Source organism: Mesorhizobium sp. ES1-4 (assembly GCF_020164745.1).
Lineage (GTDB): Bacteria > Pseudomonadota > Alphaproteobacteria > Rhizobiales > Rhizobiaceae > Mesorhizobium.
Genome location: NZ_JAIUGV010000003.1, coordinates 57,503 through 114,054, shown reverse-complemented (window position 1 = coordinate 114,054; position 56,552 = coordinate 57,503). Strand labels below are relative to the sequence as shown.

Below are 56,552 nucleotides of genomic sequence, written 5' to 3'. Positions count from 1 at the left end.
CCTTGGCGTCGCGCACGGCCGCTTCCGCGCTCTCGGCTTCGACGGCGTCGGCATAGGCCCGGTTGACCCATTTCAGGCGGCCGTGCTCGTCACGCAGCCATGCCGGCATCTTCAGGGCCTCAAGCAGCCCGATCATCGTGTCATGGTCGATGGCCAGCCGCTGGTTGTCGATCTTGAGCCGGGCCTGGCTGCGCTGCGTCTCGGAAAGCGAAACAAACCGCACCAGCACATGGGCAGCGCTCTTGCGGCCATGCACTTCCAGTGGAGCGCCGGCCTGGGATTCCAACACCAGGTCGAACGGCCTGCCTTTTTCGCGCAAGCCCGCCACGGCATGCTCTAGTGCCGCCGCCGAACGCGGCATCAGCCAGCGGCCGAAAGCCAGGAACGCGGCCCGTTCCTCCGGCGCGCCGCTTTCGATCGGCAACGTGCCGATGAGTTCGGGTTTCTTGTTTTCCTGGGCCCAGACGACGACACGCTGATCGCGCAAATTGAGCAGTGCTTCCGAACGCCGCAACGCCGCGCTGATGTCGGCGACGCGGCTTCTCAGCTCGACATTCTCCGCCGAGGTGCGCGCCCGCTCGCGGATCAGAACGATGGCGGACAGGAATGCCGTGCCCGTCACGCCGACGAACACGGCCAGTTGCACGACCTCGATGGTGCTGATCGAAAGGCTGGCCACCGCGGCGCCGGCGGCCTGGGCATGCGCGACCGCCAAGGGCCAGGCAAGAGCGGAGCCGGCAAGGACCAATCCCATGCGGGCGCGCCACGAAAGGCGCTCGCCTCGCGGGGCGGAGCCCATGGTCCTCGAATCGTCATGGCCGCCGGAAACGGCCTTTCCCGCGTGAAGCGGGTTATCCCCCGGCATGTCTTGGTCCTCTTCGCCGCCTGAATGCAAGACCGCCCTGATGCGTGCACCGATCCTCGTCCCCGGACCCGCGAATCACAACAATAGCGCTTGCTGGAATCGGCGTGAAGAATCATTCGGCGCAAAAATAAAGCCGGGCGAAAAGTCAATCGCCCGGCGTCAATATCTAGTAGTAAATCTAGCTTTGGTTAATAGCGGTAGTGTTCCGGCTTGAACGGACCCTGCGGCGTGACGCCGATATAGGCGGCTTGCTCACCCGACAGTTCGGTCAACCGGGCGCCAAGCTTGTCGAGATGCAGCCGCGCGACCTTCTCGTCGAGATGCTTGGGCAGCACATAGACCTGGTTCTGGTACTGCTCGCCCTTGGTGAACAGCTCGATCTGCGCCAGCACCTGGTTGGTGAAGGACGCCGACATGACGAAGCTCGGATGGCCGGTCGCGTTGCCGAGATTGAGCAGGCGGCCTTCCGACAGCAGGATCATCCGCTTGCCGTCCGGGAAGGTGATCATGTCGACCTGCGGCTTGACATTGGTCCATTTCAGATTGCGCAGCGACGCCACCTGGATCTCGTTGTCGAAGTGGCCGATGTTGCCGACGATCACCATGTCCTTCATCGAGCGCATATGGTCGAGGGTGACGACATCCTTGTTGCCGGTGGTGGTGATGACGATGTCGGCGGTCGGAGCCGCATCTTCCAGCGTGACGACTTCAAAGCCGTCCATCGCCGCCTGCAGGGCGCAGATCGGGTCGACCTCGGTGACCTTGACGCGGGCGCCGGCGCCCTTGAGCGAGGCGGACGAACCCTTGCCGACGTCGCCATAGCCGCAGACGACCGCGACCTTGCCGGCCATCATCGTGTCGGTGCCGCGGCGGATGCCGTCGACCAGCGATTCCTTGCAGCCATATTTGTTGTCGAACTTGGATTTGGTGACCGAGTCGTTGACGTTGATGGCCGGGAAGGGCAGCAGGCCCTTCTTCTGCAACTGGTAGAGCCGGTTGACGCCGGTGGTCGTCTCTTCCGTGACGCCGCGGATCGCTTCCCTCTGCTTGGTGAAGAAGCCGGGCGAGGCCTTCAGGCGCTTCTTGACCTGGGCGTAGAAATATTCCTCTTCCTCGCTCTGCGGATTGGACAACACGTCCTCGCCGGCCTCGGCGCGGGCGCCGATCAGGATGTACATGGTGGCGTCGCCGCCATCATCGAGGATCATGTTGGAGAGGCCGCCGTCGGCCCACTGGAAAATCCTGTCGGTGTAGTCCCAGTACTGCTCGAGGCTCTCGCCCTTGACGGCGAAGACCGGAATGCCTGCCTCGGCGATGGCCGCGGCCGCATGATCCTGGGTCGAGAAGATGTTGCAGGAAGCCCAGCGGATATCGGCACCGAGGGTCTTCAGCGTTTCGATCAGCACCGCGGTCTGGATGGTCATGTGCAGCGAGCCGGTGATGCGCGCGCCCTTGAGCGGCTTCTTGGCGCCGAACTCCTCGCGGCAGGCCATCAGGCCCGGCATTTCGGTTTCGGCGATATCGAGTTCCTTGCGGCCCCAGCCGGCAAGCGAGATGTCGGCGACCACATAGTCCTTGCTACCCGTCATGGCAGTGCTCCGATGCGAATTGTTTTGCGTGCGAATTGTTAGCGGATGCGCCCGTGCCGGAAGACCTTTCCAAGGGCGCGAATTGCCGGCCTGACTAGCAGATCAGGCCTCGGACGACAATGGGATATAAAGAAATCTTTATTCGTGCATGTCCCAGAGCGCGAGCTTCGGGATCAGCACTCTTCGCCGAAACGGGAGGCGACAAGCTGCTCCAGCGCATCCATGACCTCGAGCGCCTCCGGGCCGCTGGCGGTGACACGGATCGAGTATCCCGGGCTGGCAGCCAGCATCATCAGGCCCATGATCGACGTGCCGCCGACTTGGACGCCGTCCTTCTCGACATGGACGGAAGCATTGAAACCGCTGGCAAGCTGAACGAATTTCGCCGAAGCGCGCGCGTGCAGGCCGCGCTGGTTGACGATTGGAAACTCCCGGACGATCTGGTCTTTTTCCGGGGATATCGCGTTCATTTGCTGCTCAGAAGCTGACTGGCGACATTGATGTATTTGCGGCCAGCGGCTTGCGCCTCGTCAAGCGCGGCCGCCATGTTGTCGCCCTTGCGGATCGACGACAGCTTGATCAGCATCGGCAGGTTCATGCCGGCGATCACTTCGGTGCGGCCGGACTCCATCACCGAGATGGCGAGGTTGGATGGCGTGCCGCCGAACATGTCGGTCAGCACGATCACGCCTGCCCCTGTGTCGACACGGGCGACCGCGTCGACGATGTCGCGGCGACGCTGCTCCATATCGTCATCGGCACCGATCGCCACGGTTTCGAAATTGTCTTGTGGCCCGACGACATGTTCGACGGCATGTCGGAACTCGGTGGCCAGTTGACCGTGCGTTACAAGCACGAGTCCGATCATTCTCTGGTGGCTCCCGTCATCGCCGCTTCACAGGCGCATTTTATGTTCGCCAGCCATTCCAGGCGGCGGGAGCGCTATCTTGTCGACGCGCGGCCCGTTGACAAGCCCAAAATTGCGACGGCGCATGCCATTTTGACGCATTGCAGCAAAAAAACCCGGGCGGATCATAAAAAAGGCGAGATCGACAACCGCGCCATCACGGCAGGCAGCGCCGCTGCGACATTGCGCTCGGCGACATCGATGCGCGCCACCGCGCAGCCGGCGATGTCGCCGCTGGCGACCTCCTGGAAGCGTAGGATTTCCGCCGGCGGCAACAGCCGCACATGCAGGTCGACGACGCAGGCTGGCTCGAAGGGCAGCGGCCGTGGCCCAAGTCCCGGCACTTCGGCCAGACCCTGGATGGTGGCGGGCGCACGGCACACCAGCCGCCCCGCATGGGCTTCGACGAAGAGCTGATCGTCGCCGACGAGCCGCGAGAACAATCCGCGCGGCAGGCAGTGGCCGATCAGCGTCAGCGCCAGCGTTGTCTTACCCGACCCGGATGACCCGGTGATGAAGATGCCGCGCTCGCCGATCAGCAGCGCCGTCGCGTGAGCGTTGTCAGGCGGCATGTCGCGATCCCTGATGATCGGCGATCATCCCTCGGCCGGGAGCGTCACGACGAAGCGCGCGCCCTTGATCTCGCCGGGCTTGGTGCCGGGAATGTTTTCGGCGGTCAGCGTGCCGCCATGGGCCTCGACGATCTGCCTGGAGATCGACAGGCCAAGGCCCGAATTCTGGCCGAACGCCTCGCCCGCGGGCCGGTCGGTATAAAAGCGTTCGAAGATGCGGTCGATGTTGTCGGCGCGGATGCCGGGCCCATTGTCGTCGACGGTCAGGATGTTGAACTTGCCGGCGCGCGCCAGCGACAGGCTGATGTGGCCATGGTCCTCGGGCACGAAGGATCGGGCGTTCTCGATCAGATTGGTGATGACCTGGCCGATGCGCAGATCATGGCCGACGACGACATAGCCCTTGGCGCCCTGCGGCAGCTTGGCAACCTTGAGCTCGATCTCGACCGCTTTCTTGTTGCGCGTCGCTTCACGCGAGACAGCGATGAGGTCGGTGACGAATTTCTTCAAGTCGACGGTGCCGGCATCTTCGCGCGCCAATTCAGCATCGAGGCGCGAGGCGTCGGAAATGTCGGTGATGAGGCGATCCAGCCGTTTGACGTCATGCTGGATGATCTCCATCAGACGCGCGCGCGAGGTATCATTCTTCGCCAGCGGCAATGTTTCGACAGCGCTGCGCAGCGACGTCAGCGGGTTCTTCAGCTCATGCGAAACGTCGGCGGCGAAACTCTCGATCGCCTCGATGCGCGCGTAAAGCGCGTTGGTCATCTCGCGCACGGCGACCGACAGATTGCCGATCTCGTCCTGGCGGTCGGAGAAATCGGGGATTTCCTCGCGGCTCTTGACGCCGCGCCTGACCCGCACCGCCGCCGCCGACAGACGCCGCAGCGGATTGGCGATGGTGGAGGCCAGGAGCATCGACAGGATGGCCGTGACGAGCGCCGCGATGCCGAAGACGCGCAGGATCGCCTTGCGTTCGGCGGCGACGATCTTGTCGATATCGCCGCCTTCGGTCGACAGCATCAGCACACCCAGAACGGCGCGAAAACGCTGGATCGGCACCGCCACCGAGACGATCTGCTCGCCCTGTTCCGAGACGCGCACGATGGTGGACGGGCTGCCGGTCAGCGCCTTGACCACTTCCGGAAAGGCGGCACCGTTGCCGCCCGGCTGCTCGTGATAGACCGGCAGGTCGGTGTTGCGGAAGAAGTCGAAGATGAACTTCTGGATGCGCTCGACAAGGTCGGGCTCTTCCTCGTCGACCGGTGGCAGATCGTAGCGCAGGATCTGGCCACGCGAATAGAGATGCCGCGAATCGAGCAGCAGGTTGGCGTCGCGGTCATAGATGCGGGCGCGGGTGCGGGTCGGCGAGATCAGCCGCCGCAGCACCGGCGCCACGCGCTCGGGATTGATCGGAAAATCCAGATTGTCGAGCTGGTCCGAGCCAGGTCCCAGGCTTTCGCCGGCCTGCAGCTCGAGCAGCTTCTCCGGGTCGATGCTGATCGAATCCGTCTCGACCGTCGCCGACGCCGCGATGGCGCCGGCGATGATCTCGCCCTGCGTCATCAGGCTTTCGACCCGCGCGTCGATCAACCCGTCGCGGAAGGTGTTGAGGTAGAGGATGCCGGTGACGAGCACCGCCAGCCCGGCGAGATTGAGGAACAGGATGCGCCGCGTCAGGCTGGAAAAGATATGGTGGCCGAGGAATCGGCGCATCGGCACCGTGAATTTCGACACGAAGGACGGCATGATGCGCGACGGCCGCCTGGCAGCGCCCGCCGGTCTTGTTCGCTGTGCTTCCACTGCCATCGAATAGCAGCTCCCGCTAGTCCTTGGGTTGACGCATGTCGCGGTCCCGGGCCTGGGACTGCTTCTGCTCGACATACATCGAATTATGCTTCGCGGAACCGGTATCCGACTCCGTAAAGGGTTTCGATCATCTCGAAGTCGTCATCGACAGCCTTGAACTTCTTGCGCAGCCGCTTGATGTGGCTGTCGATCGTGCGGTCATCGACATAGACCTGCTCATCATAGGCCGAATCCATCAGCGCATCACGGCTTTTTACGACGCCGGGGCGTTGCGCCAGCGAATGCAGGATCAGGAACTCCGTGACGGTGAGCGTCACCGGCTCGCCCTTCCAGGTGCAGGTATGGCGTTCCTGGTCCATGACGAGCTGGCCGCGCTCGAGCGAGCGGGCCTGCTGGCTGGGCGCTTTTGCCGCGGCCTCGCGGGCGCTGGCACGGCGCAACACGGCGCGCACCCGCTCGACCAGCAGGCGCTGCGAGAACGGTTTGCGGATGAAGTCGTCGGCGCCCATCTTGAGGCCGAACAATTCATCGATCTCGTCGTCCTTGGAGGTCAGGAAGATCACCGGCAGGTCGGATTTCTGGCGCATCCGGCGCAGAAGCTCCATGCCGTCCATGCGCGGCATCTTGATGTCGAGGATGGCGAGATTTGGCGGACGGGCCGCCAGGCCTTCCAGCGCGGACGCACCATCCGTGTAGGTCTCGACACGATACCCCTCGGATTCGAGGGCGATCGACACCGACGTCAGAATGTTGCGGTCGTCATCGACAAGCGCGATTGTTGCCATTTCAAGCGGCTCCCTCATGAGCTGTCCCTTCTGTCGTAGAGAAGGGGCTTTTGCAGGACAAATTAGGTACAAAATGTGGCATAGGCCTTGTCCGCTGTCACGAGCGGCGTGCCGGCGGCCACAATCCTACCTCGACACGGATTGGACGAACGAGCGCCGCCAATCCTTTGGGCAACCACCAGACTTTTTGCATATATAAACGATTTAAACAACTTTCAAAATATTTAAATCGATTAATGATTTGATATCATTCGGCTTTTCTGGTTCTGACCATCATGGCCTGCTTGGCAGGCGTGCCGGATATGCCGGCAAAGATGCGGCAAATCTTGAAAAGGGTCACCAATGTCGGAAGTCGGCAAACGCAATCCTGCCTGCGCGATCGATCGTATAGGTCTGAAAACTTCCGGCGTTGTGCGCTACAATTTCGGTGCGGCTGCCCTTTACGAGGAATCGATCCGGCGCGGTGAAGCCCGGCTGACCGCGCGTGGCGCGCTCGTCGCCGAGACCGGCCAGCACACCGGTCGCTCGCCCAAGGACAAGTTCGTCGTCCGCGACGGCGCCACCGAACCGCAGGTGTGGTGGGACAACAACAAGGCGATCTCGCCGGCCCAATTCGACGCGCTGCTCGCCGATTTCCAGGCTCACGCCGCGGACAAGGATCTTTATGTGCAAGATCTGGTCGGCGGCGCCGACGAGGAGTTCAAGCTGCCCACCAGGGTGATCACCGAGTTTGCCTGGCACTCGCTGTTCATCCGCAACCTGCTCATCCGACCGGATGCGGCCGAACTCGAACAGTTCGTGCCCGGGCTGACGATCATCGACCTGCCGTCCTTCCGCGCCGATCCCGCCCGTCATGGCAGCCGCACCGAAACCGTGATCGCCGTCGACCTGACGCGCAAGATCGTGCTGATCGGCGGCACCTCCTATGCCGGCGAGATGAAGAAGTCGGTGTTCACCATGCTCAACTACCTCCTGCCAAAGACGGGCGTGATGCCGATGCACTGCTCGGCCAACGAGGGACCGGCCGGCGATGCCGCCATCTTCTTCGGCCTCTCGGGCACCGGCAAGACCACGCTGTCGGCCGACCCGTCGCGCACATTGATCGGCGACGACGAGCATGGCTGGGGTCCGCACGGCATCTTCAATTTCGAAGGCGGCTGCTACGCCAAGACGATCAAGCTGTCGGCGGAAGCCGAGCCGGAGATCTTCGCCACCACGCAGCGCTTTGGCACGGTGCTGGAAAATGTCGTGCTCGACGCCGATGCCGTGCCGGACTTCAACGACGGCCGGCTCACCGAAAACACGCGCTGCGCCTATCCGCTAGACTTCATCCCCAATGCCTCGAAAACCGGGCGCGCCAATCACCCGAAGAACATCATCATGCTGACCGCGGACGCTTTCGGCGTGATGCCGCCGATTGCCAGATTGACGCCGGCGCAGGCGATGTATCATTTCCTCTCCGGTTACACGGCCAAGGTGGCCGGAACGGAAAAGGGCGTGACCGAGCCCGAGGCGACCTTCTCGACCTGTTTCGGCGCGCCGTTCATGCCGCGCCATCCGTCGGAATACGGCAATCTTCTGCGCGAGCTCATTGCCCGCCATGGCGCCGATTGCTGGCTGGTCAACACCGGCTGGACCGGCGGTGCCTATGGCACCGGCAAGCGCATGCCGATCAAGGCGACGCGCGCCTTGCTCGCCGCCGCACTCGACGGCTCGCTGAAGGCGGCCAAGTTCCGCACCGACGCCAATTTCGGCTTCGAGGTGCCGGTAGCTGTGCCTGGCGTCGACAGCGCCATTCTCGATCCGATGATTCTGGACCCCCGGGCGACCTGGGCGGACAAGGCTGCCTATGACCGGCAGGCGGCAAGGCTGGTCGGCATGTTCGCCGTCAACTTCGAGAAATTCGAGCCGCATGTCGATGCAACCGTCATGGGTGCGGCGCCCCGCATGCAGGAAGCGGCGGAGTAACCGCCCTAATCGCTGAGCATCATCGCTCGGCACCGTTGAAGGCCCGGTTTCGATCGGGCCTTTTCTTTTTCGGTGCGCCGCGCCATGACTGCGGCATGCCGATCGACGACGACATCATCATATCAGGCGAGGCCGTGATCCACCCGGGCGACCTGCACGAGGATTTCATCCGCTCGTCCGGTCCCGGCGGCCAGAACGTCAACAAGGTGGCGACGGCGGTGCAGCTTCGCTTCGACGCGCAAAACGCGGAGGGCCTGTCGGACCGCGTGCGCGAGCGGGTCATAAAACTTGCCGGCCAGCGCGCCACCAAGGACGGCGTCATCGTCATCGAGGCCGGCCGCTTCCGCACGCAGGAACAGAACCGCGCCGATGCACGGGCCAGGCTCACCGCCCTGGTGGCCAAGGCCGCCGAACCGCCGCCACCGCCGCGCAAGAAGACAAGGCCGTCCAAGGGTGCGGTCGAGCGCCGGCTGAAGAGCAAGGCGGGACGCGGCACGATCAAGAAGCTGCGCGGCCGGGTGGAGAACGATTGAGCAACACAACGGCCCGTGTACAAACCGGCTTCCATTCCTTATCCGTCCACCGCTTTTGGCGAATTCGGGAAGGCGATTTACCCCTTCCCGCTTCGGCAATTTTGTTGACATCGACACGGGCTTTTCGGGTCGCCCCGTGCGTATGATGGTGGCATCTTGCGGCTCAGAATGTTCGCGAGGTGAGCCAATCCATGCTCGTTCTGCCCAAAGGCGTCCGCCACATGCCGGCCCATCTCTCCCGCGCCGTCCAGGAGACGCTGGTCGACGAGGTGAGGAGCATCGTCCAGCGAGCGCCGCTGTTCGTGCCGGCCATGCCGCGGACCGGCAAGGAGATGAGCGTGCGCATGACCAATTGCGGTCCGCTCGGCTGGGTCACCGACAAGGAACGCGGCTATCGCTACCAGCCGACGCATCCGCTGACCGCGGAGCCATGGCCGCCCATCCCCGACAGTCTGCTCGACCTGTGGCGGCAGGTGTCGGGCTATCCGGAGCCGCCGGAGGCCTGCCTGATCAACTTCTACACGCCTGACGCGAAGATGGGCCTGCATCAGGATCGAGACGAAGCCGATTTCTCGGCACCCGTCGTCTCGATCTCGCTGGGTGACGACTGTCTGTTCAGGGTCGGCCAGACAACGCGCGATGGCGCCACCAAATCGTTCAGGCTGAAAAGCGGCGATGTCGTCGTGCTTGGCGGCGAGGGCCGTCTTGCCTTTCATGGCGTCGACCGCATCTACCCTTCGACCTCGGCGCTGCTCAAGAACGGCGGCAGGATCAATCTGACGCTGCGGCGGGTAACGAAGCCCGACGACACCTCCAAATAAGCCGATCTTAACGCGCCTCGCTTATCAAGGCGGACAGGGTCTCGGAAACAGCACAATGGCACAGGCCGATCAGAATGCCCGCAATCGATCCGATTTCCGTTTCGCGGCACTTGTGCTGTGCACGGGAATTCTGATCGGACTGCGCTACCATTTTGCCTTGTGGACCTTCGACGAGCACGGCTTCTCCGAACTCAGTGACCGGCTGCCTTATTGGGATTTCACCAATCTGTGGGCCGGTGGACGCATGGCGCTCGACGGCCATGTGGCCTGGCTGTTTGACGTCGACAGCTATCGCGCGGCCTTGCGGCGGATGTTTTCGCCCGATCTTCCCAACCAGGAATGGAGCTACCCGCCCAGCATCCTGATCTTCGGTGCGCCGCTGGCGCTGCTGCCGATCTTCCCGGCCTATGTCATCTGGACTTTCGGCACTGTCTTCTGCCTGTGGCTGGCGGTGCGGCCGCTGAAACTGGGCACAGCGGCCGAAGCGGCCGTTCTTGTATGCCCGGCCGTCTTCATCAACGCCATCTTCGGCCAGAACGGCGCCCTTACCACCGCTCTTCTTATCGGCGGGCTGGCCGTGGTGCCAAAACGGCCAATCCTGGCCGGGCTGCTGTTCGGCTTGCTGACGACCAAGCCGCATCTGGGCATTCTGGTGCCGTTCTGCCTGCTGGCCAGCGGCAACTGGCGCGCCATCGCCGCCGCGGCCCTGTCATCGGCCGCGCTGTTCATGTTGACCGGGCTCTTGCTCGGATTCGACGTCTGGCATCTGTTCTGGACCCAAACCCGTCCCCTGATGACAGCGATCCTGGAGGCACCCTTTCCGCAAGCCTATCAGGCCAACGCCGCAACCATGTTCTTCCTGGCGCGTGCATTCGGCGCCGGGCTGACGGTATCCTATGCGATGCAAGCCGTTGCGACCTTTGCCGCAATCTGCGCCAGCGTCTGGGTCTGGCTGCCTCGGCGGCAGGTCGAGCACGGCGAAAGAGTGGTCCTTACCGCCGTGCTGGCAACGGTCGCGACGCCTTACGGCTACAGCTACGACACGGTCGGTCTTGCCGTTGCCGTGGCCTACCTGTTTTCGGCGCGCGCCGACACGCCCCGGATTTTCCTGGCACTCATCTGGCTCTACCCCGCCATCGCCCATCTGGTGAACGGTATCGGGCTTGGCATCGGCGTGTTGGTGCCCTTGTCCCTGTCGGCATGGATGCTTGCCGACATAAGAGCCCGCGAACGCGGGAGCCTTGCCTCGACGATAGCTGACGGCCAGACATCATCGCCATAGGGAACGATTGCCGCGACTCTGCCCTGGGCTGTTTTCGCAAGGTGTCCATCGGGAGCTTGATCCGCTCGTGCGGCCTGACCGGTGAACGCTGATAACTCAGCCGATCGCCGAAAAGGTCGCCGAGACCAGATGGAACGGCAATGCGCCGTAGGCGGCGACAGTCGCCTGATCATCCCATTGGCGGAATTGCCGCGATGGCCGCGCCTCCAGCGTCAAGACATGCTGCCGGCCGTCGAATGTAACCTTGCCGCGAAAGCGCAGCACTCTTTCCCCACCAGAGCGGCTGATGGCCATGGCACGCAGACGCGCGACGTGGCCGTCATCCTCGTTGATCTCCATTTCGATACGGCGCCGGACCGGCGGAACGCTGATCCTGACCGTGATGTCCAGCATCATTTCCCCCACCGTGGGCGGGCAAGGTATGGTCTGCGAGAAGACCGGGGGCGACGATCTTTCCAGCGGCTCGCCGCCGGACGGCCCGCCGCGCCATGTCTTGCCACTCCATGTCTTGCCACTCCATGTCTTGCCACTCCATGCCTTGCCGCGCCACGCCTTGGCGGATGGCTCCTGCCGCAGCCGGCCGCCCTTGCGTCTCAGCCGCAATTGCTTGGCAAAGCCGCGAGACAGCCAGGTCAGCCTGCCGAAATCGGTTCGCGGCTTGGCCTGCAGCACCGCCGACCAGCGCGAAAGGCCGGTGCGGTCGGCCATGTCCAGCACGCGCGCCAGCACCCTGTCCGGCACCGCCACGCCGATATCGAGCGCAAGGTAGGAGAGCGCCACCGCCGCGGCGACGGCAAGGCCGCGCCTGGCGACAACATCGAGGAACACGTCCCAGTCGACGTCGCCGGCGCGAATGGCCACTGCGCAATCGACCAGCCAATCGCTGTGCGTGTGGGCGTCGAGCCCGCCATGCGCGATGGCGAGCGCGATGCGGTCCGCGGGCGACGGCACCAGCACGCCGACACCGCTGAATTCGGCCGCCTCCGCCCGCCGCCAGATCGCCAGGTCGTCCTCGTCGCTTTGCTGCGAACCGTCATACGCAAGCTGGTGCAGATCGATGTCGCCATAACTGCCCTTGAAGAAGTTCATCGACCGCAGCGAGGCCAGTCTTGTCCTCAGATATTGCGGGCTCACCCCGGTGGCGATCTGCCAGTCGCTGTCGCGCAGCACGTCGAACGCCGCCGGCATGTCCCGCGGCCGCACCAATATGTCGATGTCGTGCGCCACCCGGCCGCGCTGTGCCGATGCGTTCAAGGCGATGCGGCTGGCGCCCTTGATCAGCATCACGAGGCATCCGGCGTCCGTCATCGCCTGCAGCGTCGGTTCGGCCTCGCGCATCGCCATGCGCGACTTGGTCCACAGCATCTTTTGCAGACCGACAAGACGTGGATAGGCGGAATGGCCGGCCAGTTTCCGGCCGAACCGGTCGCAGATCGCAGCCAGCAGCCGATGCTCCCTGAAAGAGACGAGATCGATGTCGTTCGCACTCAGCCACTGCATCGCTTGACCGGCGGCCGCGTCGTCATCGGCAAGAAGGGCGGCCTTGAGCAACTGGTCGAGCCCGCCCGTCGGCCAGGACCAGCCATAGTCCGGGAAGCGTCTGCTGATGCGGCGAATGCGCGTCATCAGCCCGCGCCGGCCTTGTTCCGAGCTCGCCGCAGCATGGCCAGTCGCGCCACTTCGAGATAGCCGCGGTCGCGCGCCGCATCGCGCCCGTAGGACAGGCTACCAGGCCTGATGCGGCGCAGCGCCAGCACCTCGTCCATCATGTCGAGCGCAAACCCAGCCTCGCGTGCCCGCGCGATCCAGTCGATCATTTCGCCGCGGCCGCCCGGCGGATCGACGACGGGTCCGACGGTCTCGGCGACCTCGCGCCGGATCAGCATCGTGCTCCGCGACCAGCCGGGCACGGCGGCGTCCTCGGTCGCATCGGGCTGGTCATTGCGGAAGTTTCGCAAATGGCAGAAGACGCCCGACGTTCTGGGCAATCCTCGCAGATATGCAAGCTGGTCCTCGATCTTGGTCGGCAGCCACAGATCGTCGGCGTCGAGCGTTGCGATGAACGGCGTCGACAGCGCGGCGATGCCTCTGGTCGTCGCGCTGCCCGGGCCGGCATTTGCCTGGCGCAGCAGCTGCAGCGGCAGGTTCGTTCCACCGATCGCCGCGGCGAGATCGTCGGTTGATCCGTCGTCGACGATCACCACCAGCTCCGGCCGCACCGTCTGAGCCGCGACCGATTGCAGCGTCTTCGCGATGGTGCCGCTGGCGTTGAAGGCCGGTATGACGACGCCGTATCCGCTCATCACAGGGAACGCCAATCTGAAAGCTTGTCGAGCTCGAAGATACCTTCGATCGGCCGCAGCGACGGGTCGGCCTTGCGCCGTTTCATGGATTTGTAGATGGCGCGCAGGAATTCCCGCGACTGGACGCCCTCCTGCCTCGTCATGTTGCCCGCATGCCGTCTGTAATAGAGCGCAACCGTGTCGGGAAGCACGTATCTGGGCCCAAGCTCAAAGCCGCGCAGCAGGTAGTCGGTGTCTTCGGCCTGAACGAAGTCCTCGTCGAAATCGCCTATGCGCGCGACGAGGCGGCGCGCGAAGATCGCCGCCGACAGATGAATGCCGCGAACCGTGATGCTGTTGCTGTCCGCAGTGGGCTCCAGGGTCCCGTCGTCGATCTTGTCGACCAGCATCATCCTCGAATAGGTCAGATCGAGATCGGGATACTTGCGGAAAAGCTCGACATCGGCCTTGAAGCGCCCGGCTGGCGAGATGTCGTCCGAATCGAGGAACGACACGAGTTCTGCTTCAGGCTTCAGCTGCCTGAGCCCGCTGTTGCGCGCCCGCGTCACTCCCATGTTCTCTTGCTGGAACAGCCGGATGCAGGAATGATCTCCCATCATCGCGCGCACGGCCTCGGCCGAGCCATCGGTCGAACCGTCGTCGATGACGATGATGTCGAGATCGGCGTCAGCGCGCTGCCTGATCAGCGAGCTCAGCGCCGGGACGACATAGCGCTCGCGATTGTACACAGGCATGATCACGCTGAGCTTCACCAGGCGCCTCGTGTCAGGAAATCCTCGATCGTGCTGGCGATCTCCCGAGGCTGCGTCCCCAGCGACAGACGGTAGCACGGCAGCAGGCGGGTGAGATCGCTGAAGAAGCGAAAGCCGCTTTCACGCTCGCCCGGCATCTGCGCGATGCCGGACGGCGCCAAGGCAATCATGGCATCCCTGCGCGACATCGGCATAATCGAACTTGCTCCGCCACCGCTGATATGTGGCACCACCAGCGCGACGATGTCCAGCATCATGGGCACCGGCCTGGGCGCGATGCCCTCGATGTGAAACGTGTGCTTGCCCTGCCAGTTCAGCGGGCCTTGCGCCGTTAGCCGCTGTTGCAGGCCCAGCCGCGCGAAACCGTGCGCGTCCTGCTTCAGCGTCGAGAAAAGGGGCCGCGCGGTCACGCCTCCGGCGAGATCGATCAGCACATAATCGTCGCCGACACTGTCGAGCCCGTTGAGCAGGCCAGCGGCGACGGTGCCGGATTTGCCGGCCCCGCCCGAGCCGGCAAGCAGGATACCCTTGCCGCCGGCGCCGAGCGTGCCGGCATGGGTCAGCCGCATGCCGCGCGCGGCATATTCCCAATGCAGGAAGACGCGCAGCGGTGCCCCCGGCTCCCAGGGCGGAAAGGCATCGGCCGAGGCCATCAGCTGCACGCCAACGCGACGCTGCGGATCGTAGACCTGCCAGAAATCCAGGTCGTGGAAATAATGCCCGCGCAAGCCGGCTTCGGCGAGCCGTTTGGCAAAGCCGTGCTCGGTAAAATGCGCGTCGCCCCATCGCGCCGGCTCCGGAATGCCATCGATGCCGGGATGGGCGATGAAGATGCGGCACGCGGACGGTTCCGGCTGATCATGCACGGCCTCCACGAATGCGTGGCTCAGTGCATCGGCAAGCACGCCGTGACCCAGATGCGCGGTCAGTTCCAGCCAGGGCAGGCGAACCTTTCGTGTGGTCGGATAGCGCGAGGCCGCGCCTTCAGCGGCGGCGATGACATACCGGGCATAATCGGGCAAGGTTTCGAGCGTGACGCGCGGCATCAAGCGCCTTCCATCACGGCAGCGGCCGGCGCTTCAGGAAGCCTGCTTGACCGCCGGCCAGCCAAGGGGTTCCTCGACCTCATGGATGGGATCGACGACGATCAGGTCGGCGAGGTCGTCGTGAATGCTGACATTGAGCGGCTCGTTCGTGGCGGCAAGCCCGGCGGGCAATTCGCCTGGCAATGGCTGCGCCGTTGCTTCAGAACGCACCAGCAAACCCAGTTCGAGCAACTGCGATATGAAGTGTTCGAGCTCGGCCTGGCCTATTGTCGAGCCGCCCGCGGCCAGCCCGATCAGAGCCTGGGCATCCACTCCGGATGAAAGCGCCTGCCATGCCTTGCTGCCGGAATCGGAGAAGCCGAAATATTTGCCGTTCGCAAGGTTGAGAACCACGGCCTCGCCATCGAAGGATTCGAAAACGATATCCCGGCTCGCAACCGCATAGGCATGGGAATCATGCTTCATTGTTGCCCCGCGTTACATTCCTGCCCGCCAGCAGGACTGCTTCCACCAACAACGCCTGTAAACGCTCGGTTCTTCGTTGGCAAGGCAAGCTGTGCTGGCGAGGTGCCGACTATTCCGCGATCAGTTCGGCATCACGCCTCGATTTCCAATGCCGATAGCGGCCTGGAGCAGCAGGCCAGGATGAAACCATCATCGATCTCGTGATCGAGGATGCCGCCATTGTGGCTCATCTCGACAGCGCCGGCGAGCTTCTTCACCTTGCAGGTTCCGCACAGGCCGAATTCGCAGGCCGCCGGTATCCGCACGCCCGAGGCGCGCGCCGTCTGCAGCACGGTCTGGCCGGCGACGCATTCGGCGTCGACGTCCGAAAGCGCGAAGCGGATCGGCGTCGCGGCTTCTATGGGGACAGCCACACCGTCCTGCGCCGGCGCCGCGAATGGCGCCGGGATTTCCTCCACCACCGGTGCGGCGAAGCTCTCCTGGTGGTATTTCGCCATGTCGAAGCCGGCGGCTTCCAGCATGCCACGCACGGCGCGCATGAAAGGGTCTGGACCGCAGCAGAAGATTTCGCGTTCGCGGAAATCGGGCGCCAGCAGCGGCAGCCGGATGGCGTCGATGCGGCCCATATGGCCGTACCAGCCCTCGCGGCTCGACCGCTCCTCGATCATGAAGCCGAGTGACAGGCCCGGCATGTGGCCGCCGAGCAGTTCAAGCTCCTTGCGGAAGATGATCTCTTCCGGGCGCCGCGCGCAGTTGACGAAACCGACATCGGTCCATGGCGCGCAGTCGTTCAGCCAGCGCAGCATCGACATCATCGGCGTTACGCCAGAACCGGCCGAGATGAACAGATATTTCGCCGCCGGATGGCTGTGCAGCGAGAAGTCGCCGCCCGGTCCATAGGCCTTGACGTGCGAGCCCGGCGTCAGGTGATCGAACATCCAGCGTGTGCCGATGCTGTCCGCCTGCGCCTTCACCGTCACCGCGATCGAAAACGGCCGCGACGGCGACGACGACAGCGTGTAGGTGCGCATCAGCGGTCCGTCTGCTGTCGGCAACTCCAGCGTCACGAACTGGCCGGGTTTGTAGCGGAACCAGGTCTGGTTGTCGGATCGGAAAGTGAAGGTTTTGACGCCGGGCGCCTCGTCGGTGACGCCGGTCACTTCCAGCACCTGCAGCCTGTCGTTCCAGGGCGCCATCTGGTCGAGATGGCGATAGAGGCCAAGATCCGTCATCGCGTTCATCCCCTTGTCCTTTTCATTTTGCGCATGGCGTAATCCCAAAACCGCTGAACACTTTTGGGCGCCATGCGCTAGGCAACGCTGCGCAGGGCCGGCCTGCCGTCATCGGCAAGGCGCGGGCCGATGAAGCGGGCATACCAGTCGACGAACTGAATCACGCCGCCTTCATGCAGCTCCGAATACGGGCCGGGCTCGTAGGCCGGCGACAGGATCCCGAAGGCGTTCTCCTCGACGATGCGGCGGTCCTGGTCGTTGGTTTCGGTCCAGACATGGGTAAGTTCGGCCAGATCGTAGTCGACGCCCTCGACCGCGTCCTTGTGCACCAGCCATTTCGTCGTCACCGCCGTTTCGGTGGCGCTGACCGGCAGCACGCGGAAGGTGACGGCATGGTCGATCAGGATATGGTTCCAGGTCGTCGGATAGTGATAATGCATCAACGTGCCGATGCGGTCGGCCGACACGCTGTCGGACAGGTTCTTCTTCACCGCCCGCTTGCCCGTCATCGTGTAGCTCTGGGCGTCGCGCAGCAGCGGCGCGCGGGTGGCGCGGTATTGCCCGGCGGGGTCGATGCGGAACTTGCTCGGCAGGCCGAGAGCCTCGCACCTCGCCCAGTGCGCCAGCATCTCCGGATCGCTGTCCGCGCCTTGCACGCCGGTCACGGTCGGTGCTTCCGGGAAGGTCTTGCACAGCTCCGGATGATTTCCCGCGCAGTGGTAGCATTCGCGGTTGTTTTCCCAGACCAGCTTCCAGTTGCCCTTCTCGATGATCGTGCTCTCGAAGGCGATCTTGGCCTCGCCGAGCCGGTGCGGCTGGAGATAGGGCTCGATCATCGCCCGCATCGGCGCGAAGTCGGCGGGCTCCTTCGCCAGGCAGATGAAGACATAGCCGGCGACACTTTCGCAGGCGACGGGCTTGAGCCCGAACTGGGTCTTGTCGAACCCATCGGCCATCTGGCGGGCGAACAACAGCCGGCCGTCGAGCTCGTAGGTCCACTGGTGATAGGGACAGACCAGTTTGGCGGCCATACCCTTATCCGTATTGCAGACGCGGCTGCCGCGGTGGCGGCAGGAGTTGTGGAAGGCATTGATCTTGCCCTGCTGGTCGCGCACCAGCACGACCGGATAGTCGCCGATCTGCACGGTGATGAAGCTTCCCGGCTTCGGCAATTCGCAATCATGGCCGATGAACAGCCAGTCGCGATACCAGATCAGCTCCATGTCCAGCTTGAAGTAGTCCGGGTCGGTATAAAAGGGCTGTTCCAGCGAAAAGCCCTGTCTGCGGCTGTTCAGGAGCCTCAGCATGTCGTTGCGCGCGTCCATGTCCTGTCCTCATTTTCAAGGACTGAACTGGTGGTGATGGAGGAAGGACTGAGCGCGGGCCGGCGAAAAGCCGGACAGACGCCATCCGCCTCTTGACCGCCCACCGCGATCAGTCGAGTTCTAGCGATCTCGGGCTGGTTTCCGGGCTCTGGAGTTGTCCCTGCGGACCATCGCGACACCTTCCCAGGCTTTCGCCCAGTGGTCTCCCGTTGCGACTTGAACTCCACCACCGTTGCGGGGGCAGCGCCGGAATCTGACCGGCTTCCCAATTCTCCGCTCCATCGTCACGCAGCGGCACCTGAGATGGCGTGATCTAATCACGACAAGGTTTGCGACATCGGCATGAAAGCGACATCGCATCCATGCGGCGCGACACGCAGGCCCGACCGTCCCGACAACGCGCGGCCGTTGGAAGCGGCTTTTGCCGCCAGCCTCGCGGCGTCGTTTTCAACCCCCTTGCCGGGGCAAAAAGGGTTAACGGTTTCAAAAAGTGACTATTAGCGGATTCTAAAATCGAACCGAACGGTTCGTTTCTGTTGACGGTGCGTGCAGGACGCTGTGAACGCCGAGCCTCTGGCATGGCTGCCGGCCGAGGCGTCGGGTTTGCATAACCGGCTGATATAAAAGAGAAAAATAACTGGAGTGGAAAGCTCTGGTACAATTTCAAGTGGTGGATTCATGGGCCACGCGGAACAACTTCGTGATTGGAAACGGCCGGTGGGCTCTCCCACATCGGGGCTGTCCGAACGACGCGATTTTCAATCCCAAGACACGCCGCTAGACGGACGGAAAAATACTGGAGTCCCCAAAATGAAAAAGATTGTTCTTACTGCCGCCGCCCTTCTGGCCATTTCCGGCAGCGCCTTCGCTGGTAGCGACCATTACGGTTCGAGCACTGCCGTCCCCGCTGCGACCGTCGACAGCTCGTACACCGCTTCGACCAACAAGTCGGAGCCGGTTGCTCAGAAGCCAGCCCAGGGCGCCGATTACAACCTCTTCGGCAACAACTAACAGCCGATCCCCGGCTCGCGGCGGGCGACCTGCCGCGCCGGTGGATGCCACGAATTCAGGAGTACCTAAAATGAACAAGATCCTCATTGCTGCCGCCGCCGTCCTGGCCCTCTCCGGCAGCGCGTTTGCCGGCAGTGACAATTACGGTTCCAACAGCGCCAACCAGGCGGCTGTCACTTCGACCGACAATTCGAACACTGCGTCGATCGGCAAGTCGGCTCCGGCCACACAGACGCCTGTCCAGCAGGGCAGCGATCGCAACCTCTTCGGCCGTTAACGGCCTGTCCGCGGGTGGCGGGCTTGCCCGCCGCTCGTGGAATTCCAAGACATCAGGAGTATTTGAAATGAACAAGATTCTCATTGCTGCCGCCACCGTTCTGGCTCTCTCCGGCAGCGCCTTCGCCGGCAGTGACAACTATGGCTCCGATGGCGCCAATCAGCCCACTGCTTCGTCGGCTGTCGGTATCGATAGGTCACATACGGGTTCGATCCGCAACAGCGACTCGCCCGTCTACAAGCTGCTCAATTCGTCCGGCGACGTCCAGAAGCCGGCTCATCAGGGTGCCGATCGCAATCTCTTCGGCAACAACTAACCAGCCTGGGCGATCTACCTGGAAGGGGGGGGGGCCATGCCCGCCGCCCTTCTTCGCGTCGTCGAGAACGGTTGCTCTCAGGCCGCCTTTGCTTCGGCTTCGTGGAGGGCAAAGGAGCGACCGTCCGCATCGAAAATGTGAAGGTCGCCGGCATCGGCGGTCAGCCGCAGCGTCGAGCCGCGCTTGACCTCGACATTGCCCGGCAGCTTGGTCACCAGCGGCAGATCGGCCCGGCCGATGTCGACATAGACAAGCTGGACCTCGCCGAGCTGCTCGACATAATCGACCGTTCCCTCGAACAGATAGTCCGTACCGCTGGCGATCGCGAGATTTTCCGGCCGCACGCCGAAGCTGATCGCTGCTGCCTTCGCCGAGGCAGGCGTCGCGATCGGCACCGTCGCCTTGCGGCCGCCGACATGGCTGATGATGGTCGGATTGCCCGTCTTGTCGATCGTCGCCGGCAGGATGTTCATGGCCGGTGAGCCGATGAACTGGGCGACGAAGAGGTTGCCGGGGTTCTTGTAGAGATCCATTGGCGTGCCGACCTGCTCGATGTGGCCGTCCTTCAGCACCACGATGCGGTCCGCAAGCGTCATCGCCTCGACCTGGTCGTGCGTGACATAGATCATGGTCGTGTTGGGCATCGATTCCTTGAGCTTGGCGATCTCGATGCGCGTGGCGACGCGCAGGGCCGCGTCAAGGTTCGACAGCGGTTCGTCGAACAGGAATACCTTCGGATTGCGTACGATGGCGCGGCCGATGGCGACACGCTGGCGCTGGCCGCCCGACATCGCCTTGGGCAGGCGGTCGAGATATTTGGTCAGCTGCAGGATCTCCGCGGCCTGCCGCACCCGCTTGTCGATCTCTGCCTTGCTTTCCTTGCCGATCTTCATCGAGAAGGCCATGTTGTCGTAGACGGTCATGTGCGGATAGAGCGCGTAGGACTGGAACACCATGGCGATGCCGCGCTTCGACGGCGGCACGTCGTTGACCACCTGGCCGTCGATCTTCAATTCACCCGACGTGATTTCCTCGAGCCCGGCGATCGAGCGCAGCAAGGTCGACTTGCCGCAGCCCGACGGGCCGACGAAGACGATGAACTCGCCCGATTTGATGTCGAGGTCGATACCGTGGAGAATATTGAGATTGCCGTAGGACTTCTTCACTTGTCTCAAATTGACATCGGCCATTGGTTCCCTCCCAGTGATTCCACAGATGTTTTCAGCCTATGCGCCCGAACCAGGCGCCGTAACCGCCGAGTTCGACCGAACCGGTGCTCGCTTGCCCGGAAAATCCGTGTCCCGCCAAAGGTTGCAGGGTTCGGTTGCCGAGCTCAATCTTCGCTGGGGCGGCTCCCAGATTGAAGGCGCAGACGATCTCCTCATTGCCCGCCCGGCGGGTGAAGGCGACGGTATCGCCCTGGCTTTCGATGAAGGTGATGTCGCCCTTGGCCAGCGCTGGATGGGCGCGGCGGAAGGCAAGAAAGCGCCGGTAGTGCTCGAGCAGGGAAGTTTCGTCGCCTTGCTGCACGTTGACCGCCTTCGACAGATGCTTGGCCGGCACCGGCAGCCAGGGCTTTGCTTGGGAGAAGCCGCCATTCTTGGCGCCGCCATCCCACACCATGGGCGTGCGGCAGCCGTCGCGGCCCTTGAATTCCGGCCAGAAGCGGATGCCGTAGGGATCCTGCAGGTCCTCGAAGCGCAGCTCGGCCTCGCCGAGCCCGAGTTCTTCGCCCTGATAGATGCAGACCGAGCCGCGCAGCGACATCAGCAACGCCGAGATGACCTTGAGATAGGCGGTCGGATCGGCTTCGTCGGCGGCCCAGCGCGTGGCCGGTCGCATCACGTCATGATTGGAAAACGCCCAGCACGACCAGCCGTCGCTGGCCACCCTGCCGAAGGCTTCCAGCACCGAGCGGACCTTGGCGGCGCTGATCTTTTCCGGCGCCAGGAAGTCGAAGGAGTAGCACATATGCACGCGCTTGTCGCCGGCGGTGTAGGCGGCGACCACGTCCAGCCCGCGCTGGGAATCGCCGACTTCGCCGACCGCGGCGGTCGCCGGATATTCGTCGAGCAGGGCCCGGAAGCGCTCGAGGAAGGCGAGGTTCTCCGGCTGGCTCTTGTCGTAGATATGATCCTGGTAGTTGTAGGGATTGACCGCCGGCGCTGTCTGGTCGTTGCGCTCTTCCGGCGGCAGCGGCGGGTTGTTTTCCAGCCCTTGGCTGTGGAAGTAGAAATTGATGGTGTCGAGGCGGAAGCCGTCGACGCCGCGCTCCAGCCAGAAGCGGGTGACGTCGAGCAGCGCGTCCTGGACCGCGCGATTATGAAAATTGAGGTCGGGCTGCTCGGCCAGGAAATTGTGCATGTAGTATTGCTGGCGGCTGGTGTCCCATTGCCAGGCCGAGCCGCCGAAGATCGACAGCCAGTTGTTGGGCGGCGTGCCGTCGGGCCTTGCGTCCGCCCAAACATACCAGTCGGCCTTCGGATTGGCGCGGCTCGAGCGGCTTTCCTTGAACCAGGGATGGCTGTCGGCTGTATGCGACAGCACCTCGTCGATCATCACCTTGAGACCCAGCCGGTGCGCCTCCGCCGTCAGCGCGTCGAAATCGGCCAACGTGCCGAACATCGGGTCGACGTCACAATAGTCCGAGACGTCGTAACCGAAATCCTTCATCGGCGATTTGAAGAAAGGCGAAATCCAGATGGCATCCGCGCCGAGGGCCGCAACGTAGGGCAGCCTGCCGATGATGCCCTTGAGATCACCGATGCCGTCGCCATTGGAGTCCTGATAGCTGCGCGGATAGATCTGGTAGATTACAGCGCCCCGCCACCAGTCCTGGTCGATGGCCGGGTCTGGTTTCGAACTCGCCTTCAAAGCCGATTGCATTGTCTCAACCTCCTTTCACCGAGCCGGCCAGCAGCCCGCGGACGAAATAGCGCTGCAGCGAGAAGAAGACGATCAGCGGCACGATGATGGTGATGAAGGCCGATGTCGTCAGGATCTCCCAGTTGCCGCCACGCGAGCCGAGCAGCGCATTGAGCTTGGCCGTCAGCACGATCTGATCGGGCGCCGTCCCGAGGAAAACCATTGCCACCAGCAGATCGTTCCATACCCACAGGAACTGGAAGATGGCGAACGAGGCTAGCACGGGGAAGGACAGCGGCAGCACGATCTTGACGAAGATCTCGAAATCGCTGGCGCCGTCGATGCGCGCCGATTCCATGATCTCGCGCGGCAGGCCGGCGATATAGCTGCGCAACAGGTAGATGGCGAAGGGCAGGCCGAAGCCGGTATGCGCCAGCCATATGCCGAGATAGGTTTTCGATGGCACCCCGAAGAATGTACCGACACCGTTATAGAGCTTGAGCAGCGGGATCAGCGACATCTGCAGCGGCACCACCAGGAGGCCGATGATGACCGCGATCAGCAGCGCCCGGCCGGGAAACCGCATCCAGGCCAGGGCATAGGCGGCGAAGGCGGCGATCAGGATCGGGATGACCGTCGCCGGGATGGTGACGGTCAGCGAATTCATGAACGAGCGGCCGATGCCTTCCGAGAACAGCACGGTGTGATAGTTGTCGGTGGTGAATTTTGGCGGCGCCGACGAGGCGTAGTAGATGCGCTGGCCGCGATCGCCTTCGAAGGCCTTGGGCGATGCCATGACGAAGCTGCCGTCGGCATTGACCTGCAGGGTCACGCCGTCGCCGAGGTCTGCCGATGTGCTGGCCGGGTATTCCGTCGGCGCCGCTGCCTTGACGCCGAAGGCGCTGATGTTGCGCTTGGCGCTGTCCCCGAAGATGTTGCCCTCGAGAACGAACTTGCCGTCCTTCTGGGTCTGCGCCGAGGCGGGCGGCAGGCGCCCGGCCTCGGTCTGGCTGGAACTGGCGAACGAATTCCACCAGCCCGAGGCGACGATCTGGTCCTTGTCACGCAGCGACGAGACCAGGATGCCGAGCGTCGGAATCGTCCAGATGGCAACGAAGACCAGCACCGCTATGTGGATGCCGAAACGGCTGGCGAATGAATTTCCGGTCGCGACGGCCATCTCAGTGCCCTCCCGTCTCTTTGTTCGCCTGGCGGATGTTCCAGACCATGATCGGGATGACCGCGATCATGATGATGATGGCGATCGTGGCGCCGCGGCCGAAATCGCCGCCGCCCCTGAACATCCAGTCGAACATCAGATTGGCCAGAACCTGGCTGTTCCATTGGCCGTTGGTCATGGTCAGCACGATGTCGAACACCTTGAGCACCAGGATGGTGATCGTGGTCCAGACGACGGCGATGGTGCCCCAGATCTGCGGCACCATGATCTTCCAGAAGATCTGGAACGGGTTGGCGCCGTCGATCACCGCGGCCTCCAGCGTCTCCTCCGGAATGCCGCGCAGCGCCGAGGACAGGATGACCATGGCAAAGCCGGTCTGAATCCAGATCAGGATGATCATCAGGAAGAAGTTGTTCCAGAACGGCAGCGATATCCACACCTGCGGCTGGCCGCCGAAGTGCTGGATGATTGCGTTGAGCAGGCCGATCTGCACCTGGCCCTCGCCGCGATATTCGTAAATGAACTTCCAGATCACGCTGGCGCCGACAAAGGAGATGGCCAGCGGCAGGAAGATCAGGCTCTTGGCGATCGTGCCCCACCAGATCTTGTCGGTGAGCACGGCAATGATCAGGCCGAGGAAGGTACAGGATGCCGGCACCACCGCCAGCCAGAGGAGGTTGTTCAGGATCGAGCGTCGGAGATCCTCATCGCGCAAGGCCCACTCGTAATTGGCGAGCCCGACGAAACTGGTGCCGCCGCGGTCGAGGAAGGAGAGCCACAGTGTCGCGATCACCGGGTAGATCAGGTAGATGGTGAGAATGATCAGCGCCGGGCCGACGAACAGCCACGGCCGCACCAGCCCCTGCCGACGCAGATTGTTGACGGCGGCCGTACCGGAGACCCCGCGTGAGGGGAAGGTCATGTCGAGCAGTTTGTTGGCGCCCCAAAAATAGGCGACACAGCCGCCGACGCCGATGATGATGACGAATATGGCCGAGAAAATCTGAGCCGCCATGGGTCCCTCTCCCTGCGCATGACCTGCCGGCAAATACCGGCGGTCGGGTGCACCGACTTGCGAGTTGTTCGGAACAATCGAAACGCGAAGGCTTCCGGCGTGCGCCGCCGGTCGGATCCGGGCCGTAGCCCGGACCCAGTAGGAGGATCAGGAAGGTCGAGAGCAATTCCAGGAAAGCTGTGTCACGATTTTCCGCCCGGAATTGCGTGGAAACGAAGCTCGCCCCGTTCGGTCCTACTTGATGGCGTCCCAACTCTTCTGGATGTCGGCGGCGACATCCTTGGCGGACTTGCCGCCGACCAGATCGATCATGCCGGTCCAGAACGAGCCGGCGCCGATCTTGCCGGGCATCAGGTCGGAGCCGTCGAAGCGGACTGTCGTCGCCCCGACCAGGATCTCGCCCTGCTTCTTCAGCGCATCGCTGCCATAGGCGTCCTTGTTGGCGCCCTTGAAGGGCGTGACGAAGCTCTTCTGCGCCATCCACAATTCATGCGCGAGCGGCATCTCGAGGAACTTGATGAACTCGCGCGACGCCTTGGAATCCTTGGTGATCATCACCAGCGTTCCGGCAACTTCAAGCGGCGTCCCGAGTTCCGGCTTGGAGGCGTAAGGCGGGTAGGGGAAGAAGTCCGCATCCTGGCCAAGCTTCACGCCTTCGGGAAAGAAGGAGGGGATGAACGATGCCTGATGATGCATGTAGCACTTCGGCGGCACGGTAAAGAGGCCCTTTGGGCTGTCGCGGAAGTCGGTCGCGGCCACCGCCTTGGCGCCGCCGTCCACCATCTTGTCGTCGGTGGCGATCTTGCCGAAGATATCGATGGCGTTGACCACTGCCGGATCGGTGAACGGGATCTCGTTCTTGACCCACTTGTCGTAAACTTCGGGCGGCTGCGTCCTCAGCATGATGTCCTCGACCCAGTCGGTCGCCGGCCAGCCGGTCGCACCGCCGGAGCCAAGCCCGATGCACCACGGCGTGCCGCCATCGGCGATGATCTTCTTTTCGAGGTCTGCCAGTTCCTCCTGGGTCTTCGGCACTTTGTAGCCGGCTTGGTCGAAATTGTCGGGCGAGTACCAGACCAGCCCTTTCACGTCGATCTTGTAGGGAAAGGCATAGAAGCCCGACTTGCCGTCCTTGCCCGTATAGGTGCCGAGTTTGGCCCAGGAGTCGCCGGCGGCGTAGTTTTCCTTGATCCAGGCCGCGACGTCGTCGCCCAGCGGGGTCAGCACGCCCTTGGAAGCCAGGTCCTGGATGAGGCCCGGCTGCGGCAGGACGGCGATGTTCGGCGGGCTGCCGGCCTGGGTGTCGATGACGATCTGCTGCTCGTAGTTCTCGGACGAGGAGTATTTGACCTCCGCCCCGGTCGCTTCGGAGAAATAATCGAGCACCGACCGGACAAGCGTCTCGTCCTCGCCGCGCCAAGGCCCGAAGATGGTCAGGGTCTCACCCTTGAGGTCGACTTTCTTGAGATCGTCGTAGTTCGCCCAGTGAAAGCGCTGATCTTCGCCGGGCTTGAACTTCAGTTCGGCATGCGCGGGCGCGCTCAGGGCGAACGCGGCAGACGCAACGCCCAGCAAAAGCATCTTCTTCATCGGTATTCCTCCCAGTGGGTCACACATACCGGACGGAACCTCCATTCCGCCCGCCGACGCCGCAGGACTGTGACTCAGTCGCAAGGGAACCGCAACCTTTTGAAGAGTCTTCCAAAGCGCTTTGGCTTTTTCGATCTCGCCATTGAATCTGCTGGAAGTCAAGAGGGGCGGCAAACTAATCGATTTAACGATCGGTGCTCATCTTCAAAAAGTGCACCGCAGCAAGCTTTTTTGGCAGTGCAGCAGCAATTTACTGTATCAAATCCGTCCCAACCCCGCCTATGGTTGCCACGGAACAGCCATGCCCTTGTCATCCTTGGGTCGATTCAATTTAAAAGCGCTTTGAGGGAATTGGAGAACTTTGTGAACCTCAGGCAGCTCGCGCAAATGCTGGCGCTCTCGCAGACCACGGTCAGCCGGGCACTGAATGGCTATCCGGAGGTCAATGAGGAGACACGCAGGCGTGTCATGGACGCAGCCAAGCGCCATGGCTATCGCCCCAATCCGAGCGCGCGGCGGCTGGCAACCGGCAAGTCGGGCATGATCGGTTACGTCCTGCCGACGGGCGCCGCCGTCGACATCGATCCGCATTTCGTCGAATTCCTGTCCGGCCTCGGCGACTATGCCCGCTCGCACGATCTTGACCTGGTGCTGTCGCCGGCCGACGTCGACGACCAGGAGACGACCTACCGGCGTATTGTCGCCAACCGGCAGGTCGATGCCGTCTACATCTCCTCGCCCAGGCCCGCCGACCGTCGCGTGGCGCTGGTCAATACGCTGGGCATCCCCTTCATCGTCCATGGCCGCAGCGAGGGCTCGGATTTCGAGTATCCCTATCTCGATATCGACAATGAGGGCGCTTTCCAGGAGGCAGCCCGGCTGCTCGTGCAACTCGGCCACCGGCGGCTGGCGCTGATCAACGGCGACGACAGGGAAACCTTCGCCATTCATCGCGAGCTCGGCATGCGCCAGGCGCTGGCCGCAAGCGGCCTCAGATTGGAAGATCGCCATGTCTGCTCCGTCGTCATGACAGAAGAGAATGGCTATCGCGCGACCCGGCGCCTGCTCGAACAGGACGGCGCCCCGACGGCAATCGCCTGCTCCAGCCTGATCATGGCGCTCGGCGTCGTGCGCGCGGTGCGCGACCTTGGCCTCGGCATTCCCGGCGACGTCTCGCTGATTGCCCATGACGATGTCTTTCCCTGGCTGAAGCCGGAGAATTTTTCCGTGCCGCTGTCCACGACGCGCTCGTCCATCCGTCTCGCCGGCGCCCGCGTCGCCGAGCGGCTGGCGGCGCGCATATCCGGCCTCGAGGAGGGGGCTCGCGGCGAGGTCTGGCCGGTGGATCTGGTGGTGAGAGGGTCGGTGGCGGGGGCGCCGGCATGAAGCGTCCATACCTGCGCAAGGCTTTCTGTCCGCCCTTCGGAAGTTATTCCTTCGCTGCCCCGGCCGCCTTGATATCCAGCAATCCAAAGCCGAAGTCGTTGTCGCGCCCCTTGGGGCCGAGATCTTTCGCCGATTCCGCCAGCGCCTTCTCGATGTCGTCGGCCGAGCGGTTGGGCGCAGCATGGATGAGATTGGCAATGGCGCCTGACACGATCGCCGCGGCGAAGGAGGTTCCAGTGACGACGTCGGAGCCGGCGCCGCTCGGCGCCACCATCTCGACGCCCGGCGCCGAGATGAAGACATAGGCGCCACGATTGGCCTGCGGCATCAGCCCGTCCCTGGCATCGGTGGCCGTCACCGCAATGACGCCGTCGAAGGCGGCCGGATAGCCATAGGGCGCCTTCGGTCCGTTGTTGCCTGCGGCAGCGACCAGCACCATGCCGAGAGCGCGCGCGTTGCGGCAGGCGGTGCCGAGCAGGTCGTTCTTCGGGCCGACGAAGCTCATGTTGACGATGCTGACATTCTGGTCCGCTGCCCAGTCGAGCGCCGTCAGGATGACGTCCATGGTCGACTTGCCGCTCTCGAAGGCGCGCGCGTGGTAGATCTGCGCGCCCGGCGCCATGCCTTCGAGCGCGCCGACGCCGGCGATCAGCCCATCGACCGAAGTGCCATGGTCGCGCTTTTCGATAGGCACGTCGGGCATGGCGTCGAACTGCGCGGCGATGACTCCGGCCAGAGCCGGATTGGTGTCGTCGATGCCGGTATCGATGACGGCGATGCGGACGTTCTCGCCGCTGGCCTGTTTGGCGTCGAGCACGATGCGGTCGAAGGCATAGTTGACGATGCCGGCCGCCTGCTGCAGCGAGTAGATATGGTTGGGCTCGCGGCGTTGCGTGCGGCCGTCGGCGGCGAGTTGCGCCAGCACGACGCCGACCGGGCGGCCGTCGGGAATGCCGAACCGCACCAGCGTGGTGCCGAGCAGGCGGGATTGGCGCTGCGAGCGCACTTCGAGGCCGAAGGAGGCCGCGATCTGCTGCACGGCGCCCGCGTCGCCATCGACGGTCACCAGCACCTCGTCGGGCACGAACTCGCCGGTCACGGCGCGCGGCGGCTGGACGGTGATGAGATCGGTCGGCGAGACGGTCGGGCCACTCGGCGGCGGGCCGGCCTGGTTGCCTCCAGGAGGTGTCGCGGGCTCCGGCCGTGGCGTCGGCGCGGGTGCGGGAGGGGCGACCGGGTTGGGGAAGAGGTCGATGATCAAGGCGGGCAGAAAAACGGCGCCGGCCTGGGCCGCGACTGACCCGCCCTTGGTGTTGCCGCCGCCCCTGGCGCAGTCGGCCGCCGTCGCATTGGCCCCGTTGTTACAATCGATTTTCGTCCGGCCGGAAATGGCATCGTTGTTTTGCGCCGACGCAGGCGCGGCGGTGGTTGTCAACACCGCAGCCAGGATAGCCGCAAATCGAATGACCGCCTCAGCCGCCATCAACGGGTTTCCTTCCCTCGATCACAGTCTCCGCGAAAGGCTGGGCGGCAATAAGGCCGCGCGCTTTCTCGTAATCGGCGGCTGTCGTCGCCGGAATGGCGAGCCTGAAGACGCCTTCTGCGGTCGGTCCGCCGATGATCTTGAGCTTGTTGGTGTCGAGGAAGCCGGCGATATCGGCCATCCTTGCGTCAGGCTTGAATTTGACCAATACGAACGGCATCTTCGCCAGCTCGTCTTCGGTGCCCGCGATCTCGAAATTACCGCCCTTGCCGCCAGGCTGCACCAGCGACTGCACCGCGATCAAGGCCAGCAGGACCGCCGCCGCTGCCCACGCAACGCCGACCGGCACCGCCATGAAGCGGGCCCAGGCCTGGGCCAGCCAGGACGCGCTCGCGGGCGTCCGTGCCGGGCCTGCCTGCGCGTCCAGCGCCTTGGCGAAGCGGCTGAGCGCATCGGCCGGTGGGCGGATCGCCTCGTTGGCGGCCGACGTGCCTGAGAACTCGGCTTCCGCCTCGCCAAGCGCGGCAAGTGCCGCCGGATCGTTGGCCAGCCATTCTTCGATGGCTTCCAGATCCGAACCTTCGAGCGAGCCGTTCAGGTAGAAGGGCAGCAACGTTTCCATTTCGTCGCGGCGCGACATCTTTTCAGCGGCGCTCATGGCCACCCCCTGTCGTAGCCGGCGGCCTTCAGGGCTTCGCCGAGTTTCTTGCGGGCGTAGAACATCCGGGTCTTGACGGTCGCGACCGGAATGTCGAGCACCGCTGCGATCTCGGTCACCGATTGCCCCTGATAATAGGCAAGATCGATCACCGTGCGGTGCTCCTCGGCCAAGGCGTCGATGAGGCGGCGCAAGGCGGCGGCCTTGTCTTCCTTCATGGTCACGACTTCCGGCGTGTCGGCGCTGTCGGGCACCGCGGCGGCGGCCTCGTCGTCGATCCAGTCTTCCTTCTTCTTGCGCAGCAGGGAGAGCGCCTTGAAGCGGGCGATGCCGAGCAGCCATGTCGAGACTTCGGAGCGCCCTTCGAAGTTCGGCGCCTGGCGCCACAGTTCGAGGAACACCTCGTTCGCGATATCGTCAGCCATCATTTCCGATCCCGTCTGGCGCGCCACGAAGCGGTAGATCCGCGCGTGATGACGCATGAACAGGAGCCTGACGGCGGCCCGGTCGCCCTTCGCGACCCGGTCGACAAGCGCGCGGTCGGTATCCGTCGCCGCCGTCATGGCCGGTTGAGCCGCCTGGCTCCTGTCTGCTCTGTCGCTGAAGGGCCCAAAAAGGTTCATCCTCCGCCAGGGAATTCACGGAGGCTAGCCGAAGAGCGGGGACGTGGCCAGAGCCTCCCTTCTCCCCGTTGCACGGGGAGGAGGTGCCGGCAGGCGGATGAGGGGCAGCACCGGCGTTGAGGGGGCATATTCAACGTTTCCGCACCCTTACCCCGTACAGGGACGGGAGAGGGGAGTGCCAACGTCACGGCTCCCGCTCACACCAGAAACGGCCTGGCCTTCATAGTCGCCGGTGCCGGGACGCCCAGTCGGCTCAAAACCGTCGGCGCCAGTTGCAACTGGTCGAGCAGCATATCGGCTTCCGGCCCTTTACCCTGCCCGAAATAGTACAGGGCGAAATCCTGCATCTCGTCGTCACGGCCGCCATGGTGGCCGCGGTCGGTCTGGCCGTGGTCGGCGGTGACCATGACCTCGTAGCCGGCCTCAAGCCAGCCCGGCAGGAAGGCCGCCAGCATGCCGTCCATGGCGTAGCAGGCATGGTCCATCTCGTGGCAGTCATGGCCGAAACGGTGGCCCATCGAGTCCAGCGTGCAGGTGTGCAGGATGCCGTAGTCGATGCCGTGGCGCCGGGTGAGCATGGTCAGCGTCGCGAACAGGTCGACGTCACTCGGCGTCATCTGGTTCTTGAGATTGTAGCCGGTCATGGTGTGGAAGCGGCCATGGGTGATCGGCCCGCCAGGCTCGTCATATTCCATGTCTTCGACCAGGTCGAACGGGTAGGACCGGAAGAATTCGGACCAGTAGGAATGGGTGACGGCACCCGTCTTGCCGCCGGCCTTGCTGACTTCCGAGAAGATGTCGGGCTGCCCGACGCGGAACCGGTTCTCGTTGGACAGGATGCCGTGCACCTGCGGCGGCACGCCGGTGTGGATCGAGGCATAGCAGCAGGCCGAGGTCGACGGCAGCACCGAGCGCATCTTCCACACCCGCGCCGCGCCCGACTGCACCCAGCCCTCGAGATTGCCCATCAGCCGGCGCCAGTTCCGGTAGGGAACGCCATCGAGGATGATCAGCAGAAGCTTGGTGTTGAGCGCCACGGACTGCTCCATGCGATTGTGGTCGAAACGAATGCGCCGCGTGTCGTTCGGACACGCGGCGCTTTTCAATATGAGACGGATGTCAGGCGTTCAGCCAGCATTCGCCCAGCGCATAACCGTCCATCATTTCGCCGTTCGGGTTCTTGACCCAGCCGCTGATCTTGTTGGTGGCGGCGGCGTCGATGAACTGGTTGAAGAAGGGCACCATCAATCCGCCTTCGTCGCGCATCAGCACGGCCATGTCGTGATAGATCGCCTTGCGCTTGGCCTGGTCGAGTTCGGCACGGGCCGTGAACAGCATCTTGTCGAACTCCGGCCGCTTGAAGCGCGTGTCGTTCCAGTCGGCGGTCGAGACGTAGCCGGTGGAATACATCTGGTCCTGCGTCGGGCGGCCGCCCCAGTAGGAGAGCGAGAAGGGCTGCTTGTTCCAGACTTCGGACCAGTAGCCGTCGCCGGGTTCGCGCTTGATCTCGATCTTGATGCCGGCTTTGGCCGCGCTCTGCTGGTAGAGCTGGGCGGCGTCGACGGCACCGGGGAAGGCGACATCCGACGTGCGCAGCAGGATGGAGCCGCTATGGCCCGACTTCTTGTAAAGGGATGCAGCCTTTTCCGGATCGAACTTGCGCTGCTCGATGTCGGCGGAAAACAGCGGATAGGCCTCGTTGATGGGGAAGTCGTTGCCGACCGAGCCGTACCCGCGCAGGATCTTTTCCAACAACTCGTCGCGGTCCATGGCAAGCTTCAGCGCCATGCGCAGGTCATTGTTGTCGAAGGGAGCCGTGTCGCAGAACATGTTGAACGGGTAGTAGCCGCGCCCCGACACGTTCTCGATGGTGACGCCGGGGATGCGCTTGACCAGATCGACCACTTTCGGCTCGACACGGTTGATCAGGTGGACCTGGCCGCCCTGCAGCGCGGCAAGCCGTGCGGTGGCGTCGTTGATGACGATGATCTCGATCTGGTCGGCGTGGCCGGCCTTGTCGCCGCGCCAGTAATTGGCGAAGCGCTCGCCGCCATGGCGCACGCCCGGCTGGTTGACGGTCACCTTGTAGGGGCCGGCGCTGATGCCGGCATTGGGGTTGTCCTTGCCGCCGTTCGGCTGGATGACGAGGTGATAGTCGGCCATCAGATAGGGGAAGTCGGCGTCGGCGTCGCCGAGCGTGACGACCACCTCCTTGCCACTGGGCTTGATAGTCTTGATGTTCTTCAGCACGCCCAATGCTCCCGACTTCGACTTCTCGTCGGCGTGGCGCTCGAGCGTGGCGGCAATATCCTCCGCGGTTACGGTCTTGCCATTGTGGAATTCGATACCGTCGCGCACCTTGATGGTCCAGGTCTTGGCGTCCGCGGAGGCACCGATCTCCTGCGCGATCAGGTTCTCGACGCCACCTTCCGGCGTCAGGCGGACAAGGAATTCGCCCCACTGCTTGCCGAAATTGTAGGTCACCTGGCTGAGGTTCAGCGCCGGGTCGAGGCTGTTGGTGGATTCACCGCCCTGCAGGCCGGCCTTGATGATGCCGCCCTTGACCGGGCTCTGCGCGAAGGCCTTCCCGGCCAGCGTCGTTGCCAGCGCCGCCGACACACCCAGTGCAGCGGTGCGGCCGAGGAAGTCGCGGCGTGATATCCGGCCCTGCCCGGCGAGTTGAGCGAGATGGTCGAGTTCAGTCTTCATGTCCTACCCCTTGTTGAAAACAACGTTACACCTGTGGCGTCCGCCCGAAGGACGTTTGGCGCCCTAGTGTTGCATGCCGATGACGGCCGCCATCTCCCCCTGGCTGGCGGACCGCTGGATGGCTAGTTCCCCGCGCTGGCCATGCGCCGCCCCTTGATCGCCTTCTCCAGCCAGCCGATCTCCATTTCCGGAACGGACGACAGCAGCAGGTCGGTATAGGCGTCGAAGGGCGGTGTGAGCACCTTGCTCTTGGAGCCGTAGCGCACCACCTCGCCGCGGTACATCACCGCGATCGAATCGGCGATCGACTTCACCGTCGCCAGATCGTGGGTAATGAACAGGTAGGCGACCTTTTCATGCTGCTGCAGGTTGAGCAGCAGCTTGAGGATGCCGTTGGCCACCAACGGGTCGAGAGCCGATGTCACCTCGTCGCAGATGATCAGCTTCGGCTTGGCCGCGAGCGAGCGGGCGATGCACACGCGCTGCTTCTGGCCCCCCGAAAGCTCGGCCGGATAGCGGTCGACGAAGCCCTTGCCCATCTCGATCTCGTCAAGCAATTCGGCCACACGCCGGTCGCGTTCCCTGCCGCGGATGCCGAAATAGAATTCGAGCGGCCGGCCGATGATGGTGCCGACGGTCTGGCGCGGGTTCATCGCCACGTCCGCCATCTGGTAGATCATCTGCAATTGGCGCAGGTCCTCCTTGGGCCGGTCGGCAAGCCGGTTGGCCAGCGGGCGTCCATCGAAGGTCACCGTGCCCTGTTCGGGCGGCAACAGGCCCGTGATGGCGCGCGCCAGCGTCGACTTGCCGGAACCGGACTCGCCAACCACGGCCAGCGTCTGGCCCGGATAGATGTCGACCGAAACGTTCTTGAGCACCTTCACCTGGCCGCCGCCATAGGCCGCGGTGACGTTCTTGACCGACAGGAACGGCGTCGCGCCGGGGTTCTGTTCGGCATGCTCGATCTCGTGCACCGAGACCAGCGCGTTGGTGTATTCCTGGCGCGGCTCCTTGATGATCTGGCGGGTGCCGCCCCATTCGACCAGCCGGCCGTGGCGCAGCACCATGATCTCGTCCGAGACCTGGGCAACGACGGCAAGGTCGTGGGTGATGTAGAGCGCCGCGACATGGGTATCGCGGATGGCGTCCTTGATCGCCGACAGCACGTCGATCTGCGTCGTCACGTCGAGTGCGGTGGTCGGTTCGTCGAAGACGATCAGGTCAGGCTCCGAGCACAGCGCCATCGCCGTCATCACACGCTGCAACTGGCCACCCGACACCTGGTGCGGAAAGCGTTCGCCGATGGTTTCCGGATTGGGCAGGCTGAGCTTCTTGAACAGCGCGATCGCGCGTTTCTCCGCCTCCGCCCGTGTCGCCGTTCCGTGCAGCAGCGTGGCTTCCACCACCTGGTCCATCAGCCTGTGCGCCGGATTGAAAGCAGCTGCCGCCGACTGCGCGACATAGCAGACCTCGCGGCCGCGCAGCTTGCGGAACCCTTCCTTGCCGCCCTTGAGGATATCGCGGCCGTTGAGGATGACTTCGCCACCGGTGATGCGCACGCCGCCACGGCCATATCCCATGGCCGACAGGCCGATGGTCGATTTGCCGGCACCGGATTCGCCGATCAGGCCGAGCACCTTGCCCTTCTCCAGTGTCAGCGACACGTCGTGGACCAGCGTGATGGTCTTCGGCGCTTCTCCAGGCGGATAGACCGTCGCCTCGATGCGCAAATTGCGGATGTCGAGCAGAGGGGTCGACTTTGCCTTGCCGTCGGTCATCAGCCGCGTCCTCCCTTCAGGCTTGTCGTGCGGTTCAGCACCCAGTCGGCAACGAGATTGACGGAAATTGCCAGGGCCGCGATCGCGGCCGCGGGAATAAGCGCGGCGGCGATGCCGAAGACGATGCCGTCCTTGTTTTCCTTGACCATGCCGCCCCAGTCGGCGTCTGGCGGTTGCACGCCGAGGCCGAGGAAGGACAGCGTCGACAGGAACAGCACCGCGTAGATGAAGCGCAGGCCGAGCTCCGAGACCAGCGGCGACAGCGCATTCGGCAGGATTTCGCGGAAGATGATCCAGGCGCTGCCTTCGCCGCGCAGCTTGGCGGCCTCGACATAGTCCATGACGTTGATGTCGACGGCGACCGCACGCGCCAGGCGATAGACGCGCGTCGAATCGAGGATGCCCATCACCAGGATCAGTGTCACCAAATTGGTCGGCAGAACCGACAGCACGACCAGGGCCATGATCAGTGTCGGGATCGACATCAGGAGATCGACGAGGCGCGACAAGATCGTATCGAACCAGCCGCCGAACACCGCGGCCGAAAAGCCCAGTATGGCGCCGAGCGAGAACGACAGCGCGGTGGCAAGCACGGCGATGAACAAGGTGATGCGGGCGCCGAAGATCATGCGCGACAGCAGATCGCGGCCGAGATTGTCGGTGCCCAGCCAATGCGCCGCCGACATCGGTTCCCAGACATCGCCGACGATTTCGGCATTGTCGTGCGGCGAAATCCACGGTGCGAGGATTGCCGCGAGCACGAACAGGGCGGTCAGCACCAGGCCGAGCAAGGCGGGGATGGGAATGCGTTTTATATCGAGCATGCCCGCCCCCTCACTTTGGATGTCTGAGACGCGGATTGGCGACGATCGCCGCTATGTCCGCGATGATGTTGAGGCTGATGTAGACGGCGGCGAAGATCAGGCCGACCGCCTGCACCACGGGCACGTCGCGCTTGGTGACGTGGTCGACCAGATACTGTCCCATGCCCGGATAGACGAAGATGACCTCGACCACGACCACGCCGACGATGAGGTAGGCGAGGTTCAGCATGACGACATTGATGATCGGCGCGATCGCGTTCGGGAAGGCATGTTTGCGGATGACGGAGAAGGCTGAAAGCCCCTTGAGTTCCGCGGTCTCGACATAAGCCGACTGCATGACGTTGAGGATCGCCGCGCGGGTCATGCGCATCATGTGGGCGAGCACCACCAGTGTCAGCGCCGTGGCCGGCAGCGCGATGGCCTGCATGCGTTCGCCGAATGGCATGCCCTCATAGACGGTGGAGATGGCGGGGAAGATCTGCCATTTCACGGCGAAGAAATAGACCAGGAGATAACCGATGAAGAATTCCGGGAAGGAGGTCGAGGCGAGCGCCAGGCCGGAGATAAGCTTGTCGACCCAGCCATTGCGGTAGCGCACGGCGGTCAGACCGAGCGCTATCGCCAGCGGCACGGCCACGATCGCCGCCCAGAAAGCGAGGAACAGCGTGTTCCACAGCCTGCCCTTGATCGAGGTTGCTATGTCCTGGCCGCTCGACATCGCGGTGCCGAGGTCACCGGTCAGCACGCCGCCGAGCCAATGGAAATACCTGATATAGGCCGGGTCGTTGAGCCCAAGCTGCTCGCGCAGATTGGCGAGCGACTCCGGGGTCGCCGATTGTCCCAGGATGGCTTGCGCGACGTCGCCGGGCAGAATCTGCGTGCCGGCGAAGATCAGGACCGATATGGCCAAAAGAAGGATGATGCCCAGCGCAATGCGCTGGGCAATTAGTTTCAGGATAGGTGAAGACATCTCTGCAAAGCCGAACTCAGGCCTGCAGCCAGCACTTCGCCAGGGCGTAGCCGTTCATGAGCTCCTGATGCGGGTCGTCCACCCAGCCTTCGACCTTGGCGCCGGTCGCGTCGATGAACTGGTTGAACATCGGCAGGATCAGGCCGCCTTCGTCGCGCACCATGACAGCCATGTCGTGGTACATCTGCTTGCGCTTGGCCTCATCGAGTTCGGCGCGCGCCGCCAGCACCAGCTTGTCGAAGTCCGGGCGCTTGAAACGCGTGTCATTCCAATCCGCGGTCGACAGATAAGCGGTCGAATACATCTGGTCCTGGGTCGAGCGGCCGCCCCAGTAGGAGGCGCAGAACGGCTGCTTGTTCCAGACCTCGTTCCAGTAGCCGTCGCCAGGCTCGCGCTTGAGCTCGATCTTGATGCCGGCCTTGGCCGCGCTCTGCTGGAAGAGCTGGGACGCATCGACAGCGCCCGGGAAGGCCACGTCCGAGGTCCTGAGCAGCACGGTGCCGTCGTGACCCGACTTCTTGTAGTGGAACTTGGCCTTGTCGGGGTCGTACTTGCGCTGCTCGATCTCGGTGAACAGCGGATAGGACGCGTTGATCGGGAAGTCGTTGCCGAGCGACCCGTAGCCGCGCAGCACCTTGTTCAGCATCTCCTCGCGGTCGATCGCCAGCTTCAGCGCCATCCTGAGGTCGTTGTTGTCGAACGGCGCCGTGTTGCAATGCATGATGAACACGTAGTGGCCGGGGCCGGCATGATTGCGGATGGTGACGCCCGGAACGCGCTTGATCAGGTCGACGATCTTCGGCTCGACGCGGTTGATCATGTTGACCTGGCCGCCCTGCAGCGCCGCCGTGCGGGCGGTGGCGTCGTTGATGACGATGACCTCGATCTGGTCGGCATGGCCCATCTTGTCGCCCTGCCAGTAATTGGCGAAGCGTTCGCCACCATGGCGCACGCCGGGCTCGTTGGTCTTGACCACGTATGGTCCTGCCGAGATGCCGGCATCGGGCTTGTCCTTGCCGCCATTGGGCTGGACGATCAGGTGATAATCGCTGAGCAGGTAGGGAAGATCGGCATTGGCCTCCTTCAGCGTCAGCACCACTTCCTTGCCGCTGGCCTTGATGGTGTCGATGCCCTTCATGTAGCCGAGCGCGCCGGATTTCGATTTCTCGTCCGAATGGCGTTCGAGCGTGGCGGCCACGTCCTCGGCGGTCACCGTCTTGCCGTTGTGGAATTCGACGCCGTCACGAATCTTCAGCGTCCACACCTTGGCGTCCTTGGACGAGCCGATGTCCTCGGCGATGCGGTTCTCAAGCTTGCCTTCCGGCGACAGCTCGACGATCATTTCGCCCCAGCACTTGCCGAAGGCGAACGGAACCTGCGTCATCATCAGCGCCGGATCGAGGCTGTTGGTGGATTCGCCGCCGACCAGGCCGGCCTTCAGCGTGCCGCCCTTGACCGGTCCTGCCGCCCGCGCCGCGCTCGAAAGCAATGCGTTGGCGAAGGGCGCGGCGATGCCGAGCGCTGCCGCACGGCCAAGGAAATCACGACGGCTCAGTTTGCCGGACGCGACGCGCCGGCTAAGGAATTCCAGTTCATTTGACATTTGAGTTCCTCACTCTGTTGGGTCGACTCTGCGGTCGATTTTCTTGCTTCTTATTAAAGGGAATAATGACCGCAAGGGAAAGCGGTAAGCAAGACCGAATGCGACATGCCGTGGCGTAAATCGCACGTCGTATTTGGACCAACGATTTCAGCACTCAAACAAGCGCGCGCGGGACATTCTCGTCGAAATCGCGCTCGAAGACGAGTTTTTCGCCCTCATAGGCCTCGATTCTGGCGCTGATGATGAAATTTTGCGCGTCCGACCGCATGCGCGCCCATGTCTCGGTACGGACCGACCATCCATTTCGCGACAGGGTTTGCGTCCAGTGTGTTTTCCCAGAGGCCGACAGGGGATCGTCAGGATGGATCGTCCAGGTCTCGCGCACAATGCTGCCGTTGACCAGGCCGTGGTCGAGATCGCGCACTTCGCCGAAGTCGTCCGTTATCGAAAGCGTGACAATTCCGGTCTTTTCGTCGCGGTCGACATGGCGTTCGGAATTGGCGGGCCGAACCGTCTCGGTCGCCCAGGGCGCGGCACCTTCCGGCTCGGCGAAGACTGCTTCGTTGCCTGTCGCCAGCAGGCGCAGCGGCACCGATAGCGTGGCAGCCGACAAGGTCAGTTGTACCGGCTCAGGCGAGGGCCAGATGGCGGGCCAGTAGGCGGTCGAAACGGCGACGCGCAGACGGTGGCCTGCCGGCACGCGGTAGGCGCATTGATCGAGCACGACGCGCGCCGAAACTGTCTGCCCGGGGATCAACGCCTCGGGGAATTCATGCGAGTTGCGGTGCGTCAGGTTGAGCACGCCATAGGAAATAAGCTCGGAGGCGCCGTCGGGATGCACGTCGCAAAGGCGCACCGCGATGTTGGCCTGGGGCCGATCGGAGGCAAGCTGGATCTCGAGCTCCGGCGCGCCGACGATCTCGATCGGCTTGGTAAGCTCAGGCTGGTCGAAACACCCCGACAGCGCATCATCAGGGCGCTGGTCGCCGGGCAATTCAGGCCCGAAGGTGAAGGGAAAGTATTCGCCGCCGGCAAGTCCACAGGTCTGCGGCGAAGCCACGGTTGTAGACCCTGCGTCTGCCGAAATGAGTTCGATCGCTTCAGTCGTTATGTTGGACGACGGCCACTTCTGCTCGGCTACCCAGCGGCCGGGCCGCTCCGGATGCCAGCGGGCGGGACGCACGCTGTCCATCACATAGGCGCGGTAGTCGGGATCGGCCTCGACGCCGGTCTCGGCGCCTTTCAGCCAGCGATCCCACCAGCGCAAGGCTTCCTGGAGGAAGCCGATGGCTGGCTTGGGTCCGGCATAATGCGGGTATTTGTGAATCCAGGGACCAACGATGCCTTTGACCGGCGCCTGAATGTTGGTCACGAGGTGCGAGATCGTGTTGCGGTAGCCGTCGTGCCAGCCGCCGATCGACAGCACCGCTGCCTTGATGGCGGAGAAATCCTCGCAGATCGAACCGCGCTTCCAATAGGTGTCGCGATGCTGGTGGCCGAGCCACAGCGGCGCCATGAAGGCCAGGTTCTCCAGCCGGGTCATCCAGAGGTCGCGCCATCTGTTGTCGCCGGCGATCAGCGGGTCCGGCGGCCTCGACGAATAGGACAGCATGGTCGAGGCCCAGCCAAAATTCTCGTTCAAAAGGCAGCCGCCCTTGTAGTGGATGTCGTCGGCATAACGGTCGACGGTCGAGCACAGGCTGATCACCGCTTTGAGCGCCGGCGGCTGCTTGGCCGCCACCTGCAGGCAATTGAAGCCGCCCCAGGAAATCCCCATCATGCCGACATTGCCGTTGCACCAGGGCTGCGCCGCCGCCCAGGCGATGACATCACAGGCGTCCTGCAGTTCCTGCTCGGAATATTCGTCGTCCATCAGCCCTTCGGAATCGCCATTGCCGCGCATGTCGACGCGGATCGCGGCGTAGCCATGGCCGGCGAAATAGGGATGCGTCAGCTGATCGCGAAAGATCGTGCCGTCGCGCTTGCGGTAGGGCAAGTGTTCGAGGATCGCCGGCACCGGGTCATCGCCGGCATCCTCCGGCATCCACACCCGCGCCGACAGCCGACAGCCATCGGGCATGACGATGCCCATATCCGGAAATTCGACGACCTTGCGGGGGAAATCGGTGACAGTTTTCATGCGGCGAACTCCAACATCGCCACATGATGAAGTCCATGGGACCTCGTCGTGGGCCAGCCAACGAATTCGGCTGGTCAATCCGCGTCAGTTCAGCGGGATGTCGTTCTCGGCCTTGCTCGCCTGGTAGGCGCCGGACAGTTCGTCGTAGCGCGCCGAGATGGTCCCGATGCGCGCTTCCAGCCGCCGGCGTTCGGCCTCGGGCAGCGCCCGCACCAGCCGGCGGATGGAAAAGCTCTTCCAATAGGCATTCTCGGCATTGTAGCCGCCGGGGTCGAGGGTGAAGACCTCTTTCAGGATTTTGAGATCGTGCGGGATGGCGAAACTGTCGCGGGAATCCTCGTGGCTGAACAGGTAGTAGAAATTGTCGAAGCCGGTCCAGGTGATCGCCGACAGGCAGAGTGAACAGGGCTCGTGCGTGGCGATGAAGATCGCGTCTTTCGTGTCGACACGTTCGGCCTTGGGCATCTCGTAAAAACGCTTCAGGCAATGCACCTCGCCATGCCAGAGCGGGTTCTCCATCTCGTTGTTGGTCTCGGCCAGTACCAGCGAATGGTCGTCCTTGCGCAGGATCGCCGCGCCGAACAGCTTGTTGCCATGGGCGACGCCTTCTTGTGTCTTCGGCACGATGTCGTGCTCGATGACGTCGAGCAGGCGGTCGATCAGCGAAATTTCGGTCATGAAAAGCTCTCGTCGGGGAGGTGGATCTCGTAGGCGTGCGAGAAATGGAATTCCTCGAGGTTGGAGCCGTCGCCGCCGCGGTCGACGATCAGGAAGTCCTGTGCCTCGCCGAGCGGCGTCAGCACGCCATGCCAGAGGTTGCGGGAATAGTTGATGCCTTGTCCCGGTGCGGTGATGAAGGCATGCGGCTCGCCCGGCCCCTCCTTGCCGTCATGGCAGACCACGACCAGGAACGGACGCGGCGACAGCGGGATGAAGGCCTGGCTGCCCAAGGGATGACGCTCGACCATGGTCAGCTTCAGCGGCAGCTCGTAAGGGGTGCCGCGCACCATCGAGATCAGCACGCGGGCATTCGGCCCTGTTGCTTGCGCAGTGGCCAAATCGTGGTAGCGCTCTGCCTTGCCGCCATTGATCGGATAGTGATTGTCGCCGCCCATGTCGATGACGTCGCCGAATTCGGCAAACGCCTCACGGGTCAGCGGCCGCGCGACGATGCGGGTCACCGCGCGCGACCGCCGATATCAGCCCCGCCGAGCTTGGCGTGCCGGTTGACGTCCTTGTAGAGCAGATAGCGGAATTTGCCGGGGCCGCCGGCATAGCAGGCCTGCGGGCAGAAGGCGCGCAGCCACATATAGTCGCCCGCCTCGACCTCGACCCAGTCCTGGTTGAGCCGATAGACCGCCTTGCCTTCGAGCACATAGAGCCCGTGTTCCATGACATGCGTCTCGGCGAAAGGAATGACCGCGCCGGGCTCCAGCGTGACGATGGTCATATGCATGTCGTGGCGCAAATCGGCCGGATCGACGAACCGCGTGGTTGCCCAGCGGCCCTCGGTGCCCGGCATCGGCGTCGGCGCGATCTCCTGTTCGTCGGTGAAGAAGGCCTCGGGGATATCGAGGCCGTCGACCGCCTCATAAGCCTTGCGTATCCAGTGGAAGCGGACAGCCGTCCTGCCTTCGTTGCGAACCGTCCAGCCGCTGGCCGGCGGCAGGAAAGCAAAGCCGCCGGGGCTCAAGCTATGCTTCTTGCCGTCGAGCAGAACCGTGAGTTCGCCCTCGACCACGAACAGGGCGCCTTCGGCGCCGGCATCGGGCTCCGGCCGATCGCTGCCGCCACCGGGCGCGACCTCGACGATGTATTGCGAAAACGTCTCGGCGAAGCCGGACAGCGGCCGCGACAGGATCCAGACGCGGGTCTTGTCCCAGAACGGCAAGGCGCTGGTGACGATATCCTGCATCACGCCCTTGGGAATGACGGCATAGGCCTCGGTGAAGACGGCGCGGCCGGTCAGAAGCTCGCTCTGGCCGGAATGGCCGCCATGTGGGGCATAATAGGTGCGCTCGGGCATCCTGATCGTATCCATGGGGTTCAAACCTATTGTGGGAGCATGTCCTTGAGGCGCAGCAGCGCGATGCGCTCGACCTGTTTGCAGGCGGTTTCGAGTTCGACGCTGCGGCTGTTGCCGATGCGGGCTTCGAATTCGGCGAGGATTTCCTCCTTTGTCTTGCCCTTCACCGCGATGATGAAGGGGAAGCCGAAGGTGGTGACGTAGGCGGCGTTGAGCTTGGAGAACAATTCGCGTTCCTTGTCGGTCAGCGCGTCGAGGCCGGCGGAAGCCTGTTCCCTGGTCGATTCCGCCGTCAGCCGCTTGGCCTTGGCCAGCTTGCCGGCCAGGTCGGGATGGGCGTTGAGCACGCCGAGCCGCTCGGTCTCGCTGGCGGAACGGAAGATGCGGCAGAGCGCATTGTGCAGGCCCCCCGCCGTGTCGTGCGCCGGGCCGAGCTCCAGCTCGTAGGCCCGCTCGGCAATCCAGGGTGAATGTTCGAAAACGCCGCCGAAGGTGTGAACGAAGGTCTCGAATTCCATCTTCGATGGTCGGAGTGCCGCCGGCCTGTAAGGATGGTTCTCCTGCCAGTGGCGGGCAATGTCGATGCGCCGCGCCAGCCAGACCTTGTCGTGTGATTTGACATAATCGACGAAGCGCTTCAGCGCCGCCACCCGGCCCGGTCGCCCGACGAGGCGGCAGTGCAGCCCGACGTTCATCATGCGCGGCCTGCCTGCCTTGCCCTCGGCATAGAGCGTATCAAAACTGTCCTTCAGATAGGCGAAGAACTGGTCGCCCGAGTTGAAGCCTTGCGGCGTGGCAAAGCGCATGTCGTTGGCGTCGAGCGTGTAGGGGATGATGAGCTGCGTGCCGTGCTCATGCTCGAACCAGTAGGGCAGCTCGTCGTCATAGGTGTCCGAGACGTAGTCGAACCCGCCTTCCTCCGCCACCAGCCGGACCGTGTTGACCGATGTGCGGCCCGTATACCACCCCGTCGGGCGCTGGCCGGTCACCTCGTAGTGCAGCTTGATCGCCGCTTCCAGGTCGGCGCGCTCGTCCTCGGCGCCGTGGTCGCGGTAGTCGATCCATCTCAGCCCGTGCGAGGCGATCTCCCAGCCGGCTTCCTGCATGGCCGCGACCTGGTCGGGTGAGCGGGCGAGCGCCGTGGCGACACCGTAGCAGGTCACGGGCACTTGCTCTTCGCTGAACAGACGCAGCAGCCGCCAGAAGCCGGCCCGCGCCCCGTATTCGTAGATCGATTCCATGTTCCAGTGGCGCTGGCCGACCCAGGGTGCTGCGCCGACGATTTCAGACAGGAAGGCTTCCGAAGCCTTGTCGCCATGGAGCACGCAGTTCTCGCCGCCCTCCTCGTAGTTGACGACGAACTGCACGGCGACATGTGCGCCGCCAGGCCATTTCGGATCCGGCGGATTGGCTCCGTAGCCACGCATGTCCCTGCTGTAACGCATCGTCCCTCCGCGCCCGGCATCACCGGAACCATGATCAGGATATCGAAAGGGTGCTTCTCGCATTCCCCCGAAAATTTTTGAAAGTGTTTTTGTCGCACTCCGCTCGACCGGACCTTATGCATGGCCTTTAATTGGCGCACAATTCATCGATAATGTTCGAACGTTGGCGGCATCGGCCAATCCGCTCGAACTGGAAGTGGGAGGCGGCCAATGGCAGAGACGTCGAAAGCCGATGGCGGTCGTTTGACGACCCATGTCCTGGATACCGCGACCGGCAGGCCGGCGGCGGGATTGTCGATCGCGCTCTACCGTCTCGACGGTGCTGCCCGCACGCCTCTGAAGACGGTCGTCACCAACGCGGACGGCCGCTGTGACGCGCCGCTGCTGGCAGGCGCGGACTTCCGCGCCGGCGAATACGAACTGGTGTTCGCGGCCGGCGACTATCTGCGCCGCCAGGGCACGAAGCTGCCGGAGCCTGCTTTCCTCGACATCGTGCCGATCCGCTTCGGCATGGCGGAGCCGGTGCATTATCATGTACCATTGTTGATCTCGCCCTACGGCTATTCCACCTACAGGGGGAGCTGAGGCATGGCCAAGGTCAACATCCGCAACGAAATCCGTTTCATTCTGAATGGCAGGGATGTCGCGCTGTCACCCGTCGCGCCCGACGCGACCTTGCTCGACTGGCTGCGGCTCGACCGTTCGCTGCGCGGCACCAAGGAAGGATGCGCCGAGGGCGATTGCGGCGCCTGCACCGTGCTGGTCGGCAAGCTTTCAGCCGGCGGGCTGGTCTATGAAGGCGTCAATGCCTGCATCCGCTTCCTCGGTTCGCTCGACGGCACCCATGTCGTAACGGTCGAGCATCTGCGCGAAGCTGGCCAGTTGCATCCTGTCCAGCAGGCGATGGTCGACTTCCATGGCTCGCAATGCGGATTCTGCACGCCGGGTTTCATCATGTCGCTCTACGGCCTCTGGATGAAGTCACCGGATCCGTCGAACGCGGCCATCGAGAAAGCCTTGCAAGGCAATCTCTGCCGCTGCACCGGCTATGAGGCGATCATGCGCGCCGCGCATGCCATATCGAGCTATGGCAAGGTGGCGAAGGACCCGCTGGCGGCGGAGCGCCGGGACATCGCGACCCGGCTGCAGGCGTTGCGCGACGGCGCCAGGATCGAGATCGGCTCCGGCAGGACACGGCTAGTCGTGCCGGCCGATGCCGACGATTTCGCTTTTGTCTTCGAGAAGGAGCCCACCGCGACAGTCGTCGCCGGGTCGACCGACGTCGGCCTGTGGGTGACCAAGCAAATGCGCGACATCTCGCCGGCGATCTTCATCGGCAATCTGCCGGGGCTTTGCACCATCACGGAAGAAAATGGCGTCATATCGATCGGCGCCGGCGTCACCTACACCGAAGCCTTTTCGACACTGTCGAAGCGCATCCCGGCGCTGGGGCCGTTGTTCGACCGCATCGGCGGCGAACAGGTCCGCAACATGGGCACGATCGGCGGCAACGTCGCCAACGGCTCGCCGATCGGCGACACGCCGCCGCCCCTAATCGCGCTCGGCGCACGGCTGACGCTGCGCAAGGGCGACAAGCGCCGCACGATCCCGCTGGAGACTTTCTTCATCGCCTATGGCAAGCAGGACCGGCAGCCCGGTGAGTTCGTAGAGGCCGTCCACGTTCCGGTGCTGGCCAAGGGCACAAAGTTTGCCGTCTACAAAGTCACAAAGCGCCGCGACGAGGACATCACGGCGGCCCTCGGCGCCTTTTTCCTGACGCTGGCCAAGGACGGCACGGTCGAGGATGTGCGCATCGCCTATGGCGGCATGGCGGCAACGCCCAAGCGGGCGTCGGCCGTCGAACAGGCACTGCTGGGCAAGCCGTGGATCGAACAGACGGTCGAGGCTGCAATGGCCGAATACGCCAGGGATTTCACGCCGCTGACCGATATGCGGGCAAGCGCAGAATATCGCGCCCTGGCGGCGCGTAATCTTCTCTTGCGCTTCTTTGTCGAAACCACCGGCACCAAGGCGCCATTCCAGGTATCTCGCAGCGAGGCGGCATGATGAACAAGCACGCTGCTCCCAACCTCAAGGCCGAGAAGATCGTCGGCGGTGTCGCTACCGACCAGCGGCACGATTCCGCCCACAAGCATGTCAGCGGTGGCGCCGTCTACATCGACGACATGCCGGAACCGGCAGGCACGCTGCATGTCGGCCTTGGCCTGTCCAGGGTGGCGCATGGCGTTCTGAAAAGCGTCGACCTCTCGGCGGTGCGCGCGGCCCCTGGCGTCGTCGACGTGCTGACTTATGCAGACGTGCCGGGTGAGAACGATGTCTCGCCAAGCAACATGCATGACGATCCAGTGCTGGCGGAAGGCAAGGTGCAGTTCTTCGGCCAGCCTATCTTCGCTGTGATTGCCGAGACGCGCGAGGCAGCCAGGCGCGCCGCGCGCCTGGCCCGGATCGGGTATGACGAGCTTCCCGCCGTGATCGACATCTGGGACCTTGATCCGACGAAGGACAAGCAGGTGACCACGCCGCTGGTCCTGAAGCGTGGCGATGCGGCCGCGGCAATCAAGGCAGCGCCCCGCCGCATCAAGAACCGTATGTGGCTTGGCGGCCAGGACCATTTCTACCTCGAAGGCCAGGTGTCGCTCGCCATCCCCGGCGAGGACGACGAGGTGACCGTCTACTGTTCGACCCAGGGGCCGAGCGAGACGCAGCATCTGGTCGCCCACACGCTTGGCGTGCCGAGCAACGCGGTGACGGTGGAAGTGCGCCGCATGGGCGGCGGCTTCGGCGGCAAGGAAACGCAGGCCAACCAGTGCGCCGCGATCGCCGCCATCGCCGCCAAGAAGCTGAAGCGGGCGGTCAAGATCCGGCTCGACCGCGACGAGGACATGACCGCCACCGGCAAGCGGCACGATTTCGCCATAGACTACGAGGTCGGCTTCGACGACGAGGGCAACATCCTCGGCGTCGACTTCACCTACGCATTGCGCTGCGGCTTTTCCGCCGACCTTTCCGGGCCGGTCGGCGATCGTGCGTTGTTCCATTGCGACAACGCCTATTTCTATCCCGCGGTGCTGGCCAAGTCGGCGCCGCTCTTCACCAACACCGTGTCCAACACCGCCTTTCGCGGCTTCGGCGGCCCGCAAGGCATGGTCGGCGCCGAGCGGGTCATCGACGAGGTCGCCTTCGCGGTCGGCAAGGATCCGCTCGAAATCCGCAAGCTGAATTTCTACGATCCGATGGAGGCGATCGGCGGCCGCAACGTCACGCCCTATCACCAGAAGGTCGAGGACTGCATCATCCAGCGCATCGTGGCGGAACTGGAAGAGAGCGCCGGCTATGCGCGCCGCCGTCGCGAGATTTCCGCGTTCAACGCCAACAGCCGCTTCATCAAGCGCGGCCTGGCGCTGACGCCGGTCAAGTTCGGCATCTCCTTCACCAAGACCGAGTCCAACCAGGCCGGGGCGCTGGTGCATGTCTATGCAGATGGTTCGGTGCACATGAACCATGGCGGCACCGAGATGGGCCAGGGCCTGCACCTCAAGGTCGCGCAGGTCGTGGCGGAGGAATTCCAGATCGACCTCGACCGCGTGAAGATCACCGCCACCACCACCGCCAAGGTGCCCAACACCGCGCCGACCGCGGCGTCCTCGGGCGCCGACCTCAACGGCATGGCGGCGCAGAATGCGGCGCGCCAGATCCGTCAGCGGCTGACCGACTTCGCCGCCGAGAGATATCAGATCCCTGTCGACCAGGTGGTGTTCCTGCCCAACCGGGTGCGCGTCGGCAACCAGGAGGTCAGCTTCAACGACCTGGTCAAGCAGGCTTATGTCGCGCGTGTGCAGCTCTCGGCCGCCGGCTTCTACAAGACGCCGAAGATCCACTGGGACCGCGGCAAGGGCCAGGGCCACGCCTTCTATTACTATGCCTATGGCGCGGCCTGTGCGGAAGTGTCGGTCGACACGCTGACGGGCGAGTATGTCGTCGAGCGCGCCGATATCCTGCACGATTGCGGCCGTTCGCTGAACCGGGCCATCGACATCGGCCAGGTCGAGGGCGGCTTCATCCAGGGCATGGGCTGGCTGACCACCGAGGAGCTGTGGTGGGACGACAAGGGCCGGCTGCGCACGCATGCACCATCGACATACAAGATTCCGCTGGCGTCGGATCGGCCGAAGGTCTTCAACGTGGCGCTGACCGACTGGTCGCAGGCTTATGAGCCGACCATCCATCGCTCCAAGGCGGTCGGCGAGCCGCCATTGCCGCATGGCATGGCGGTGCTGCACGCCCTGTCGGATGCGGTGGCCAGCGTCGCAGGCCACAAGATCTGCCCGCGTCTCGACGCGCCGGCGACACCCGAACGCGTGCTGATGGCGATCGAGCGGTTGAAAGCAGAGATCAAGGCTGGCGCCTGAATCGGGCAAAACGTGCAATTCGGACCGAAAAAGCCTATATTTCCTCTTCGGGAACCGTGAATCATGAACTCGAACGTGCAAAGCCTGAAAGCCTTTCTTGGCGGCGCCGGCCGGCTCGCTCTGGTCGAAGTGGCCGGGACAAAAGGCTCGACGCCGCGTGAGAAGGGCGCCTTCATGCTTGTTTCGCCGGCGGCGATCTTCGGCACGATCGGCGGCGGCCAGCTCGAATACATGGCGATCGACAAGGCAAGGCAGATGCTCATCTCCCCCCTCGAGGGGGAGATGGCCGCGAAGCGGCCAGGGGGGGTCCTCGCAGGAGGCACCGCAAGGGTGTCGAGCACTGCCGCAACGACCCCACCCGGCGGCTTCGCCGCCACCCTCCCCTCAAGGGGGAGGGGAACCCGCATCGAAGCCGACGAAGTCCGCGCCACGCTTGACGTTCCGCTCGGACCCGAAATCGGCCAGTGCTGCGGCGGGCGGGTCGAGGTGCTGATCAGGCTGGTCGATGCCGCACTCGCCGCCGAACTGGTTGCGGCCGCGGAAGCCGAGGAAGCGCATCTGCCGCATGTCTACATCTTCGGCGGCGGCCATGTCGGCCAGGCGCTCGCGTCGGCGATTGCGCTCCTTCCCGTGCATGGCGTCGTCATCGAGACACGCGCCGAGGCGCTGGAAGGCATGCCGGAAACTGTCGAGACACGGCTTACGCCGATGCCCGAGGCCGAGGTGCGCAACGCTCCGGCCGGCACCGCCTTCGCCATCCTCACCCATGACCATGCGCTGGATTTCCTGATCGTCGCCGAAGCGTTGAAACGCGACGACGCGGCCTATGTCGGCATGATCGGCTCGAAGACCAAGAAAGCCACGTTCAGGACCTGGTACCTGAAGTCGGCGGGCGGCGCGGAGGCCGAATTCGCCCGCCTCGTCTCGCCGATTGGCGGCGACGCCGTCAAGGACAAGCGTCCGCCGGTCATCGCCGCACTGGCGGCCGCCGAGATCATGACGGCGCTGGTCGTGCACGGGCCGGCCTTAAGGGCCGACCATTCCCATGGCAGGGTAATGGCGAATTAAGCTTGCGCCGGCAGCCAAGCCGGCCGTTTCAAGCCGAGATGTTCGCGCAGCGTGCGGCCCTCATAGTCCTTGCGGAACAGGCCGCGCCGCTGCAGCTCCGGAACGACCAGCGTGCAAAAGGCATCGAGTTCGCCGGGAAAGTAAGACGGCATGACGTTGAAGCCGTCGGCGGCACCGCCTTCGAACCGTTCCTGCAACGCGTCGGCGACTTGCGCCGCTGTGCCGACGATGCGCCAATGGCCGCGTGCGCCGGCGAAGTGGCGGGCAAGCTGGCGGATGGAAAGCCCGTCGCGGCGCGATTGCTCGACGACCAGCGCTTGCCGACTTTGCATGCCTTCGCTCTCCGGCAGTTCCGGCAGCGGTCCGTCGATCGGATAGCGCCAGAGGTCGGCGATGCTGAGATAGCTGGACAGCAGCGCCACGCCGACATCATCGGGGATCAATTCCTGCAGTTCCTCGAATTTCGCGCGGGCCTCGGCTTCGGTTTCCGCCACGACGGGCGCGACACCGGGCATGATCTTGATGTCGTCGGGCTCACGCCCATAGGCCGCCATGCGCCCTTTGAGGTCGTCATAGAAGGCCTTCGCTTCCTCGAAGGTCTGTGCCGCCGTGAACACCAGGTCGGCAGTGCGGGCAGCAAGGTCGCGGCCGACATCCGAGGCGCCGGCCTGCACCATCACAGGTGCGCCCTGCGGCGAACGCGGCAGGTCGAGCGGATCGCGCACTGAAAAGCTCTGGCCGTCATGGCCGGACGGCCCCCCGTGCCAAAGCCCGGTGACCACTTCGGCGAATTCGCGTGCCCGCTCATAGCGGTCGGCATGGGGCTTGAGGCCTGTCGCGCCGAAATTGGCGGCTTCGATCGGGCTGGCTGATGTGACCAGGTTCCAGCCGGCCCGCCCACCGCTCAGATGGTCGAGCGACAGGAAAGTCCGCGCCAGGCCGTAAGGTTCGTTGTAGCTGGTCGACGCCGTGGAGACGAGGCCGATGCGGCTGGTCTGGACAGCGAGAGCCGAAAGCAGGCTGATCGGCTCGAATCCGATCGAGCGTGAGGTCTGGCTGGCGATGTTGATATTGGCCTCGCGCAGACCGGCGGCGTCCTCGCAGAAGATCATGTCGAACTTGGCCGCTTCAGCCGTGCGCGCCAACTGGATGTAATGGTCGATATCGATGCCGGCAGTCACATGCGCTTGAGGGTGGCGCCAGGCGGCGATGTGGTGGCCGGTCGCCCACAGGAAGGCGCCGAGCTTCATCTGGTGGGAGGCGGTCATTGGTCACCTGCGACTGCGAGCCCGAGATGGGAGCGCAGGATTGTACCGCTGTAGCCCTCTCGAAACAGGCCACCCCGCCGCAACTCCGGCAGGACACCATCGACGAAACCGTCAAGTGCGGACGATCGCGCCGGCAGCTGGATGTTGAATCCGTCGCAGGCTTTCGACTGGAACCGGTCCGCCATCCTGCCGGCGACGGTGGCGGGTTTGTCATCGGCGCTGAAGGAGACGTTCATCAGCACCTTGACGGCATCTGGGTCGCGCCCGCTGGTCGCAGCGCGGCGCTTCAGCTCGTCGTGGCGTGTTTTGGCGGCCTCGAACGGCTCGTCGTCCAGCAAGATGACGTCGGCGGTGCGGGCAGCGATGTCGAAGTCGGGCTCCGACAGACCCGACAGCGCCAGCACCGGGGTGTCCTGCGGCGAGCGCGCGACGTTCAGCGGGCCGCGCACGGAGAAGAATTCGCCCTTGTGGTCGAGCAGGCGCATCTTTTCAGGCTCATGGAAGCGGCCGCCGCGCTTGTCGAACACGAGCGCGTCGGCATCCCAGCCGTTCCACAGCCCTTGGACAATGCCGATATATTCCGCGGTGCGGCGGCGAAAATCGTCGTCGGAGAACCCTTGCGGCCGGCTGAAATTGCCAGCTTCGCCTGGCGCCTGCGTCATGGTCGCGTTCCAGCCGGCGCGGCCATGACTGATGATGTCGAGCGAGGCAAAGCGGCGCGCCAGATTGTAGGGCTGATGGGCGACGGTCGAGGCACTGGCAAGGAGGCCGATCCTTTCGGTCACGGTCGCCAGCGCGGCGACGAGGGTGGTTGCCTCGAACAGGCTGGTCGACCGCTTGCCGCCCGGCAAGGTGTCGCAGATGATGACCATGTTGATACCCGCCCTCTCCGCGTTCCGTACCGATGCGGCTATCTCACCGAATGTCGGGCCGGCCTCCCCTGCGGCGGAAGCAATGTCGAGCGAAACGGCGAGATGCATTTTGCGGCCCATCTGGCTGTCCGCGACGTATGGCAGCCATCCGGCTACCAACCTAGGCTGGCTTTCACGCAAGGCAACCGGATCAGATGAGCCACGAGGCCATCACTTGCCGGCCAGAAGGTCCTTGATCAGCCGCTGGCATCGCTCCGCCATGAAGTCGAGCAATAGCCGCACCTTGGGATCCTGCAGCTTCTTGTGCGGATAGACGGCGGCGAACTGTACCGGAGTCGGCGGCGTGTTGCTCAGGATCACTTTCAGCCGCCGGTCGCGGATGAACGGTTCGACCTCGAAGCGCGGCTTGTTGATGATGCCGCGCCCGGACAGCGCCCAGCCGGTCAGCACGTCGCCATCGTCGGTGTCGTAGGGCCCATGCACCTCGAATTTCTGCGGCCCGGTCGGGGTCTGCAAGGTCCAGACATATTCGCGCGCGCCGGAATAGCGCAGCATCAGGCAGTCATGTTTCCTGCCGATCAGTTCCTGCGGTTCCATAGGCTCGCCGCGCGCCTCCAGATATTTGGGCGCGGCCACCAGCACGCGTTCGCATTCCATGATGCCGCGCATCCGAAGACTGGAATCCTCGATAATGCCCAACCGGAAAGCGACGTCGATGCCTTCCTTCATGATGTCGACATTGTGGTCCGAGAGCCTGAGCCGCACTTCGATGTCGGGGTATTTGTCGTGGAAATCGGGAATGCCCGAGGCCACCAGCCGGCGCCCGAGGCCGAGCGGGGCGGTGACGCGAATGGTGCCGCGAGGCTGGCCGGACAGCGCCGAGACGGCGGCTTCCGCCTCGGTGATCGCCTCCAGCACCTGCTTGGCGCCGGCATAAAACACATTGCCGTGTTCGGTCGGCATCAGTTGCCGTGTGGTGCGGTTGAACAGCCGCACGCCCAGATGCTTCTCCAACTCCTTGATGCGGTTGGAGGCGACCGCCGGCGAAATACGCATATCGCGGCCCGCCGCCGACAGGTTGCCGAGTTCGACGACGCGGACGAAAACGGCGATGTTGTCGAGATAGGCCATGCGGTTCCGTCGCTTTCATGCGGCTGCGTATAGGCAGCCTAGTATTTTCCATTTTTTTTTGAAAGTCATCGCACACCTCGCCTCTTTTCGTTTGCGCGCCACACCGTAAAGTCACCCGATCGGCAGGGACGACTTCAATGATGGATTTCGCGATTTTCTGGGATTGGCTGAGCTTTGCCGTGCGCTGGCTGCACGTCATCACCGGCATAGCCTGGATCGGCTCGTCTTTCTATTTCGTCGCGCTCGATCTTGGCCTGCGCCAGCGTCCCGGCATGCCGGCAGGCGCATTCGGTGAGGAATGGCAGGTGCACGGCGGCGGCTTCTACCACATCCAGAAATACCTGGTGGCGCCGGCCGAGATGCCGGAGCACCTGACCTGGTTCAAATGGGAATCCTACGCCACCTGGCTGTCCGGCTTCGCCATGCTGTGCGTGGTTTATTACGCAGGAGCCGATCTGTTCCTGATCGATCCCAATGTGCTGCCTATGTCGGTGCCGGTCGGCATCCTGCTGTCGATGGCGACGATCGGCGTCGGCTGGGTCGTCTACGATCTGCTCTGCCGCTCGCCGCTCGGCAGAAGCGACACCGGCCTGATGCTTGTGCTCTATTGCGTGCTCGTTTTCATCGCCTGGGGGCTGACGCATCTGTTCACGGGCCGTGCCGCCTTCCTGCATCTGGGCGCCATCACCGCGACGATCATGTCGGCCAATGTCTTCATGGTCATCATTCCCAACCAGAAGATCGTCGTCGCCGACCTCATCGCCGGCCGCAAGCCTGATCCGAAATACGGCAAGATCGCCAAGCAGCGTTCCCTTCACAACAATTATTTGACGCTGCCGGTCCTGTTCCTGATGCTGTCGAACCATTATCCATTGGCGTTCGGCACGCAGTTCAGCTGGGTCATCGCCTCGCTGGTGTTCATCATCGGCGTCCTGATCCGCCACTATTTCAACACCGTGCACAAGCGCGCCGGCAACCCGCACTGGACCTGGCTCGGCGCCCTTGTCCTGTTCATGATCATCATCTGGCTATCGACGGTGCCGAAGGTGCTGACCGGCGAACCGAAGGTGTCCGCCTCGGCGCAGGTCTACATCGCCTCGGCGCATTTCCCGGCCGTGCGTGACACCGTTCTCGGCCGCTGCTCGATGTGCCATGCGGCCGAGCCGGTCTATGAAGGCATCTATCATGCACCCAAGGGCGTGATGCTGGATACCGACGCCGGCATCGCTGACCATGCCCGCGAGATCTATCTGCAGGCCGGGCGCAGCCACGCCATGCCGCCCGCCAATGTCTCGCAGATCACCGACAAGGAACGGGCGCTGCTGGTGGCCTGGTTCGAAGGCGCGGGGAAATAAGCATGACCTCGACACTGCTGCGCGGCCGCACGCTGTCCTTCGTGCGCTGGCCGGAAACCATCGACGACCACTCCGCCTGGCGCTACCAGGAGGATGGCGGCCTGCTGATGACCGACGGCAAGATCGTCGCGGCGGGCGCCTACGCCGATGTCGAGAAGCAGGCGGGTGAGGGGACAAAGAAGATCGATCACCGGCCGCATCTGCTGTTGCCGGGCTTCATCGATGCGCATGTGCATTTCCCGCAGATGCAGATCATCGCATCCTATGGCGCCGAACTGCTCGACTGGCTGAACACCTACACCTTTCCCGAGGAAACAAAGTTCGCCAACGCTCAGCATGGCCGCCGCATCGCGCGCCTGTTCCTCGACGAAACGGTGCGCCATGGCACCACGACGGTTGCCGCCTATTGCTCGGTGCACAAGGCCTCGGCGGAAGCGTTCTTCGCCGAATCGCACGCGCGCGACATGCTCAACATCGCCGGCAAGGTGATGATGGACCGCAATGCGCCCGAAGGCGTGCTCGACACGCCGCAATCCGGCTATGACGACACCAAGGCACTGATCGCCGAGTGGCACGGCAAGGGGCGCCAGCATTATGCCATCACGCCGCGCTTCGCCATCACCTCCTCGCCGGAGCAGATGGAGATGGCCGGCGCGCTGTGCCGCGAACATCTCGGCCTGCACATGCAGACGCATCTGTCGGAAAACCAGGCCGAGATCGCCTTCACGCAACAGCTTTACCCGTGGGCCCGCGACTACACCGACGTCTACGAGCATTATGGACTGCTGGGCAAAAAGAGCCTGTTCGGCCACTGCATTCATCTGTCTGAGCGTGAGGCGGACGCGCTGTCGGACAGCGGTTCGGTGGCCGTGTTCTGCCCGACCTCGAACCTTTTCCTCGGCTCAGGCCTGTTCGACTATCAGCGCTTTCGCCGCCGTGACAAGCCGTTGCGCATAGCGGCCGCCACCGATGTCGGCGGCGGAACCAACTACTCCATGCTGCGCACCATGGACGAAGGCTACAAGGTGATCGCGCTGAACGGCGAGAAGCTGAACCCGTTCCAGTCCTTCTGGCAGATAACGCGCGGCAATGCCGAGGCGCTGTCGTTGGCGGAAAAGATCGGCTCGCTGGATGAGGGCACCGACGCCGATATCGTGGTGCTCGATGCCAGGGCGACGCCCGCGATGCGGCTCAGGATGGAAACGGCAGAGACGCTGGCGCAGGAACTGTTTCTGCTGCAGACGCTGGGCGACGATCGTGCCGTGCGCGAGGTCTACGTCGCCGGGCGGCCCGCCAAGAGTGACCTGGCGAATTAGAGGGCTACGGTGCGTTCCTTGCTTGACCCGGCGGCAGCCATCGGTCAAAGCGTGCGGCGAAGTTGACAGGGGAACGACATGGCCGTTGCTGACGACATCGCTCTGATCAAGAGACAGGAAGAAACCCTTGTCTTTCCGGTCTTCGATGAGGGCGTTGCCTTCTCGATCGGCTCAGTGATCCGGGATCGTGCGAATGCCGAAAACCTGCCTATCATCGTCGACATCAGACTTTGGGACCGGCCGCTGTTCTACGCGGCGATGCCCGGGTCGAACGCTTCCAATCCCGACTGGGCGCGGCGCAAGATCAATGTCGTGAAGCGCTATCTCAGAAGCACTTACCGCATGGTGCTGGAGCAGCAGCGGCCGGACCGCGCTTTCAAGGTCGGTGAGGGACTGGATATCGCGGACTACGTGCTGGCCGGCGGCGGCTTCCCGGTCACGGTCAAGGGCGCTGGTGTCATCGGCGTCATCGCGGTGTCCGGGCTGCCGGAGCGCCAAGATCACGGCGTGGTGGTCGATGCGCTGTGCGCGCATCTCGGGGTTGATGCAAGCGGGCTTGCACTGTCTGTGGAATCTGAATGACCGTGCTCGACCCCAAATCCTTCCTCACATCGATTTTCAACGTCGCCGTCGCCGCCGCCGATCCGGAGCGCACCATCCGCGATCATCTGCCGGCTAGGCCCAGAGGCCGCACCATCGTCATCGGCGCCGGAAAGGGCTCGGCGCAGATGGCGGCGGCCTTCGAGAAGGTGTGGGACGGGCCGATCGAGGGGCTGGTCGTCACCCGTTACGGCTATGGCGCCAGATGCGAGCGCATCGAGATCATCGAGGCCGCCCATCCGGTGCCGGATGCCGCCGGGCTGGAAGCTTCGCGGCGGCTGCTGGCGAAAGTCCAGGGGCTGACGGCGGATGATCTGGTCGTGGCGCTGATTTCCGGCGGCGGTTCGGCACTGCTGCCG

Annotated in this window: 52 protein-coding genes and 1 riboswitch (2 of these 53 running past the window's edge); of the genes, 16 read left to right on the top strand and 36 right to left on the bottom strand. The window is 63.8% G+C overall.

Annotation, left to right across the window (positions count from 1 at the left end):
* The 7 genes from LB556_RS06515 to LB556_RS06485 form a co-directional block, all read right to left on the bottom strand.
* On the bottom strand, window positions 1-865 hold the 5' end (the start) of the coding sequence (locus LB556_RS06515; RefSeq protein WP_224565277.1) for a sensor histidine kinase. Its footprint begins 1,685 nt before the window's first position; 865 of the gene's 2,550 nt are visible here — the first part of the coding sequence; the start codon lies at window positions 863-865; its stop codon lies beyond the left edge, outside the window.
* A gap of 188 nt (window positions 866-1,053) precedes the next feature.
* Window positions 1,054-2,454 carry an adenosylhomocysteinase gene (gene ahcY, locus LB556_RS06510; protein ID WP_224565275.1) on the bottom strand — a complete coding sequence of 467 codons (1,401 nt, stop codon included), beginning with the start codon at window positions 2,452-2,454 and terminating at the stop codon, window positions 1,054-1,056.
* A 173-nt stretch (window positions 2,455-2,627) separates the two neighbouring features.
* Window positions 2,628-2,924 carry an HPr family phosphocarrier protein gene (locus LB556_RS06505; RefSeq protein WP_224565273.1) on the bottom strand — a complete coding sequence of 99 codons (297 nt, stop codon included), beginning with the start codon at window positions 2,922-2,924 and terminating at the stop codon, window positions 2,628-2,630.
* A complete protein-coding gene (locus LB556_RS06500) occupies window positions 2,921-3,322 on the bottom strand; it encodes a PTS sugar transporter subunit IIA (protein ID WP_010912939.1) in 402 nt (133 codons plus the stop codon). The genes LB556_RS06505 and LB556_RS06500 overlap by 4 nt, the downstream gene beginning before the upstream one ends.
* A 164-nt stretch (window positions 3,323-3,486) precedes the next feature.
* Complete coding sequence (locus tag LB556_RS06495; RefSeq protein ID WP_224565271.1) at window positions 3,487-3,933, bottom strand: HPr kinase/phosphorylase; 447 nt, start codon at window positions 3,931-3,933, stop codon at window positions 3,487-3,489.
* Between the two features lie 24 nt (window positions 3,934-3,957).
* Window positions 3,958-5,742, bottom strand: coding sequence for a sensor histidine kinase (locus LB556_RS06490; protein ID WP_318011260.1), 1,785 nt, complete (start codon window positions 5,740-5,742; stop codon window positions 3,958-3,960).
* Between the two features lie 83 nt (window positions 5,743-5,825).
* Entirely contained in the window at window positions 5,826-6,527 is a 702-nt protein-coding gene (locus LB556_RS06485; RefSeq protein WP_010912942.1) for a response regulator transcription factor, read from the bottom strand.
* 342 nt (window positions 6,528-6,869) lie between these two features.
* Between LB556_RS06485 and LB556_RS06480 the strand changes: the two genes are divergently transcribed.
* The 4 genes from LB556_RS06480 (at window position 6,870) to LB556_RS06465 (ending at window position 11,131) form a co-directional block, all read left to right on the top strand.
* Window positions 6,870-8,495, top strand: coding sequence for a phosphoenolpyruvate carboxykinase (locus tag LB556_RS06480; RefSeq protein ID WP_224565269.1), 1,626 nt, complete (start codon window positions 6,870-6,872; stop codon window positions 8,493-8,495).
* A 95-nt stretch (window positions 8,496-8,590) separates the two neighbouring features.
* Window positions 8,591-9,028 (top strand): alternative ribosome rescue aminoacyl-tRNA hydrolase ArfB, encoded by a 438-nt coding sequence (gene arfB, locus LB556_RS06475; RefSeq protein ID WP_224565267.1) that lies wholly within the window; start codon window positions 8,591-8,593, stop codon window positions 9,026-9,028.
* 191 nt (window positions 9,029-9,219) lie between these two features.
* Window positions 9,220-9,849: an alpha-ketoglutarate-dependent dioxygenase AlkB family protein gene (locus LB556_RS06470; RefSeq protein ID WP_224565265.1), complete on the top strand. Its 630-nt coding sequence runs from the start codon at window positions 9,220-9,222 to the stop codon at window positions 9,847-9,849.
* 55 nt (window positions 9,850-9,904) lie between these two features.
* Window positions 9,905-11,131 carry a glycosyltransferase family 87 protein gene (locus LB556_RS06465; RefSeq protein WP_224565263.1) on the top strand — a complete coding sequence of 409 codons (1,227 nt, stop codon included), beginning with the start codon at window positions 9,905-9,907 and terminating at the stop codon, window positions 11,129-11,131.
* 96 nt (window positions 11,132-11,227) lie between these two features.
* Here the strand turns inward: LB556_RS06465 and LB556_RS06460 are convergent, their stop codons facing one another.
* The 7 genes from LB556_RS06460 to LB556_RS06430 all read right to left on the bottom strand — a co-directional run bounded on the left by LB556_RS06460 (window position 11,228) and on the right by LB556_RS06430 (window position 18,254).
* Entirely contained in the window at window positions 11,228-12,757 is a 1,530-nt protein-coding gene (locus LB556_RS06460) for a nucleotidyltransferase family protein (RefSeq protein WP_224565261.1), read from the bottom strand.
* Window positions 12,757-13,434: a glycosyltransferase family 2 protein gene (locus LB556_RS06455; RefSeq protein WP_224565259.1), complete on the bottom strand. Its 678-nt coding sequence runs from the start codon at window positions 13,432-13,434 to the stop codon at window positions 12,757-12,759. The genes LB556_RS06460 and LB556_RS06455 overlap by 1 nt, the downstream gene beginning before the upstream one ends.
* Entirely contained in the window at window positions 13,434-14,186 is a 753-nt protein-coding gene (locus tag LB556_RS06450; protein WP_224565257.1) for a glycosyltransferase family 2 protein, read from the bottom strand. The genes LB556_RS06455 and LB556_RS06450 overlap by 1 nt, the downstream gene beginning before the upstream one ends.
* Window positions 14,183-15,232, bottom strand: a complete 1,050-nt coding sequence (locus LB556_RS06445) for a serine kinase (RefSeq protein ID WP_224565255.1) — start codon at window positions 15,230-15,232, stop codon at window positions 14,183-14,185. Before LB556_RS06445 ends, LB556_RS06450 begins: the two co-directional genes overlap by 4 nt.
* 33 nt (window positions 15,233-15,265) lie before the next feature.
* Window positions 15,266-15,697, bottom strand: a complete 432-nt coding sequence (locus tag LB556_RS06440) for a PqqD family protein (RefSeq protein ID WP_224565253.1) — start codon at window positions 15,695-15,697, stop codon at window positions 15,266-15,268.
* Window positions 15,698-15,828: 131 nt separating this feature from the next.
* On the bottom strand, window positions 15,829-16,929 hold the full coding sequence (locus tag LB556_RS06435; protein WP_224565928.1) for a hybrid-cluster NAD(P)-dependent oxidoreductase: 1,101 nt from the start codon (window positions 16,927-16,929) through the stop codon (window positions 15,829-15,831).
* Between the two features lie 77 nt (window positions 16,930-17,006).
* Complete coding sequence (locus tag LB556_RS06430; protein WP_224565250.1) at window positions 17,007-18,254, bottom strand: aromatic ring-hydroxylating oxygenase subunit alpha; 1,248 nt, start codon at window positions 18,252-18,254, stop codon at window positions 17,007-17,009.
* Between the two features lie 114 nt (window positions 18,255-18,368).
* A riboswitch (cobalamin riboswitch) is annotated at window positions 18,369-18,571 on the bottom strand.
* A 493-nt stretch (window positions 18,572-19,064) separates the two neighbouring features.
* On the opposite strand from LB556_RS06430, the gene LB556_RS06425 reads away from it, so the two are divergent.
* The 3 genes from LB556_RS06425 (at window position 19,065) to LB556_RS06415 (ending at window position 19,858) form a co-directional block, all read left to right on the top strand.
* A complete protein-coding gene (locus LB556_RS06425; RefSeq protein ID WP_224565248.1) occupies window positions 19,065-19,265 on the top strand; it encodes a DUF680 domain-containing protein in 201 nt (66 codons plus the stop codon).
* 70 nt (window positions 19,266-19,335) lie between these two features.
* On the top strand, window positions 19,336-19,542 hold the full coding sequence (locus LB556_RS06420; protein WP_224565246.1) for a DUF680 domain-containing protein: 207 nt from the start codon (window positions 19,336-19,338) through the stop codon (window positions 19,540-19,542).
* 67 nt (window positions 19,543-19,609) lie between these two features.
* The gene (locus LB556_RS06415) at window positions 19,610-19,858 is read left to right on the top strand and encodes a DUF680 domain-containing protein (RefSeq protein WP_224565244.1); all 249 of its coding nucleotides are present in this window, start codon (window positions 19,610-19,612) and stop codon (window positions 19,856-19,858) included.
* Between the two features lie 77 nt (window positions 19,859-19,935).
* On the opposite strand, the gene LB556_RS06410 is transcribed toward LB556_RS06415, so the two are convergent.
* The 5 genes from LB556_RS06410 to LB556_RS06390 form a co-directional block, all read right to left on the bottom strand.
* On the bottom strand, window positions 19,936-21,048 hold the full coding sequence (locus LB556_RS06410) for an ABC transporter ATP-binding protein (protein WP_224565242.1): 1,113 nt from the start codon (window positions 21,046-21,048) through the stop codon (window positions 19,936-19,938).
* Window positions 21,049-21,079: 31 nt separating this feature from the next.
* Window positions 21,080-22,744 (bottom strand): alpha-glucosidase, encoded by a 1,665-nt coding sequence (locus tag LB556_RS06405; RefSeq protein ID WP_224565239.1) that lies wholly within the window; start codon window positions 22,742-22,744, stop codon window positions 21,080-21,082.
* A 4-nt stretch (window positions 22,745-22,748) separates the two neighbouring features.
* Entirely contained in the window at window positions 22,749-23,903 is a 1,155-nt protein-coding gene (locus tag LB556_RS06400; RefSeq protein WP_224565237.1) for a carbohydrate ABC transporter permease, read from the bottom strand.
* 1 nt (window position 23,904) lies between these two features.
* Window positions 23,905-24,918 (bottom strand): carbohydrate ABC transporter permease, encoded by a 1,014-nt coding sequence (locus tag LB556_RS06395; RefSeq protein WP_224565235.1) that lies wholly within the window; start codon window positions 24,916-24,918, stop codon window positions 23,905-23,907.
* Between the two features lie 234 nt (window positions 24,919-25,152).
* Window positions 25,153-26,508, bottom strand: coding sequence for an ABC transporter substrate-binding protein (locus LB556_RS06390; RefSeq protein WP_224565233.1), 1,356 nt, complete (start codon window positions 26,506-26,508; stop codon window positions 25,153-25,155).
* A 363-nt stretch (window positions 26,509-26,871) separates the two neighbouring features.
* Here LB556_RS06390 and LB556_RS06385 point away from each other — a divergent pair, with 363 nt between their 5' ends.
* Entirely contained in the window at window positions 26,872-27,894 is a 1,023-nt protein-coding gene (locus tag LB556_RS06385) for a LacI family DNA-binding transcriptional regulator (protein ID WP_224565231.1), read from the top strand.
* 43 nt (window positions 27,895-27,937) lie between these two features.
* Here the strand turns inward: LB556_RS06385 and LB556_RS06380 are convergent, their stop codons facing one another.
* From LB556_RS06380 to puuE, 14 genes are all read right to left on the bottom strand, one after another.
* On the bottom strand, window positions 27,938-29,377 hold the full coding sequence (locus LB556_RS06380) for a S8 family serine peptidase (RefSeq protein WP_224565229.1): 1,440 nt from the start codon (window positions 29,375-29,377) through the stop codon (window positions 27,938-27,940).
* On the bottom strand, window positions 29,367-30,035 hold the full coding sequence (locus tag LB556_RS06375; protein ID WP_224565227.1) for an anti-sigma factor: 669 nt from the start codon (window positions 30,033-30,035) through the stop codon (window positions 29,367-29,369). The genes LB556_RS06380 and LB556_RS06375 overlap by 11 nt, the downstream gene beginning before the upstream one ends.
* On the bottom strand, window positions 30,032-30,598 hold the full coding sequence (locus tag LB556_RS06370; protein WP_224565225.1) for a sigma-70 family RNA polymerase sigma factor: 567 nt from the start codon (window positions 30,596-30,598) through the stop codon (window positions 30,032-30,034). Before LB556_RS06370 ends, LB556_RS06375 begins: the two co-directional genes overlap by 4 nt.
* A gap of 257 nt (window positions 30,599-30,855) precedes the next feature.
* On the bottom strand, window positions 30,856-31,695 hold the full coding sequence (locus tag LB556_RS06365; RefSeq protein ID WP_224565223.1) for an alkaline phosphatase family protein: 840 nt from the start codon (window positions 31,693-31,695) through the stop codon (window positions 30,856-30,858).
* An 82-nt stretch (window positions 31,696-31,777) separates the two neighbouring features.
* Window positions 31,778-33,367, bottom strand: coding sequence for an ABC transporter substrate-binding protein (locus LB556_RS06360; protein ID WP_224565221.1), 1,590 nt, complete (start codon window positions 33,365-33,367; stop codon window positions 31,778-31,780).
* Between the two features lie 122 nt (window positions 33,368-33,489).
* Window positions 33,490-35,145 (bottom strand): ABC transporter ATP-binding protein, encoded by a 1,656-nt coding sequence (locus LB556_RS06355; protein WP_224565219.1) that lies wholly within the window; start codon window positions 35,143-35,145, stop codon window positions 33,490-33,492.
* On the bottom strand, window positions 35,145-35,969 hold the full coding sequence (locus LB556_RS06350) for an ABC transporter permease (RefSeq protein ID WP_224565217.1): 825 nt from the start codon (window positions 35,967-35,969) through the stop codon (window positions 35,145-35,147). Before LB556_RS06350 ends, LB556_RS06355 begins: the two co-directional genes overlap by 1 nt.
* A 10-nt stretch (window positions 35,970-35,979) precedes the next feature.
* On the bottom strand, window positions 35,980-36,939 hold the full coding sequence (locus tag LB556_RS06345) for an ABC transporter permease (protein WP_224565215.1): 960 nt from the start codon (window positions 36,937-36,939) through the stop codon (window positions 35,980-35,982).
* A 16-nt stretch (window positions 36,940-36,955) separates the two neighbouring features.
* Window positions 36,956-38,542, bottom strand: coding sequence for an ABC transporter substrate-binding protein (locus LB556_RS06340; protein ID WP_224565214.1), 1,587 nt, complete (start codon window positions 38,540-38,542; stop codon window positions 36,956-36,958).
* 154 nt (window positions 38,543-38,696) lie between these two features.
* Window positions 38,697-40,682 (bottom strand): CocE/NonD family hydrolase, encoded by a 1,986-nt coding sequence (locus LB556_RS06335; protein WP_224565212.1) that lies wholly within the window; start codon window positions 40,680-40,682, stop codon window positions 38,697-38,699.
* A gap of 84 nt (window positions 40,683-40,766) precedes the next feature.
* Complete coding sequence (locus LB556_RS06330; RefSeq protein WP_224565210.1) at window positions 40,767-41,360, bottom strand: nucleoside deaminase; 594 nt, start codon at window positions 41,358-41,360, stop codon at window positions 40,767-40,769.
* Window positions 41,357-41,863, bottom strand: a complete 507-nt coding sequence (locus LB556_RS06325; protein WP_224565208.1) for an ureidoglycolate lyase — start codon at window positions 41,861-41,863, stop codon at window positions 41,357-41,359. The genes LB556_RS06330 and LB556_RS06325 overlap by 4 nt, the downstream gene beginning before the upstream one ends.
* Entirely contained in the window at window positions 41,860-42,723 is an 864-nt protein-coding gene (locus tag LB556_RS06320) for a bifunctional allantoicase/(S)-ureidoglycine aminohydrolase (RefSeq protein ID WP_224565206.1), read from the bottom strand. The genes LB556_RS06325 and LB556_RS06320 overlap by 4 nt, the downstream gene beginning before the upstream one ends.
* An 11-nt stretch (window positions 42,724-42,734) precedes the next feature.
* Window positions 42,735-44,153 (bottom strand): allantoinase PuuE, encoded by a 1,419-nt coding sequence (gene puuE / locus LB556_RS06315; RefSeq protein WP_224565204.1) that lies wholly within the window; start codon window positions 44,151-44,153, stop codon window positions 42,735-42,737.
* 210 nt (window positions 44,154-44,363) lie between these two features.
* Here puuE and uraH point away from each other — a divergent pair, with 210 nt between their 5' ends.
* From uraH to xdhC, 4 genes are all read left to right on the top strand, one after another.
* Window positions 44,364-44,738 carry a hydroxyisourate hydrolase gene (gene uraH / locus LB556_RS06310; protein ID WP_224565202.1) on the top strand — a complete coding sequence of 125 codons (375 nt, stop codon included), beginning with the start codon at window positions 44,364-44,366 and terminating at the stop codon, window positions 44,736-44,738.
* A 3-nt stretch (window positions 44,739-44,741) separates the two neighbouring features.
* A complete protein-coding gene (xdhA, locus tag LB556_RS06305; protein WP_224565200.1) occupies window positions 44,742-46,220 on the top strand; it encodes a xanthine dehydrogenase small subunit in 1,479 nt (492 codons plus the stop codon).
* The gene (gene xdhB / locus LB556_RS06300; protein ID WP_224565926.1) at window positions 46,220-48,583 is read left to right on the top strand and encodes a xanthine dehydrogenase molybdopterin binding subunit; all 2,364 of its coding nucleotides are present in this window, start codon (window positions 46,220-46,222) and stop codon (window positions 48,581-48,583) included. Before xdhA ends, xdhB begins: the two co-directional genes overlap by 1 nt.
* Window positions 48,584-48,646: 63 nt before the next feature.
* On the top strand, window positions 48,647-49,651 hold the full coding sequence (gene xdhC / locus LB556_RS06295; RefSeq protein ID WP_224565198.1) for a xanthine dehydrogenase accessory protein XdhC: 1,005 nt from the start codon (window positions 48,647-48,649) through the stop codon (window positions 49,649-49,651).
* Here xdhC and LB556_RS06290 read toward each other — a convergent pair.
* The 3 genes from LB556_RS06290 to LB556_RS06280 all read right to left on the bottom strand — a co-directional run bounded on the left by LB556_RS06290 (window position 49,648) and on the right by LB556_RS06280 (window position 52,922).
* Window positions 49,648-50,919, bottom strand: a complete 1,272-nt coding sequence (locus tag LB556_RS06290; protein WP_224565196.1) for an LLM class flavin-dependent oxidoreductase — start codon at window positions 50,917-50,919, stop codon at window positions 49,648-49,650. The genes xdhC and LB556_RS06290 overlap by 4 nt on opposite strands.
* On the bottom strand, window positions 50,916-51,911 hold the full coding sequence (locus tag LB556_RS06285; protein ID WP_224565195.1) for an LLM class flavin-dependent oxidoreductase: 996 nt from the start codon (window positions 51,909-51,911) through the stop codon (window positions 50,916-50,918). The genes LB556_RS06290 and LB556_RS06285 overlap by 4 nt, the downstream gene beginning before the upstream one ends.
* Before the next feature lie 90 nt (window positions 51,912-52,001).
* A complete protein-coding gene (locus LB556_RS06280; protein WP_224565193.1) occupies window positions 52,002-52,922 on the bottom strand; it encodes a LysR family transcriptional regulator in 921 nt (306 codons plus the stop codon).
* A 137-nt stretch (window positions 52,923-53,059) separates the two neighbouring features.
* Here LB556_RS06280 and LB556_RS06275 point away from each other — a divergent pair, with 137 nt between their 5' ends.
* The 4 genes from LB556_RS06275 to LB556_RS06260 form a co-directional block, all read left to right on the top strand.
* Window positions 53,060-54,277: a urate hydroxylase PuuD gene (locus tag LB556_RS06275; protein ID WP_224565191.1), complete on the top strand. Its 1,218-nt coding sequence runs from the start codon at window positions 53,060-53,062 to the stop codon at window positions 54,275-54,277.
* A gap of 2 nt (window positions 54,278-54,279) precedes the next feature.
* Window positions 54,280-55,593, top strand: a complete 1,314-nt coding sequence (gene guaD, locus LB556_RS06270; protein ID WP_224565189.1) for a guanine deaminase — start codon at window positions 54,280-54,282, stop codon at window positions 55,591-55,593.
* Window positions 55,594-55,671: 78 nt separating this feature from the next.
* Window positions 55,672-56,175 carry a heme-degrading domain-containing protein gene (locus LB556_RS06265; RefSeq protein ID WP_224565187.1) on the top strand — a complete coding sequence of 168 codons (504 nt, stop codon included), beginning with the start codon at window positions 55,672-55,674 and terminating at the stop codon, window positions 56,173-56,175.
* Window positions 56,172-56,552, top strand: partial view of a glycerate kinase gene (locus tag LB556_RS06260; protein ID WP_224565185.1) — the 5' end (the start) only. It continues 885 nt past the right edge of the window; the window shows 381 of its 1,266 coding nt (coding positions 1-381); it begins with the start codon at window positions 56,172-56,174; the stop codon falls past the right edge of the window. The genes LB556_RS06265 and LB556_RS06260 overlap by 4 nt, the downstream gene beginning before the upstream one ends.

What these genes read in the sequence shown, in the direction of transcription:
- LB556_RS06485 (WP_010912942.1), bottom strand. Translation starts at nt 6,527, where the DNA reads ATGGCAACAATCGCGCTTGTCGATGACGACCGCAACATTCTGACGTCG.
- LB556_RS06410 (WP_224565242.1), bottom strand. Translation starts at nt 21,048, where the DNA reads ATGGCCGATGTCAATTTGAGACAAGTGAAGAAGTCCTACGGCAATCTC.
- LB556_RS06395 (WP_224565235.1), bottom strand. Translation starts at nt 24,918, where the DNA reads ATGGCGGCTCAGATTTTCTCGGCCATATTCGTCATCATCATCGGCGTC.
- LB556_RS06430 (WP_224565250.1), bottom strand. Translation starts at nt 18,254, where the DNA reads ATGGACGCGCGCAACGACATGCTGAGGCTCCTGAACAGCCGCAGACAG.
- LB556_RS06280 (WP_224565193.1), bottom strand. Translation starts at nt 52,922, where the DNA reads ATGGCCTATCTCGACAACATCGCCGTTTTCGTCCGCGTCGTCGAACTC.
- LB556_RS06275 (WP_224565191.1), top strand. Translation starts at nt 53,060, where the DNA reads ATGATGGATTTCGCGATTTTCTGGGATTGGCTGAGCTTTGCCGTGCGC.
- LB556_RS06390 (WP_224565233.1), bottom strand. Translation starts at nt 26,508, where the DNA reads ATGAAGAAGATGCTTTTGCTGGGCGTTGCGTCTGCCGCGTTCGCCCTG.
- LB556_RS06505 (WP_224565273.1), bottom strand. Translation starts at nt 2,924, where the DNA reads ATGAACGCGATATCCCCGGAAAAAGACCAGATCGTCCGGGAGTTTCCA.
- xdhA (WP_224565200.1), top strand. Translation starts at nt 44,742, where the DNA reads ATGGCCAAGGTCAACATCCGCAACGAAATCCGTTTCATTCTGAATGGC.
- LB556_RS06355 (WP_224565219.1), bottom strand. Translation starts at nt 35,145, where the DNA reads ATGACCGACGGCAAGGCAAAGTCGACCCCTCTGCTCGACATCCGCAAT.
- LB556_RS06420 (WP_224565246.1), top strand. Translation starts at nt 19,336, where the DNA reads ATGAACAAGATCCTCATTGCTGCCGCCGCCGTCCTGGCCCTCTCCGGC.
- arfB (WP_224565267.1), top strand. Translation starts at nt 8,591, where the DNA reads ATGCCGATCGACGACGACATCATCATATCAGGCGAGGCCGTGATCCAC.
- LB556_RS06425 (WP_224565248.1), top strand. Translation starts at nt 19,065, where the DNA reads ATGAAAAAGATTGTTCTTACTGCCGCCGCCCTTCTGGCCATTTCCGGC.
- LB556_RS06455 (WP_224565259.1), bottom strand. Translation starts at nt 13,434, where the DNA reads ATGAGCGGATACGGCGTCGTCATACCGGCCTTCAACGCCAGCGGCACC.
- LB556_RS06350 (WP_224565217.1), bottom strand. Translation starts at nt 35,969, where the DNA reads ATGCTCGATATAAAACGCATTCCCATCCCCGCCTTGCTCGGCCTGGTG.
- LB556_RS06285 (WP_224565195.1), bottom strand. Translation starts at nt 51,911, where the DNA reads ATGGGCCGCAAAATGCATCTCGCCGTTTCGCTCGACATTGCTTCCGCC.
- LB556_RS06490 (WP_318011260.1), bottom strand. Translation starts at nt 5,742, where the DNA reads ATGGCAGTGGAAGCACAGCGAACAAGACCGGCGGGCGCTGCCAGGCGG.
- guaD (WP_224565189.1), top strand. Translation starts at nt 54,280, where the DNA reads ATGACCTCGACACTGCTGCGCGGCCGCACGCTGTCCTTCGTGCGCTGG.
- LB556_RS06480 (WP_224565269.1), top strand. Translation starts at nt 6,870, where the DNA reads ATGTCGGAAGTCGGCAAACGCAATCCTGCCTGCGCGATCGATCGTATA.
- ahcY (WP_224565275.1), bottom strand. Translation starts at nt 2,454, where the DNA reads ATGACGGGTAGCAAGGACTATGTGGTCGCCGACATCTCGCTTGCCGGC.
- LB556_RS06320 (WP_224565206.1), bottom strand. Translation starts at nt 42,723, where the DNA reads ATGGATACGATCAGGATGCCCGAGCGCACCTATTATGCCCCACATGGC.
- LB556_RS06265 (WP_224565187.1), top strand. Translation starts at nt 55,672, where the DNA reads ATGGCCGTTGCTGACGACATCGCTCTGATCAAGAGACAGGAAGAAACC.
- LB556_RS06405 (WP_224565239.1), bottom strand. Translation starts at nt 22,744, where the DNA reads ATGCAATCGGCTTTGAAGGCGAGTTCGAAACCAGACCCGGCCATCGAC.
- puuE (WP_224565204.1), bottom strand. Translation starts at nt 44,153, where the DNA reads ATGCGTTACAGCAGGGACATGCGTGGCTACGGAGCCAATCCGCCGGAT.
- LB556_RS06370 (WP_224565225.1), bottom strand. Translation starts at nt 30,598, where the DNA reads ATGACGGCGGCGACGGATACCGACCGCGCGCTTGTCGACCGGGTCGCG.
- LB556_RS06465 (WP_224565263.1), top strand. Translation starts at nt 9,905, where the DNA reads ATGGCACAGGCCGATCAGAATGCCCGCAATCGATCCGATTTCCGTTTC.
- LB556_RS06500 (WP_010912939.1), bottom strand. Translation starts at nt 3,322, where the DNA reads ATGATCGGACTCGTGCTTGTAACGCACGGTCAACTGGCCACCGAGTTC.
- xdhC (WP_224565198.1), top strand. Translation starts at nt 48,647, where the DNA reads ATGAACTCGAACGTGCAAAGCCTGAAAGCCTTTCTTGGCGGCGCCGGC.
- LB556_RS06435 (WP_224565928.1), bottom strand. Translation starts at nt 16,929, where the DNA reads ATGACGGATCTTGGCCTCTATCGCCATCTCGACCAGATGGCGCCCTGG.
- LB556_RS06375 (WP_224565227.1), bottom strand. Translation starts at nt 30,035, where the DNA reads ATGAGCGCCGCTGAAAAGATGTCGCGCCGCGACGAAATGGAAACGTTG.
- LB556_RS06330 (WP_224565210.1), bottom strand. Translation starts at nt 41,360, where the DNA reads ATGACCGAAATTTCGCTGATCGACCGCCTGCTCGACGTCATCGAGCAC.
- LB556_RS06380 (WP_224565229.1), bottom strand. Translation starts at nt 29,377, where the DNA reads ATGGCGGCTGAGGCGGTCATTCGATTTGCGGCTATCCTGGCTGCGGTG.
- LB556_RS06340 (WP_224565214.1), bottom strand. Translation starts at nt 38,542, where the DNA reads ATGTCAAATGAACTGGAATTCCTTAGCCGGCGCGTCGCGTCCGGCAAA.
- uraH (WP_224565202.1), top strand. Translation starts at nt 44,364, where the DNA reads ATGGCAGAGACGTCGAAAGCCGATGGCGGTCGTTTGACGACCCATGTC.
- LB556_RS06460 (WP_224565261.1), bottom strand. Translation starts at nt 12,757, where the DNA reads ATGACGCGCATTCGCCGCATCAGCAGACGCTTCCCGGACTATGGCTGG.
- LB556_RS06400 (WP_224565237.1), bottom strand. Translation starts at nt 23,903, where the DNA reads ATGGCCGTCGCGACCGGAAATTCATTCGCCAGCCGTTTCGGCATCCAC.
- xdhB (WP_224565926.1), top strand. Translation starts at nt 46,220, where the DNA reads ATGAACAAGCACGCTGCTCCCAACCTCAAGGCCGAGAAGATCGTCGGC.
- LB556_RS06345 (WP_224565215.1), bottom strand. Translation starts at nt 36,939, where the DNA reads ATGTCTTCACCTATCCTGAAACTAATTGCCCAGCGCATTGCGCTGGGC.
- LB556_RS06360 (WP_224565221.1), bottom strand. Translation starts at nt 33,367, where the DNA reads ATGAAGACTGAACTCGACCATCTCGCTCAACTCGCCGGGCAGGGCCGG.
- LB556_RS06335 (WP_224565212.1), bottom strand. Translation starts at nt 40,682, where the DNA reads ATGAAAACTGTCACCGATTTCCCCCGCAAGGTCGTCGAATTTCCGGAT.
- LB556_RS06470 (WP_224565265.1), top strand. Translation starts at nt 9,220, where the DNA reads ATGCTCGTTCTGCCCAAAGGCGTCCGCCACATGCCGGCCCATCTCTCC.
- LB556_RS06290 (WP_224565196.1), bottom strand. Translation starts at nt 50,919, where the DNA reads ATGACCGCCTCCCACCAGATGAAGCTCGGCGCCTTCCTGTGGGCGACC.
- LB556_RS06440 (WP_224565253.1), bottom strand. Translation starts at nt 15,697, where the DNA reads ATGAAGCATGATTCCCATGCCTATGCGGTTGCGAGCCGGGATATCGTT.
- LB556_RS06415 (WP_224565244.1), top strand. Translation starts at nt 19,610, where the DNA reads ATGAACAAGATTCTCATTGCTGCCGCCACCGTTCTGGCTCTCTCCGGC.
- LB556_RS06445 (WP_224565255.1), bottom strand. Translation starts at nt 15,232, where the DNA reads ATGCCGCGCGTCACGCTCGAAACCTTGCCCGATTATGCCCGGTATGTC.
- LB556_RS06495 (WP_224565271.1), bottom strand. Translation starts at nt 3,933, where the DNA reads ATGCCGCCTGACAACGCTCACGCGACGGCGCTGCTGATCGGCGAGCGC.